This window comes from Bradyrhizobium sp. Ash2021 (assembly GCF_031202265.1).
Classification (GTDB): domain Bacteria; phylum Pseudomonadota; class Alphaproteobacteria; order Rhizobiales; family Xanthobacteraceae; genus Bradyrhizobium.
In genome coordinates this window covers 6480358-6538028 of the sequence record NZ_CP100604.1, presented here as the reverse complement: position 1 = coordinate 6538028, position 57671 = coordinate 6480358, and the positions used below count along the sequence as shown (strand labels likewise).

At 61.3% G+C, this 57671-nt stretch carries 49 protein-coding genes and 4 pseudogenes (2 of these 53 only partly in view); 30 read left to right on the top strand and 23 right to left on the bottom strand.

The genetic code is table 11. The annotated features are described in order from the left end of the window. Both NL528_RS31635 and NL528_RS31630 read left to right on the top strand, forming a co-directional pair. Nucleotides 1-1259 carry the 3' portion of a hypothetical protein gene (locus NL528_RS31635; protein ID WP_309178300.1) on the top strand. The gene continues 484 nt to the left of window position 1, outside the view, so 1259 of the gene's 1743 nt are visible here — the last part of the coding sequence; the start codon falls outside the window, past its left edge; the stop codon is at nucleotides 1257-1259. Nucleotides 1260-1331: 72 nt separating this feature from the next. After that, nucleotides 1332-3152 carry a hypothetical protein gene (locus tag NL528_RS31630; protein WP_309178299.1) on the top strand — a complete coding sequence of 607 codons (1821 nt, stop codon included), beginning with the start codon at nucleotides 1332-1334 and terminating at the stop codon, nucleotides 3150-3152. 163 nt (nucleotides 3153-3315) lie between these two features. On the opposite strand, the gene NL528_RS31625 is transcribed toward NL528_RS31630, so the two are convergent. Beyond that, nucleotides 3316-4431 (bottom strand): glycosyltransferase family 4 protein, encoded by a 1116-nt coding sequence (locus NL528_RS31625; RefSeq protein WP_309178298.1) that lies wholly within the window; start codon nucleotides 4429-4431, stop codon nucleotides 3316-3318. Nucleotides 4432-4468: 37 nt separating this feature from the next. Between NL528_RS31625 and NL528_RS31620 the strand changes: the two are divergent. Beyond that, a pseudogene (locus tag NL528_RS31620) lies at nucleotides 4469-4820 on the top strand (transposase); the annotation flags it as partial. Between the two features lie 135 nt (nucleotides 4821-4955). On the opposite strand, the gene NL528_RS31615 reads toward NL528_RS31620, so the two are convergent. The 6 genes from NL528_RS31615 to NL528_RS31590 all read right to left on the bottom strand — a co-directional run bounded on the left by NL528_RS31615 (nucleotide 4956) and on the right by NL528_RS31590 (nucleotide 10733). Further along, entirely contained in the window at nucleotides 4956-5456 is a 501-nt protein-coding gene (locus tag NL528_RS31615; protein WP_309178297.1) for an SGNH/GDSL hydrolase family protein, read from the bottom strand. A gap of 345 nt (nucleotides 5457-5801) precedes the next feature. After that, the gene (locus NL528_RS31610) at nucleotides 5802-6143 is read right to left on the bottom strand and encodes a hypothetical protein (protein WP_309178296.1); all 342 of its coding nucleotides are present in this window, start codon (nucleotides 6141-6143) and stop codon (nucleotides 5802-5804) included. Nucleotides 6144-6525: 382 nt separating this feature from the next. Then, a complete protein-coding gene (locus NL528_RS31605; RefSeq protein ID WP_309178295.1) occupies nucleotides 6526-7473 on the bottom strand; it encodes an NAD-dependent epimerase/dehydratase family protein in 948 nt (315 codons plus the stop codon). A 419-nt stretch (nucleotides 7474-7892) separates the two neighbouring features. Continuing rightward, on the bottom strand, nucleotides 7893-8507 hold the full coding sequence (locus tag NL528_RS31600; RefSeq protein WP_309178294.1) for a hypothetical protein: 615 nt from the start codon (nucleotides 8505-8507) through the stop codon (nucleotides 7893-7895). A gap of 107 nt (nucleotides 8508-8614) precedes the next feature. Next, complete coding sequence (locus NL528_RS31595; RefSeq protein ID WP_309178293.1) at nucleotides 8615-9991, bottom strand: ERF family protein; 1377 nt, start codon at nucleotides 9989-9991, stop codon at nucleotides 8615-8617. After that, nucleotides 9909-10733 (bottom strand): YqaJ viral recombinase family protein, encoded by an 825-nt coding sequence (locus NL528_RS31590; RefSeq protein WP_309178292.1) that lies wholly within the window; start codon nucleotides 10731-10733, stop codon nucleotides 9909-9911. The genes NL528_RS31595 and NL528_RS31590 overlap by 83 nt, the downstream gene beginning before the upstream one ends. Nucleotides 10734-10813: 80 nt before the next feature. On the opposite strand from NL528_RS31590, the gene NL528_RS31585 reads away from it, so the two are divergent. From NL528_RS31585 to NL528_RS31575, 3 genes are read left to right on the top strand one after another with little or no spacing between them, the layout of a single operon-like run. Beyond that, the gene (locus NL528_RS31585; RefSeq protein ID WP_309178291.1) at nucleotides 10814-11086 is read left to right on the top strand and encodes a transcriptional regulator; all 273 of its coding nucleotides are present in this window, start codon (nucleotides 10814-10816) and stop codon (nucleotides 11084-11086) included. Further along, nucleotides 11083-11472, top strand: a complete 390-nt coding sequence (locus NL528_RS31580; RefSeq protein ID WP_309178290.1) for a hypothetical protein — start codon at nucleotides 11083-11085, stop codon at nucleotides 11470-11472. The genes NL528_RS31585 and NL528_RS31580 overlap by 4 nt, the downstream gene beginning before the upstream one ends. 2 nt (nucleotides 11473-11474) lie before the next feature. Next, entirely contained in the window at nucleotides 11475-12053 is a 579-nt protein-coding gene (locus tag NL528_RS31575; protein ID WP_309178289.1) for a hypothetical protein, read from the top strand. Nucleotides 12054-12118: 65 nt separating this feature from the next. Here the strand turns inward: NL528_RS31575 and NL528_RS31570 are convergent, their stop codons facing one another. Beyond that, complete coding sequence (locus tag NL528_RS31570) at nucleotides 12119-13342, bottom strand: AMP-binding protein (protein ID WP_309178288.1); 1224 nt, start codon at nucleotides 13340-13342, stop codon at nucleotides 12119-12121. Between the two features lie 92 nt (nucleotides 13343-13434). On the opposite strand from NL528_RS31570, the gene NL528_RS31565 reads away from it, so the two are divergent. Further along, nucleotides 13435-14586 (top strand): AGE family epimerase/isomerase, encoded by a 1152-nt coding sequence (locus NL528_RS31565; RefSeq protein ID WP_309178287.1) that lies wholly within the window; start codon nucleotides 13435-13437, stop codon nucleotides 14584-14586. 12 nt (nucleotides 14587-14598) lie between these two features. On the opposite strand, the gene NL528_RS31560 is transcribed toward NL528_RS31565, so the two are convergent. The 6 genes from NL528_RS31560 to NL528_RS31535 form a co-directional block, all read right to left on the bottom strand. Next, a complete protein-coding gene (locus NL528_RS31560; protein WP_309178286.1) occupies nucleotides 14599-15438 on the bottom strand; it encodes an ABC transporter ATP-binding protein in 840 nt (279 codons plus the stop codon). A gap of 187 nt (nucleotides 15439-15625) precedes the next feature. Then, nucleotides 15626-16909, bottom strand: a complete 1284-nt coding sequence (locus NL528_RS31555; protein ID WP_309178285.1) for an ABC transporter substrate-binding protein — start codon at nucleotides 16907-16909, stop codon at nucleotides 15626-15628. Nucleotides 16910-16964: 55 nt separating this feature from the next. Continuing rightward, nucleotides 16965-18038 (bottom strand): branched-chain amino acid ABC transporter permease, encoded by a 1074-nt coding sequence (locus tag NL528_RS31550; protein ID WP_309178283.1) that lies wholly within the window; start codon nucleotides 18036-18038, stop codon nucleotides 16965-16967. A 3-nt stretch (nucleotides 18039-18041) separates the two neighbouring features. After that, nucleotides 18042-18935, bottom strand: coding sequence for a branched-chain amino acid ABC transporter permease (locus NL528_RS31545; RefSeq protein ID WP_309178281.1), 894 nt, complete (start codon nucleotides 18933-18935; stop codon nucleotides 18042-18044). Nucleotides 18936-19098: 163 nt separating this feature from the next. Continuing rightward, nucleotides 19099-21030 (bottom strand): long-chain fatty acid--CoA ligase, encoded by a 1932-nt coding sequence (locus NL528_RS31540; protein WP_309178280.1) that lies wholly within the window; start codon nucleotides 21028-21030, stop codon nucleotides 19099-19101. Further along, nucleotides 21027-21848 (bottom strand): ABC transporter ATP-binding protein, encoded by an 822-nt coding sequence (locus NL528_RS31535; RefSeq protein ID WP_309178279.1) that lies wholly within the window; start codon nucleotides 21846-21848, stop codon nucleotides 21027-21029. The genes NL528_RS31540 and NL528_RS31535 overlap by 4 nt, the downstream gene beginning before the upstream one ends. Before the next feature lie 390 nt (nucleotides 21849-22238). Between NL528_RS31535 and NL528_RS31530 the strand changes: the two are divergent. From NL528_RS31530 to NL528_RS31520, 3 genes and pseudogenes are all read left to right on the top strand, one after another. After that, nucleotides 22239-22914: pseudogene (locus NL528_RS31530) on the top strand (Crp/Fnr family transcriptional regulator). A 248-nt stretch (nucleotides 22915-23162) separates the two neighbouring features. Next, nucleotides 23163-24248: a GDP-mannose 4,6-dehydratase gene (gmd, locus tag NL528_RS31525; protein ID WP_309178278.1), complete on the top strand. Its 1086-nt coding sequence runs from the start codon at nucleotides 23163-23165 to the stop codon at nucleotides 24246-24248. Then, nucleotides 24229-25185, top strand: a complete 957-nt coding sequence (locus NL528_RS31520) for a GDP-L-fucose synthase (protein ID WP_309178277.1) — start codon at nucleotides 24229-24231, stop codon at nucleotides 25183-25185. Before gmd ends, NL528_RS31520 begins: the two co-directional genes overlap by 20 nt. Here the strand turns inward: NL528_RS31520 and NL528_RS31515 are convergent, their stop codons facing one another. Then, nucleotides 25186-26028, bottom strand: a complete 843-nt coding sequence (locus tag NL528_RS31515) for a uroporphyrinogen-III synthase (protein ID WP_309178276.1) — start codon at nucleotides 26026-26028, stop codon at nucleotides 25186-25188. A gap of 139 nt (nucleotides 26029-26167) precedes the next feature. On the opposite strand from NL528_RS31515, the gene purU reads away from it, so the two are divergent. After that, a complete protein-coding gene (purU, locus tag NL528_RS31510; protein ID WP_309178274.1) occupies nucleotides 26168-27031 on the top strand; it encodes a formyltetrahydrofolate deformylase in 864 nt (287 codons plus the stop codon). Nucleotides 27032-27089: 58 nt separating this feature from the next. Here the strand turns inward: purU and NL528_RS31505 are convergent, their stop codons facing one another. Next, nucleotides 27090-27368, bottom strand: a complete 279-nt coding sequence (locus NL528_RS31505) for a hypothetical protein (protein ID WP_309178273.1) — start codon at nucleotides 27366-27368, stop codon at nucleotides 27090-27092. Nucleotides 27369-27784: 416 nt separating this feature from the next. On the opposite strand from NL528_RS31505, the gene NL528_RS31500 reads away from it, so the two are divergent. From NL528_RS31500 to NL528_RS31475, 6 genes are all read left to right on the top strand, one after another. After that, on the top strand, nucleotides 27785-28957 hold the full coding sequence (locus NL528_RS31500) for an ABC transporter substrate-binding protein (RefSeq protein ID WP_309178272.1): 1173 nt from the start codon (nucleotides 27785-27787) through the stop codon (nucleotides 28955-28957). Nucleotides 28958-29089: 132 nt separating this feature from the next. Then, complete coding sequence (locus NL528_RS31495; RefSeq protein WP_309178271.1) at nucleotides 29090-29959, top strand: branched-chain amino acid ABC transporter permease; 870 nt, start codon at nucleotides 29090-29092, stop codon at nucleotides 29957-29959. Between the two features lie 7 nt (nucleotides 29960-29966). Then, a complete protein-coding gene (locus NL528_RS31490; protein WP_309178270.1) occupies nucleotides 29967-30998 on the top strand; it encodes a branched-chain amino acid ABC transporter permease in 1032 nt (343 codons plus the stop codon). Further along, nucleotides 30995-31747 carry an ABC transporter ATP-binding protein gene (locus NL528_RS31485; protein WP_309178269.1) on the top strand — a complete coding sequence of 251 codons (753 nt, stop codon included), beginning with the start codon at nucleotides 30995-30997 and terminating at the stop codon, nucleotides 31745-31747. Before NL528_RS31490 ends, NL528_RS31485 begins: the two co-directional genes overlap by 4 nt. After that, complete coding sequence (locus NL528_RS31480; RefSeq protein WP_309178267.1) at nucleotides 31740-32456, top strand: ABC transporter ATP-binding protein; 717 nt, start codon at nucleotides 31740-31742, stop codon at nucleotides 32454-32456. Before NL528_RS31485 ends, NL528_RS31480 begins: the two co-directional genes overlap by 8 nt. An 84-nt stretch (nucleotides 32457-32540) precedes the next feature. After that, complete coding sequence (locus NL528_RS31475; protein ID WP_309178266.1) at nucleotides 32541-33659, top strand: cobalamin-independent methionine synthase II family protein; 1119 nt, start codon at nucleotides 32541-32543, stop codon at nucleotides 33657-33659. A gap of 181 nt (nucleotides 33660-33840) precedes the next feature. Here NL528_RS31475 and NL528_RS31470 read toward each other — a convergent pair whose 3' ends face one another. Together NL528_RS31470 and NL528_RS31465 are read right to left on the bottom strand one after the other, a co-directional pair. Beyond that, complete coding sequence (locus tag NL528_RS31470; protein ID WP_309178265.1) at nucleotides 33841-35160, bottom strand: serine hydrolase domain-containing protein; 1320 nt, start codon at nucleotides 35158-35160, stop codon at nucleotides 33841-33843. After that, nucleotides 35141-35269: pseudogene (locus NL528_RS31465) on the bottom strand (serine hydrolase); the annotation flags it as partial. The pseudogene NL528_RS31465 and the gene NL528_RS31470, both read right to left, overlap by 20 nt. A 306-nt stretch (nucleotides 35270-35575) precedes the next feature. Between NL528_RS31465 and NL528_RS31460 the strand changes: the two are divergent. Next, nucleotides 35576-36110, top strand: a pseudogene (locus NL528_RS31460) (SOS response-associated peptidase family protein); the annotation flags it as partial. Here NL528_RS31460 and NL528_RS31455 read toward each other — a convergent pair. Then, entirely contained in the window at nucleotides 36007-37017 is a 1011-nt protein-coding gene (locus NL528_RS31455; protein ID WP_309178264.1) for a hypothetical protein, read from the bottom strand. The pseudogene NL528_RS31460 and the gene NL528_RS31455 sit on opposite strands and share 104 nt — an antisense overlap. Nucleotides 37018-37505: 488 nt before the next feature. Between NL528_RS31455 and NL528_RS31450 the strand changes: the two genes are divergently transcribed. Further along, nucleotides 37506-37652 (top strand): hypothetical protein, encoded by a 147-nt coding sequence (locus NL528_RS31450; RefSeq protein ID WP_309178263.1) that lies wholly within the window; start codon nucleotides 37506-37508, stop codon nucleotides 37650-37652. A 412-nt stretch (nucleotides 37653-38064) separates the two neighbouring features. Further along, complete coding sequence (locus NL528_RS31440; RefSeq protein WP_309178262.1) at nucleotides 38065-39189, top strand: amidinotransferase; 1125 nt, start codon at nucleotides 38065-38067, stop codon at nucleotides 39187-39189. 39 nt (nucleotides 39190-39228) lie between these two features. Here the strand turns inward: NL528_RS31440 and sugE are convergent, their stop codons facing one another. Next, on the bottom strand, nucleotides 39229-39543 hold the full coding sequence (gene sugE / locus NL528_RS31435; protein ID WP_309178261.1) for a quaternary ammonium compound efflux SMR transporter SugE: 315 nt from the start codon (nucleotides 39541-39543) through the stop codon (nucleotides 39229-39231). A gap of 470 nt (nucleotides 39544-40013) precedes the next feature. After that, a complete protein-coding gene (locus NL528_RS31430; RefSeq protein WP_309178259.1) occupies nucleotides 40014-41693 on the bottom strand; it encodes a caspase family protein in 1680 nt (559 codons plus the stop codon). Between the two features lie 276 nt (nucleotides 41694-41969). Here NL528_RS31430 and NL528_RS31425 point away from each other — a divergent pair, with 276 nt between their 5' ends. The 7 genes from NL528_RS31425 to NL528_RS31395 all read left to right on the top strand — a co-directional run bounded on the left by NL528_RS31425 (nucleotide 41970) and on the right by NL528_RS31395 (nucleotide 51328). Then, entirely contained in the window at nucleotides 41970-43325 is a 1356-nt protein-coding gene (locus tag NL528_RS31425; RefSeq protein WP_309185092.1) for a hypothetical protein, read from the top strand. Between the two features lie 61 nt (nucleotides 43326-43386). Beyond that, nucleotides 43387-44583: a methionine adenosyltransferase gene (gene metK / locus NL528_RS31420; RefSeq protein WP_309178258.1), complete on the top strand. Its 1197-nt coding sequence runs from the start codon at nucleotides 43387-43389 to the stop codon at nucleotides 44581-44583. 78 nt (nucleotides 44584-44661) lie between these two features. Continuing rightward, entirely contained in the window at nucleotides 44662-46092 is a 1431-nt protein-coding gene (gene ahcY, locus NL528_RS31415; RefSeq protein WP_309178256.1) for an adenosylhomocysteinase, read from the top strand. Nucleotides 46093-46316: 224 nt separating this feature from the next. Next, nucleotides 46317-47777 carry an NAD(P)/FAD-dependent oxidoreductase gene (locus NL528_RS31410; RefSeq protein WP_309178254.1) on the top strand — a complete coding sequence of 487 codons (1461 nt, stop codon included), beginning with the start codon at nucleotides 46317-46319 and terminating at the stop codon, nucleotides 47775-47777. 371 nt (nucleotides 47778-48148) lie between these two features. Then, nucleotides 48149-49216, top strand: coding sequence for an alpha/beta hydrolase (locus tag NL528_RS31405; protein WP_309178253.1), 1068 nt, complete (start codon nucleotides 48149-48151; stop codon nucleotides 49214-49216). Nucleotides 49217-49421: 205 nt separating this feature from the next. Next, complete coding sequence (locus tag NL528_RS31400) at nucleotides 49422-49577, top strand: hypothetical protein (protein ID WP_171985732.1); 156 nt, start codon at nucleotides 49422-49424, stop codon at nucleotides 49575-49577. Nucleotides 49578-50017: 440 nt separating this feature from the next. Next, nucleotides 50018-51328: a sorbosone dehydrogenase family protein gene (locus NL528_RS31395; RefSeq protein WP_309178252.1), complete on the top strand. Its 1311-nt coding sequence runs from the start codon at nucleotides 50018-50020 to the stop codon at nucleotides 51326-51328. 56 nt (nucleotides 51329-51384) lie between these two features. Here the strand turns inward: NL528_RS31395 and NL528_RS31390 are convergent, their stop codons facing one another. Continuing rightward, nucleotides 51385-52149 (bottom strand): MBL fold metallo-hydrolase, encoded by a 765-nt coding sequence (locus NL528_RS31390; RefSeq protein WP_309178251.1) that lies wholly within the window; start codon nucleotides 52147-52149, stop codon nucleotides 51385-51387. A 444-nt stretch (nucleotides 52150-52593) separates the two neighbouring features. On the opposite strand from NL528_RS31390, the gene NL528_RS31385 reads away from it, so the two are divergent. Together NL528_RS31385 and NL528_RS31380 are read left to right on the top strand one after the other, a co-directional pair. Beyond that, on the top strand, nucleotides 52594-53559 hold the full coding sequence (locus NL528_RS31385) for an ABC transporter substrate-binding protein (RefSeq protein WP_309178250.1): 966 nt from the start codon (nucleotides 52594-52596) through the stop codon (nucleotides 53557-53559). 263 nt (nucleotides 53560-53822) lie between these two features. Then, entirely contained in the window at nucleotides 53823-54362 is a 540-nt protein-coding gene (locus tag NL528_RS31380; RefSeq protein ID WP_309178249.1) for a hypothetical protein, read from the top strand. A gap of 174 nt (nucleotides 54363-54536) precedes the next feature. Here the strand turns inward: NL528_RS31380 and NL528_RS31375 are convergent, their stop codons facing one another. Then, a complete protein-coding gene (locus tag NL528_RS31375) occupies nucleotides 54537-55736 on the bottom strand; it encodes an adenylate/guanylate cyclase domain-containing protein (RefSeq protein ID WP_309178248.1) in 1200 nt (399 codons plus the stop codon). Between the two features lie 380 nt (nucleotides 55737-56116). On the opposite strand from NL528_RS31375, the gene NL528_RS31370 reads away from it, so the two are divergent. Beyond that, on the top strand, nucleotides 56117-57671 hold the 5' portion of the coding sequence (locus NL528_RS31370) for an Ig-like domain repeat protein (RefSeq protein WP_309178247.1). Its footprint extends 2930 nt past the window's final position; only the first 1555 of its 4485 coding nucleotides appear in the window; the start codon lies at nucleotides 56117-56119; its stop codon lies off the right edge, out of view.

The following is a 57671-nucleotide window of genomic DNA, read 5'->3' as shown; positions in this document are numbered from 1 at the left end:
TGAACGTGGTGATCGACATCGAGCGCGGCCGCATCTGGCTGCGTGCGATTATGCTGAGTATTCTGCTGACGGCCTTGTATCTGACGAGGCCGGAAATGACGCCTTTCATAGCGCTCATCCTCGGGACAATTCTGGTGCGGATGGGCCGGTCGGCACTTCCCGCGATAGCCACGATCGGGGTGATATTTCTTTCCACATATGGCGCGCTGGCCCACCATTGGGGCCGCAAGTTCATCTTTGTGAGCATGTATTTTCCCGCCATGACCGAGGTGCTCATCAAGATCGGCATGCTGCCGGAACTCTTCCCCAATGCTGTCCGCTCCAGCCAGACAGTGTACTACGATCAACAACCCGCATCATTGCATGCGATGATTCAATCGGCATTTCGGATCGAGATCGTTCGGGACTGGGTGGTCTGGCACCATCTGCCTCAGGTGGCGGCCGCTCTTTTCGCAGTGGCGACGCTGGTGGCGTTCGGCATAGCACGATTGAGATGGCTATCGTTCTTCACGACGGCTTATTGGCTTGGGCTACTGTATTATCTTGTTGCCGGTCAGCTCCAATGCAGCATTTGCGTACAAGCTTACCTGAACTACGTCGATTACCAGGCGGCGATTTCAGGTGGCCTGGCTCTGCAAGTCATCCTGGATCGCCGGGTATTATCAAGGGCGCGTTTGCTGGCCGCCGCCTTCGCAAGCATTGCTCTGCTGGTGGCGGCGCAAAGTTTTCTGATCAGCGGCCGTCTGAAATTGCCGTCGGCATTCCATCAGAATATGAGCCTCCCGAAGCAGGTCGACCTCCTAGCCACGAGGATTCGCGGCAACATACAGGCAGATGTCCCTATCGGCATCGTGGGAGTCGACAACAGGCTGTTGCTTGCGCTGACTGCAAGCGACGTGAAGTTTTCAGCCTGGTCTCTCGTTATGCCGTACAACTATCGCCGGATGGCCGCAGGGTTGATGCCGGATGAAATAGAACGCACACGGCAGGAGATCGAGGCATTAACGGACTGGACCGATTTGACCGCGGATCGGTGGTTGAGCGAGGACTATCAGCGGATCGTCGTGGTGGATTTGCCGCGGACTCCGCGCCCTGAGTGGGTGATTTGGCATCCGGACGCGCCCAAGGTGATCAACGCCCTTTCGCGCTGCTTCGAAAAGGAGCGGACGATTTCAGTTGGCGAGATCGATCCGCCGATGACATTGTCGGTCTACGGTCGCCGGATTTCAGGCGCCTCTTGTCTCGACTCAAATCAGTAGGCGGCAATGATCGATCGGCACAGGTTCGGGAAGCGCATAACTGGATTAGATCAGAATTTTCGGGCGAACCTTATGCTGGTTCTGCTCGGGGTCGGTGGTTTTGTCCTGACGATGAGCATCTTGCGATTGTTTGGCGTGGCCGGCAAGACGCTGGATCTAGCTCTCTACCTGTTTGCTGTTGCTCTGCTGCCTTGGCTCTGCGCAGTGGCCGGTTTGAAGCTTCGGTATTCTTTTCCCGATGTACCAGAAATCGTGGTTCGCCCGGAAAACAGTTCCATGCTGTTTCTGCTGACGGTTTTGTTCGCACTTCCGTTCTTGTTCTTCGACTTCTCGCTGGCGGTAGAGCCTCTGCACTATCTGACTGTTATGGGTCCCGCTGTGCATCTGCTCAATGGCGGCATTTTGCTGGTCGACACGTTTTCCCAGTACGGGCCTGGCCCCGTGCTTACTACGCTTTCCGGCTTTGCTCTGGGTCCCTTGTCATTGGGAACGGCAAATATCGTCGTACAGTTCGGTAACCTGATCTATTTCGCGCTTGTGCTCGTGTTCCTACATCGTGCGTGCGATCATAAGTACCTGGCGATTCTGATGGGGCTTATTGCGATTTATTTTCTCCTTGAGGGTTGGGATCACGGCCGGGGCAATCTCAATATCGCGCCTTCGCCTCTCGCGCGGTACCTGCCAACGCTGATGATGGTGGTGGCGATCGTTCTGTTGAAGCCGCCAGTTCGGCACTCGATTCTCACCGCGTCGGCGACGGTTCTGTCAGCGATGTGGAGTGTAGAAACTCTGGTCGGCACAATCGCTGTCCAGATGGTGTTCCTCAGCGCTCTCGCAATTCGTGAGCGGAGCTGGAGAAGAATGTCGAGGGACGTTCCGGTCGCCATGTTGCCAGCGATCATCACGCTTGGTGCTTTTAGTCTCGTCATCTACGCACAGTCCGCGCACTGGCCACGGTTCGATATCTACCTGAGGTTTCTGTCGGTCTACAATCCCCTGAGCGACTATTGGGCGAAACCCAGGCAAGGTTTCTACTGGTGGATTCCGATGCTGGTCGTGGTCTTCCTCTCGCTCGCCCATTGTTGGATTAGCATTCTCGATCGCCGAACGTCTCCAGGCGCGGACAGACAGATCTATCGTCTTCTCCCAATGACAGCGTTGTGTCTCTGGTCGGCGCTCTACTATGTGGGTCGTTCAATCGACTATACGCTTCTTATCGCATTCTTACCGTTTGCGGCGGTCGTTATTGTCCAAGGACAACTGCTTCTGCGAACCCGGCTTCGTGCCTGCGCGATCTGCGCGGGAATTCTGATCGGAGCATTTGGAGTTTACCAAACACGTGGTATCTGGAGGCCTGCTGGACCTTACTCATTCCTGCTCCACGAATGTAGAGACCATAACCGGTGCACCCTGGCGGCGCTTCGAGACCGCCTTGAGGATCGGCTCTTGGCTCGCCCCGCCCTTGAGGCGGTCGGAAATCAGTGGGCCGACTATCGCCTCGACAACGGCGGAGTGCTACGCGAGGCAACGAGCTTGATCGAGCAATACTTTGCACCCGGAGTTCCCGCCACAGTGTTGTTGGGACGCGTCCAATATGTCAGCTACCTCAGCGATCTGGCGCTGATCTATACGGGACATTGGCATCGTTGGCCGATCTCCTTCACATTTACTGATAATCTGGTGCCGCCGCTCATCCAAAAGATCGTCGCGACGCCGGTTCAGTTGTATGACGGTGAAGTCGTTGTTGTTCGGAGGGCGGAGGATACGTTGGAGGGAGTTGAGAGGGAGATTCTTGCGAAGATCCGTGCCGACTATCACCTATGCGAAATTCCAAACGATCTCCATCAAGTAACTGCATATAGAATTTCGTTTCGAGCGAATTGCGCAATGTGATAGATACTGAATGGTAAGCGTAATCTGGCTGTACTACGCTCCGGCAAAAGGGTGGGCACCGCAATTCCCGCGGTTAAGCTGGGGCACAATGTTTCTTACCTGCAGAGGACTCACGAATACGAATCGGTTTGTGCTCTGGTTGCAGATAGCAGCTTGAATCGCGCTAACTACGACCTTGTCGACGCGATCTCCCTCCAGAGAATCTTCGTTGCTTTAGTTGGCTGACCACGTCCTGATATCTTTCAACAGCTGCTGCCTCGGTATATTTCGTTGCGACAACCGATGCCCGACGGCCCTTAGCAGCAGTGTTAGAGCGGTCTGCTGACGCCTGCAGAATTGCGTGGGCGAGTTGGAGTGGATCTTCGGGCGGTACGACCCAACCTATGTCTTCTTCGCCAAGCACAATCGCAGCTTCTGAATTAGATTCCGCTCCGACTATAATGGGACGTCCCACCGCCAGCAGATTGTAGAGGCGGCTCGGGATTGATACCCCGGCAATGTTTCGGCGATACGGGATCACCCATACGTCTGCTGCAGACAAGAACTCGACCAATTCGCCTTGGGGCACCGGGTCCAGCATGGTGACATTGTCGAGCTTTTCAACCGTGACTAAGTCCTTTAAGTCCTTCCAGCCGACTCCCCATCCGGATAGAATGAAATGGATATCTTTCTCGGCCTTCAACAATTTTGCTGCTTCAAAGACAGTTGCTGGCGCGTGTGTGAATCCAAGATTTCCTGATAGTCCAACGATGAATTTTGACTTTAGCTGCGCGCGGAAACGGTTGCGTGGGTCGATCTCACGGTAGCCAATCGGAAGCAGTACCCAATTGGGGATGAACTGGATTCTTTCCGGCGCGACCCCCTGATATCTCGTGAGCAGGGGAGGCACGTCTCGTCCGATCACGATTATGGTATCCAAGCGCGGAAACACAAGGCTGTTCGCGAAGCGCAATAGACGCGCTGCTACAGAAGTGGGTTTGATCAAACCCGCCGCTTCAAGCGCCTCAGGATACAGGTCGTAGATAAGCAATAAAGTCGCTGCTCGCCGCAGTTTGGCCGCCAGGACTACCGCATACGGGAGAGTGAACGGTGCCGTGACACATAGCACCACATCGTTGTCCGTGACGTCTGGCGCATCCGTCCGCCGCTGATCTACGCGACCGCGGCGGTGCTGGCATTCGCGATTCTCGGAATCTCGCAGCACAGCGAATTCATTTATTTCAGGTTCTACTAGCAGTTTGCTGAAGGACCCACTCACGGTGAAGACTTGGTGATCCACTTTATCACTTTATCATCTCGAATCGCTGGAGACGAGCATGCGAGGCGCATTTGCGGATCAGGGCGGGTTGTTTTCGTACATCTCGCCGGAGGCGCGGGTGCCTCCCCAGCATCCTCTGCGGAAGATCCGGGCGCTGGTCCGGGATGTCTTGAGTGAGCTGAACCGTAGCCTTGGGAAGCTTTACGCCGGCGAAGGACGTCCCTCGATTCCTCCCGAGCAATTGCTGAGCGCCTTGCTGCTGCAGGTGTTGTACGGCATTCGGCGCGGAACGCCAGTTGATGGAGCAACTGGACTACAATCTCTTGTACCGCTGGTTCGTGGGGCTTTCGCCGGACGACCCGGTCTGGGACCCGACCAGTTTCACCAAGAACCGCGATCGGTCGCTCGAGCGGGCGATTGAGCAGAAAATAGGAGGCGGTGACAGCGTCGCTCGCGCTATCCGATAATCCGGAATGATGTAATTGCAGATAATTGTTCCAGCCGGCCCTCGATGTCGAGCATTCCAAATGTCCGCCATAGTCGATCTAATCGGCCTGGCATCCGAGTGCCTTGGTGGCGGCTCGTAATATGGCCGGCGTCCAAACCTTGTACCCGGCCGCCGTGAGATGAATGCCATCGAAGGTCGATCCAGCTGGCAACAGAGATTCAACAAATGGAACTCCTTCGCTTTGCGCCGCCGCCTTTATCTGAGCATTTACTTGGTCTGCGCCATCCAGTGGCGTTACCGCAACTACAAGTAGCTTAGAAGACAGCTTTTTTAATTCGGAGAGGAGATCAGCGTAATCTCGTTGAGCCGTCGTAGACCCAACATCGTTCGCACCGAGCGCAACAATAATTAGCGATGGCGTCGAACCATCCATCAATCGCGGTGCGAGATATTCGAAGTCTGCGACGCCAACGCCACCTATTCCAGCGTTGACGATCGGCTTTCCGCATATCGTTTCTGGCAAGCGAGCCATCTCGGTGATGCTGTCGCCAAGAAACACAGCCGGCCGATCGAGACCGGCCAATGCGGCCTTGATCATGAACTGCCTGACGTCTCTATGGTCGTGATGTTCGCGAGGACGCGTTACCTCACCAAACCGTCCTCGCATACGCCGTAGTTCTGAAAAGGATGCGCCGAACGCTACAAACGCGACAGCAGCAAGGATCCATGGAAGCGCACGTTTCATTGGGGGGAACATACATGCCGCGGTAGAGGGGGCAAGCCTGCCAGGCGCCCTGGATTCGTTAAACCGCCCCCGCCGCTACCTGCCCAGCCGGAGACGGCAAAGGCTCACCAGCGGGCTTCTCTGGGTCATGGCGGGCCGTGCGCGGGTAACCGCCCTCCGGTCCGAGCAGGAAGAGGCGGCCAACTGACGAGGCCCCACTTATTTCGGCAGCGGCTCGTAAACTTGGCTGTCGCAACGGTCCCCAATGGTCGATATTCGAGAGGAGACGTATTCGTCCTTCTTGTAGAAAAGCGCGTATGTCTGCCGGGGAGCGCTCGCGCTTCTGAGGCATATAACCCACGGAATAGATGAGGCGATGGGTGCCTCGATTGGTCCCGCGATCTCTAATTGCCCCGTCAGGTGATATTGGCCAGCGACGGTTTTGATGATCGGTACGGCCTTGGACGCGTCGGGCGCGGGAACCGGCTCTTTAGCCGCTTCGTTGATTGACGAGCATGCCCCGAGCACCGCACACAACACCATTATCGCCGATCGTCGCATCCAAGGTTCCCAAGAGCCGGCACAGTGGAATTGAGCATACACGTCCGAAAACTGTTGCTACCCCAAAATCGCCGTGCGCAGGCCCAGCCGCGCGGCGCGGGCTTCGTTTAGTTGGGTGAGCCGGTACCCACCCAGCCCGAGACGGCAAACGCGCACCAGCGGGCTTCCTTGAGCCAAGGCGAGTCAGTCCAAACAAAGCAGACCGATGGAACCCTTCGCCCGACCAGTTCTGGCTCGGTTGCCTTAAAATGACACTCGAGACAATTCATTTCGGTTCAGTTTGTGTCGGTCGAGAAGACGGCGGAACAGTCGGCACTCATGATGCATCGGGCTCGGGATTTGCTGAGCGGCCGCACAGGATAACGACTCGACGTTCGACCCATTACTCGTCCATTTTTTTCTTTTCCAGGGAACTCCGCAAACCTTCATCCAGGCTGAGTCGTGGGCGCCAGCCGGTGTTCAGAGCTTTGGACGTGTCGATTTGCATGGATCCAACAACACTATCGTTGGCTTCAGAGCGACCGCTGATTCTGAACAATGCTTTCAGTGCAAATAGTGGAAAAGGCACAATACGCGACTTCTTGCCTAGGGCCTTCGCGATCCGTCGAACAAATTCGGGCGTTGATACTTCCTCATCATCAGCTACTAAAAAAACATCAAATCTGCCCCCCGGGTGTGTAAGTCGGTGTACGACAAATGAAGCTAGATTTCCGACACCCAAAAAGGCACGCCGGTTATGGATTGAGCCGAAGGGCAGCGGAATGCCGCGTTCTATTGCCGTAACCAAGAGTCTGAAATTGCCGAGCGCCCCCACGCCATAGATCAGCGGGGGTCGAATCACGGTGATACTCATGTCCGTATGTTTGGCAATTGCTTCAAGGCCTGCCTCTGCAGCGGCCTTCGACATTCCGTATATTCCGCGCGGCATAGGACGGTCATCCTCACGAAACGGAGGGCGACCGTCAGTGCTGCTGCCATTAACCAGGACGGTGCTTAAATAAATGAACTGGCGAACTCCCGCTTTGGCGGCACATCGCGCAAGGTGCACAGTTCCATCGGTATTGAGGGTACGATAGATCTCCGTCGCCGCTTCCTCGTGGGGGTGATGAACCCGCGCGGCCAAATGCACTACTGCATCGACTTCGAAGAGAGCCTCGTCCCAATCAGTCTGGGGGCCGATCGCATCTACAATAACCGTATTTGGATGAGGCGAGGGCTTTCGCACGGCTCGTCTGACGATCATGCCGTTAGCCGTCAAAACGGGTGCGAGATTTCGGCCGACAAAGCCGTTCGCACCCGTTATCAAAACAACAAGCTGGCCGTCTTTCATTCCTATCGCCTACGAATCAAGCCCTTAAAACCGTATAAGCCGGGCTCAGGTATTTTTGCCAGTGCGCTGCCTTCGTTGAATCGCGCCGCTGGGCGCGCATTGACGTCATTTGAAATAGCAGGAGAACCATAGAGCGAGCACGCCGGCGGACCGTTAACACCGTCACTGCGGCTTTTCTAGCGGCGGGACCATATGTGGTCGCTCAATTTGCGGCTCCAGTTTTATGTCGCGAGGATGGGCCAGCTGGTTGCCCTGAGCCGATTCCGAATGCATTTGGCGATCGACGCCGGATTTTGTCGCTGCCGATGTTCGCGAAGATCACCGGCGGGCAGCAGGATAAGGTGATCATGCTCGTTCGCGAATTCTAGGGCGCCTCCAGCCGACCTTCTGGTTCGCCCATGCAAGGGTGAAAGTGCCGCTTAACGCGGATCCGACCGATCATCACCGAGCGGCGCCCGAATCGTTCGCTGCCAACGATCTTGTGGCCGCCAATGACGGGCGCCGGGCGCCCGCCACCGCAATGCCTCCAGCGTGAAGATCGTTTGCCTGACCTGTCGCCAGAGAGACGCCTCGTAGCGGCCGAGCCGGTCGAACGCGCCATTGTCGAGGTCGGCGAGGCGCAGGAAGCACCGTGCAATGTCGAGTCCGTCAGGACGCGGTAAGGTCGGTGGCGCTTCCGAGCCGCGGCCTCGTTCGCCATCGGTCGGAGCGCGAGCGTTGCCGTCGTTGCTCGCTTCCCTTGAGTGTGAGGGGACGGCAGCTTGGTGAGGCTGGAAGATCGTGATGACTTCGCAATCTCGCGCGGATCGAGGTTGCTGCGCCTCGCCTGGTTCGGGCAGGATTTCGTGCTGGATCTGCAGAAGACCGGTTTCGATTGAGGTGGCCCGCCGTAGTCGCCACAGCAGGCTTGCCAACCGAAGCACCAGCTCGCGCTCGACCGCGGTTTCCGCGTCGTAGCCGGCGGTGACCGCCTGCTCGAAGGCCTGGTAGTCGTCGGGATCTTCCAGAAGCTTGATGACGGTCTCGGCGGTCAATCCATGGCGGACGGCATTTTGCGAGGCGCGCTCTTTGCCGCGGTCGGTTTTCGGGCCGGTGCTCTTTTGCGCGTTGCAGCGGTTGGACTCGATCTGGCGAAGCGAGGTCATGTGGTGAGGCCCGGCAACTGGGTTCGTTTCGTCATTTGCGTCCGCCGTGGAACGGTGGCTGCAACGTCTCCGGTCGTCGCCACAGTGGGACCGGACGTCGCGTTATCGTCACTGGGCAGATTTACCGAGCTCTGCAGCCGATGCGTCTCCGTCCAAAGCTTGCGGGCAATCCCGGTCGGCTCGATCCCGGTTTTCGCCCACCAGTCCACTTCCTTGCCGGCGCGGTGCAGTTCGCGATGATGCGCCCGGCAAAGCGGGACCGTGAACTCATCACTGACCTTTTGTCCGAGGCCGCGGGATTGCGCGCACCGCAGATGATGGGGATCGCAGGGCTGCCGTCCGCAGATCAGGCAGGGCTGTTTGGCGACAAAGCGGAGATGGGTCTTGTCGCGCAAACGCCGCGGCACCGGAATGGTGAGCAGGCTCTTGTCGATGCGGCCCGTCCCCGTCTGCGCCTGCTTGCTTTCCGGCGCGCCTTGCCGGCGTTGCGGCCCGAGCGGGGGCATTCCGGGTGGGCCGGACGTGGGGGGCGAGGACGCGGCATCACGTCCGGTTTCATCAGCGGCGCCAAGGGCCGTCAATTTGGTATGGAAGGCCTCTTCGACCAGCCGGGCATCCGCGGCGGTCAGGGTGTTCTTGGTCGGCAGACAGCGATAGGCCCAGCGGTCCAGATCCTCGCCCAAGGTTACGCCAGCTATCTCGGTCAGGAGCTGCTCGCGAGCGACGGCGGAGGCTTCGGCATCAAGCACCGGCTTTAACGGGGGAGGGGTTTGCTTGCGCTTGATGGCGCCTCGACCGGGTAGAGCCGCATGTCCATTGGCTTTGTTTGGACCAACACCGTTACCGGCCGGTGCCGTTCCATTGAGGCTTGGTGCCGGCAGATCCGGTGCATCCAGATCGTCCTCGCCGGCAATCCCGACCAGGGTGAACAGGGCATAACGCCTTGCGTAGGTCAGCGCCGCGCCCATCCGGTGCGGGGCATTGGTCTCAGCTACCGGACACACTGGCCAGTCCGACGAGATCCATTCCCCGGAGGAATGGGCGAGGGTCGTGGTCAGCCGGATCAACCCGGCGGCGGCGTCAATGGCCGTCGTCTGGACGGTCGCAATCTCGTGCTGACCCAGGCACTTGCGGACCAAATCCAATCCACTGGCTAAGGAGGCGTAGCGGAAACTGCGGCTCTCTTCGCGAGGAAACGGTGACTGGATGGTCGCCGTGAGCGACTTCTCGGGATTGGTGAGTTCGCCTTGCGCTTTGGCGAGCGCGGCAGCGATAGCGCCAATGCTGTCACTACAGCTGGGCATGACCGGCCTCCTGATCCAGGACATCAAAGCTGATTGAACCGGATTTGGAACGTCGGGCGCGAAGGCCATGGCCGGTCGCTTGTTTCGCATCCTCCGGCATCAGTTTCTTCAGTTCGGATCTGGCGGCCTCGTGCTCGACCACGGCCGGTCGGGTCCGGCAATAAATTCCGGCAAATTCCGCCCAGGAATTGGAGCCGCTCATGTCGACCACCCGGACGGCCTCGATCCTCGGCCGTGGCGCCTCGACCCCGAACAGGCGAGGGGTCTCGCCGTTTTCGACGCAGCGCCAGAATTTCCGCTCCGCGGTCAGCAGCAGATGCTGATAGAGCGGATCGGCATAAATCGTGAGCTCGACCCAATTGCCGCCGCCGGTGATGATCGACAGCACCGCTGATCTCGACTGGATCACCCACATGTTGTGCTGCAGTTGGGCCATGTGCTTTTCGGCCGCCGCTTCCTCGGAGAACGACCACGGCAGCATGAACTTGGCCTCGAACACCGCGCCGTCCTCGACCACCCCATCCAGCGTGGCCGCCATCCAGCGCAGGATCGGGTGCTTCACCTGTTTCTGGACGTCGTTGACGGTCAGCCCGGTGTTGAGCTCGTACCAGCGCCGGTTGAGGTCTTCGGTGACCGAGCCCAGCTGCACCACCAGATTGCCCGACAGGTCCTCCGGCTCGACCTCGCCGCGCTTCTCCTTCCAGAGACGGACCAGGGCGGTTTCGTCGTCGCCCATAATGATCCGGGCGTCCGAGCCGCCGATGAAATAGCGGCGGATTTCGGCTGTGGTTATCCTCACGTTCGTTTTCATAGGAAGGCTCCAGAATGATAAGCTCAAAATTCTAGAAATCCCCATATGGGGTAAATTAACCCATATGGGTTTTAATGTCAATGAAGAAGAGCTCGCTTTCCAGCGCGCAGATCAGGGCCGCTCGGGCGCTTTTAAGGTGGAGCGCGGCAGATCTCGCTCGAGCATCCGCTCTCGGCGCAAATACGATCCGCCGTGCCGAAGTAGCAGAAGATGCGACGTCCCTAACGGTCGCCAATGAGCTGGCGATCCGCCGTGCCCTCGAGGCCGCTGGCGTCGAGTTCATCGACGAAAATGGTGGAGGGGCGGGCGTGCGGTTGCGAAAGCCTAGTGAAACCGAACCGAAAAAGAAGTGATCACGATTGGCCGCCCCGACCATGCGTGCAACGGGAAATGGCCGAACATCAGATCCCTTTCCCCATACGACCAAGAGCTTGACGCCGAAGATCTGGCGCGCAGCTGGTTTGACAACAAAAAGGCCCAAACGAGAGTTGCCAAACTGCTTCGTAAATTTCAGATGGACGAAGGGGCCATCGATGCCGAAGCCTTCAGGAAAAGCGCCGAGGACCTCGAGCGGCTGGACCGGATGCTGACGGCGCTAGAGTTCCGCCGCGACAAGGCGCTGCGCTGCATTGCGGAATATCGGCAGCTGCTTTCGAAGCAGCTCCGACAGGCCGGCGACCGAATTCTCGACAACGACGACGTGCCGCGTCTCGTCGCAGTTGCCAAGCGATCGGACTGACGATGGCGAGCCAACGGCAAATCGCGGCGAACCGGCGCAACGCGCGCAACAGCACCGGCCCTCGCTCCACTTCTGGAAGAAAGCGGGCGAGCCAAAATTCGCTCCGTCACGGGCTGACGAAGCCCATCTCAAGCGCAGAGTTCGACCGCGAGGTGGAAACGCTCGCCCGTCAAATCGCGGGCGACACCGAGGATAAAATCAAAATCGAGCTGGCCCGCGACGCCGCAGAGGCGGAGCTCGAACTTGCCCGCGTGAGGCGCGTCAAAGCTGCCTTGATCGAACGCATGGCCGCATTTGGACGATTCGATGTCCCTAAACTCTTCCAATCCCCCAAGGATGAAGTCGCTTGGATCATGCAGCGGTACTTTGGGGCCACGCTCTGGAAGGGAACCCCGAAATTTGCCGTCGATCCCTTGCCTGCGATGCCCTCGCAGGAGCCACAGCGCACGGCCGAGGGAGTGCGCCGAATCCTTCCGGACCTCATCAAGCTGCACCGCTACGAATCCCGAGCTGTCGCTCGGCGGGATCGCGCCATCCGCGAAATTATCAAAAGGAGCGCTAAAGATTTAGTACAATCTTAAGTAGATTATCCGGTGTTTTGGCAAAACGAAGCCAATATTGCTGAGTAAATACAATTAACTGAATTTCAGCGTTCGTCCGCAATGACCTTGCCGTCGTTCGGCAGCGACTGAGGCGCGACCAAGGCCACGTTTCCCCCGAGCTTTGTGAGGTTGCGCAGCGTCACGTTGACCGCTTCCATCAATGACGTGTCCGGATTTGCAGCCTCCGCTTTCAGCGTCATCACATCGGTCTCGCCTGAGCGTGTGACGACAAGACGCAGCCGTCCGAGTTCGGGATGGCGTTTGCCGATCTCGGCAATCTGCTCGGGCCGCACGAACATGCCCTTGACCTTGGTGGTCTGGTCGGCGCGGCCCATCCAGCCCTTGATGCGCATATTGGTGCGTCCGCAGGGACTGGAACCGGGCAGGGCGGCGGTGAGGTCGCCGAGCGCCAGGCGAATCCAGGGATGATCCGGATCAAGCGAGGTGACGACGATCTCGCCGACGTCGCCCGGCGCCACGGGATCGCCGGTGCCGGGCTTCACGATTTCCAGGATCAGGTCTTCGTTCACGGTCATGCCCTCGCGCGCCGGCGTCTCGAACGCGACCATGCCGAGATCGGCGGTGCCGAACGCCTGATAGGCGTCGATGCCGCGCGACCTGACCTCATCCTGCAGCGATTTCGGAAAGGCCGCGCCCGAGACCAGCGCGCGCTTGATCGAGGAGACATCGCGTCCGGCACTTGCCGCGGTGTCGAGCAGAATTTTGAGGAAATCCGGCGTGCCGCTGTAGCCGACCGGCCGGTAGGCCTCGATCAGCTCAAACTGCGCCTCGGTATTGCCGGGACCGGCCGGAATGACCGCGCAGCCCAGCGCGCGCGCCGAAGCATCAAAAATAAAGCCGCCGGGCGTGAGGTGATAGCTGAAGGTGTTCAGCACCACGTCGCCGGGCCGGAAGCCCGCCGCGAACAGCGCCCGCGCGCCGCGCCAGGGGTCGGCATGGGCAGGCTCAGGCTCGAAGATCGGGCCGGGCGAGGTGAATAGCCGCCCAAACGATCCGAGCGGCCCTGCCACGAACCCGCCGAAGGGCGGCGCGGCCTTGTGCAGGGCGGGGAGTTCCGACTTGCGCAATACCGGCAGGTCCGCCAGCGCGGCCCGGCTGACGATGGACGCGGGGTCGACGCCCTTGAGGCGCTCGGCGTAGGCCGGCGCTTCCATGGCCTTGCGCAGCACCTCCGGCAGCCGGGAAAACAGCTCTGCCTCGCGCTGGACGGGTGGGCGCGTTTCAAGGGCGTCATAATGGTCGTTCATGGCTGGTCCTGTGTGTTCAGGCCGATTGCACCCCGCCTTGCACGTGGTATCAGACGGCGGCCACCGGTGTTGGAGAGGCCCCAGGGGACGTAATGGCTGAAGCACAAACCGCCGCGACGGAAGATTCTGTCGACATCGTCGCGAGACTGAAGCTGCGCATGATCGAGCACGCCCTGCCATTGTGGTCCGGGGAAGGCTGGGATTCGACGTCGGGCGGCTTCGTCGACCGGCTCGACCGCGATGGGCGCGCCGATCGTCTCGCGCCCCGGCGCGTGTTCGTGCAGGCCCGGCAGATCTATTGCTTCGCCAAGGCAGCGCAGATGGGCTGGTATCCGGAAGGCCGCGAAATCGCGCTCAAGGGGCTGGATCATTTGCTGACCAAAGCCAAGGCGCCCGACGGCCGGCCGGGCTTCGTGCATACGTTGACGCCCGATGGTGCGGTCCTGGACCCGCTGCGCGATTCCTACGACCACGCCTTCGTGCTGTTTGCACTCGCAACCGTCTATGCGCTCGACCGTGACGCGCAGGTCCGCGCCGAGATCGACGCGCTGCTCTCGTTCCTGGACGCTCATCTGCGCTCGCCGCATGGCGGCGTGCTGGAAGGATTGCCGGCGTCGCTGCCGCGGCGGCAAAACCCGCAAATGCATCTGTTCGAAGCGATGATCGCGGTGTTCGACGCCACCCATGAGACGGTCTTCCAGAACCGCGCCGGCGACTTCTTCGCGTTGTTTCTCGCCAATCTCTACGACAAGCAGAAACACGTGCTCGGCGAATATTTCGAGGACGACTGGTCGAAGATCGAGCCGGTCAGCGTCGAGCCCGGACACCAGGCGGAATGGTGTTGGCTCTTGAAGGGGTTTGAGCGGATCACTGGTTGCCCAACGGGACGTTTTCGCGGCGAGTTGCTGGCCTCGGCGCTGCGCTATCGCGACGAGGCCACCGGCTGCCTGGTCGATGAGGGCGACACCGAGGGCAACATCAGACGGCACACGCGGCGTCTGTGGCCGCAGACCGAAATGGCCAAGGCGTGGATCGCGCAGGCCGAGGCGGGCGAGGCCGGTGCCGCCGACCAGGCGCGTGCCGCGCTGGCGCGCCTGGAACGGCACTACCTTTCGCATCCGGTCGCGGGCGGCTGGTACGATCAATTCGATCGCGCCGGCAACTCGCTGGTGGCCACGATTCCTGCGTCGTCGTTTTATCATGTGCTGTGCGCGGTTGCGGAAGCAGAGCAGGTGCTCGGCTGAGCACAAGCTGCGTTACAGCCACCGCTTCCTTCGCTTGAAGCTTTTCAGGTTTTTAAAACTCTTGCGCTGGTCGCCGGCGCCGCCGAGGTAGAATTCCTTCACGTCCTCGTTGTCGCGCAACTCGTCCGCGCTACCGTCGAGCACCACCTTGCCCTGCTCCATGATGTAGCCGTGACTGGCGACCGAAAGCGCTGCGCGCGCATTTTGTTCGACCAGCAGAATGGTCACGCCGAGATCGCGGTTGATCTCGTTGATGATCGCGAACACTTCCTTCACCAGCAGCGGCGACAGGCCCATCGACGGCTCGTCCATCAGGATCATCTTCGGGCGCGCCATCAGCGCACGCCCGATCGCCAGCATCTGCTGCTCGCCGCCGGACAGATAGCCGGCGAGGCCGGTGCGCTCCTTCAGCCGCGGGAAATATCTGAACACCATGTCGATGTCGGCGCCGACCTCGTTATCGCTGCGGGTGAAGGCCCCGAGCCGCAAATTCTCCAGCGACGTCATGTCGGCGATGATGCGGCGGCCTTCCATCACCTGAAAAATGCCGCGGCGGACGATCTTGTCGGGATCGATGCCGTTGATGCGCTCGCCGTTGAAGACGATCTCGCCGCGCGTAACTTCGCCGTCCTCGGTTTTCAGCAGGCCCGAGATCGCCTTCAGCGTCGTCGATTTGCCGGCGCCGTTGGCGCCCAGCAGCGCCACGATCGCGCCTTGCGGCACTTCAAGGCTCAAGCCGCGCAGCACCAGGATGACGTCGTCGTACACCACCTCGATGTTGTTCACGCTGAGCAGCGGGGCTGCGGCGACGGCGATCGGTGCGGGGCGTGCTGCTTCGACAGTTTGAGTCATGTCGTTATCACTCTCCACTGTCGTCACCCGCGAAAAGCGGGTGACCCAGTATTCCAGATGCGGCTGTGATGGACCGAGAAGCCGCGGCGTACTGGATCACCCGCTGGAGCCTGTCACCGGGCTCGCCAAAGGCGAGACCCGGTGGCGGGGGATGACATTTGAGCGTTGGTGACGTTGGTGTGTTACCTCACCACCCAAACCATTCCGGCTTGCGCGGCAGTTCGACGGTCTTGACCTTCTCGAGCTTGATCGTGCCCTTGGCCATCAGGTCGTTGATGTCGCCATCGGTCGGCCCGGAGACTTTCGAGCGATAGAGATCGACCTTCATCGTCGGGCGATGGTCCTTCTCGGTCCAGGTCGAGGGATTGCAGACGCCTTCCATGCCGGCCGGCACCCAATCCTTCTTCTGGTAAAAGCCCTTGGCGACGTTCTCGCCGGTGGCGCCGCCGTTCTTGGCGGCCCAGTCGAGCGCTTCCTTCAGATACAGCGCGCTGCAAACGGCTGCGATGTAATGCACGGGCCGATAGACCTTGCCGGTCGGGTCCGACATTTTGGAGATTTCCATCACGGTCTTCATGCCCGGCGCGTTGCCGCCCCAGGCCACCGCGGTCCGCAGCGGGAAGATCACGCCATCGGCGGCGTCGGCGGCGGTCTTGGCGGCGTTCTCGTCCATGCCCCAGACATTGCCCATGAACTGCACGTCGACGCCGGCGGTCTTGCACGCCTTCAGCACCGAGATGTTGGAGGCGGCGGTATTGCCGAGATAGGCGTAATTGGCGCCGGCGCTCTTCAGGCTCAGGCACTGCGCGCTGTAATCACCCGGCGCCAGCGCGAACACCAGCGGCGGCAGCACTTCGAATCCGAGTTCGGTGGCGAGCGCTTCGCCCGCGGCCTTCGGCGCATTCGGATAGGGATGGTTGGCGCCCATGTGGACGAATTTCGGCTTGCCCGGCTTGCCCTTGGCCTTCCAGTCCTCGGCCGCCCAGGTCAGCATCGCCCGCATCGAGTCCGAATAGCTCGGACCATAGAAGAAATTATACGGCGCGGGCTTCGCCTTGCCGCTGGTGCCTTCCGGATCGGTCAATGCGGCCGCGTAGGAGCCTGAAATGTCCGGGATCTTGTCCTGCGCGAGGAAGCCGGTCAGCGCCTCGGTGTCGGCGGTGCCCCAACCCATGATCGCCGCGACCTTGCTGTCGGGGGCCGACCATTTCTTGTAGAGCGCGATCGCGCGCGGCACCTGGTAGCCGTAATCGTTGCTGTCGACGTTGAGCTGCTTGCCGCCGACGCCGCCGTTCTTGTTGACCCAGGCGAAGGTGTCCGCGACGCCCTGTCCGTAAGGCGTGCCGACGTCGGACGTGCCGCCCGACTGATCCTGAAGGTGACCAATGGCAATCTGCGCCTGTGCGGCTGCCGACGCGCCGCCGATCAACAACGCCAGCGAAACCGTGCTCAAAAAGGACTTTATCGTCATGGTGTTTCCTCCCGTTATTTTGTTGATACCGATTGTAGCCAGTCCCGTTCCAACCTCAATGCGAAAACGGGTAGAGTTTCCAGTAGGTCTTGATCTGCCGCCAGCGATGCGCGAGCCCGTCGGGCTCGAACATCAGGAACGCGATGATGATCAGCCCGACCGTGATCTCGCGCAAAAAGGTGATGTTGTTGTTGAGCGACAGCGCCTTGTCGATCGCGCTGCCCTTGAGGCCAGCGCTGATCCATTCCATCGCTTCCGGCAATAGCACCACGAACGCGGTCCCCATCAGCGTACCCATCACCGAGCCGGTGCCGCCGATGATGATCATCGCAAGAAACAGGATCGAGCGTTCGATGCCAAAGCCTTCGTTGGAGACGACGAGCTGGTAGTGCGCGTAGAGCGCGCCGGCGATGCCGGCGAAGAATGCCGCCAGCCCAAACGAGAGCGTGCGGTATTTGGTGAGGTTGATGCCCATGATCTCGGCGGAGAGATAATGATCGCGGATCGCGACCAGCGCGCGGCCGTCGCGCGTGCGCATCAGATTGGTCACGAGCAAATAGCTGGCCACGAGATAGGCCAGCACCACGTAGAAATATTGCTTATCGCCGCGAAAGGTGTAGCCGAAGATCGAGAACGGGTTGGCGCTGGCGGGCACCGAGCCGCCGGAAAACCAGTCGGCGCGCGAAAAGAAATCGAGCAGGATGTATTGCGCCGCCAGCGTCGCGATGACGAGATAAAGCCCCTTCAGCCGCGCGGCCGGCACCCCGAAGATCAGTCCGACTAGCGCTGTGACGACACCGGCGAGCGGAACGGCGAAGAACACCGGGATCGGCAGATTGTTGGAGATGTAGGCCGAGGTGAAGGCGCCGAACAGGAAGAACGCAGCGTGGCCGATCGATATCTGTCCGGTGAAACCGACCAGGATGTTGAGGCCGAGGGCTGCGATCGCGAAGATGCCGATCTGGATCGATATGCTGAGCCAGTAGTTCGAAAACACCAGCGGCGCGAAGCAGACCAGGACGACGCCCAAAATCGCAAAGTTGCGGCTGGTCGTGGTCGGAAAGATCATGGTGTCCGCCGCATAAGTGGTGCGGAAGTCGCCGGACGGGATCAGGGAGGGACCTGCCATGAATTACACCCGCTCGATGTCTTTGGTGCCGAACAGGCCGTAGGGCTTGATCATCAGGATGATGATCAGCACGTAGAACGGCGCGATCTCGTAGAGATTGCCCCAGTGCAGATATTCGCTGTCGACATATTGCGCGATGTTTTCCAGCAGCCCGATGATGATGCCGCCGAGCACGGCGCCGCCGATCGAGTCGAGTCCGCCCAGGATCGCGGCGGGAAATACCTTGATGCCGTAGCCGGAAAGACCCGAAGATACGCCGTTGACCACCGCGACCACGACGCCGGCGACCGCAGACACCGTTGCCGAGATCGCCCACGCCATCGCGAACACGCTTTTGACGGAGATGCCGAGCGATTGCGCCACCTGCTGGTTGAAGGCGGTGGCGCGCATCGCCAGCCCATATTTCGAGGCGCGAAAGAACCAGGCCATGCCAATCATCATCGCGACCGAGACGACGAGGCTCATGACATAGACGGTCTGGATCTGCAGGCCGAACAGGCTGACGGACTGGCTCTCGAACACCCGCGGAAACGGCTGCGGGTTGACGCCAAAGATCCATTTCAGCGCGGCCTGGAACACCGTCGACAGCCCGATCGTGACCATGATGACAGAGATGATCGGCTCGCCGATCATCGGCCGAAGGATCAGGATCTGGATCGCAATGCCGAACACGAACATGAACACCAGCGTCATCGGCATGCCGAGCCAGAACGGCACCTGGTATTTGGCAAGCAGCGCCCAGCACACCCAGGCGCCGATCAGCAGCAACTCGCCTTGCGCGAAGTTCACGACCTGGGTCGCCTTGTAGATCAGCACAAACGACATCGCGACCACGCCATAGAGCGTGCCGACCACGAGGCCGTTGACGAGGAGCTGGATCAGGAACTGGAGGTTCATGGAAACTCACTCGTCATTGCCGGGCATAGCCGTCCGAAGGACGGCGTCGCTTCCGCTCGCCTATGCCCGGCAATCCATCGTTCAAGAAGGACTTTTTTCGAAAGCGGATGGATGCGCGGGTCAAGCCCGCGCATGACGGCTGAATATGCCGATACACCCAGCCTCATTCCGCGGCCTCCGCTGTCGCCGTATCCCGCGCGAGATCGACCACTCTCAGCGTGGTGCGGATGCGTTGCGTGGTGCCGTCCTGGAAGCGGATCACGGTGTCGACGGGGATGTCGCGCTTGCCGCCATAGATCGCGTCGATGATCCCGGCGTATTTCTCGTTGATGACGCTGCGGCGGACTTTTCGGGTGCGGGTCAGTTCGCCGTCGTCGGCGTCGAGTTCCTTGTAAAGCAGCAGGAATCTCGAGATGCGCTGCGCCGGCGGCAGCGTCGCGTTGACGGTTTCAACTTCTTTCCGCACCAGTGCGTAGACCTCCGGCCGCGAAGCGAGGTCGGTGTAGGTCGTGAACGAGATGCGGTTCTTTTCCGCCCATTTCGAGATGATCGAGTAGCGGATGCAGATCATTGCCGCCAGCGCGTCGCGGCCGGCGCCGAGCACCACGGTTTCGGCGATGTAGGGCGAGAATTTCAGCTTGTTCTCGAGATATTGCGGCGAGAAGCGTTCGCCGCGCGAGGTCTCGGCGAGATCCTTGATGCGGTCGATCACCACGAGCTGCTTGTTGTCGTTGAAATAGCCGGCATCGCCGGAATGCATCCAGCCATCCTTCATGTCGGCCAACGAGGCTTCCGGATTCTTGTAATAGCCCAGGAACATGTTCGGGTGGCGCACCACGATTTCGCCGACGCCGTTGATGTCGGGGTTGTCGACGCGGATCTCGATATCGCCGGCCATCGGCACGCCCGTCGTATCCGGATCGACCTTGCCGAACGGATGCAGCGTGTAGGCGCCCAGCAATTCGGTCTGGCCGTACAGCGTGCGCAGCGGCACGCCCATGGCCTGGAAGAATTTGAACGTATCCGGCCCGAGCGCCGCGCCTCCGGTCGCCGCCGAGCGCAGACGGGTAAAGCCGAGCCGGTCGCGCAGGGCGCGGAACAGCAGCTGGTCGGCCAGCGTCGAATGCTTGCCCTGCGCCAGCGCCGCAAGGCCCGTCTTCATGCCGAGGTCGTAGAGTTTTTGCTTGAGCGGCGAGGAGTCCATCACGCCGGCGCGGACGTCGGCGGCGATCGATTCCCAGACCCGAGGTGCGAACAGCACGAAGGTCGGCGCGATCTCGCGGAAATCGTTCATCATGGTGTCGGGCTCTTCCACGAAGTTGACCTTCATCCGGCAGAGCAGCCCTTTGCCGAGCACGTAGACCTGTTCCATGATCCAGGGCAGCGGCAGCACCGAGACGTATTCGTCGTCCGGACCCTTCGGATCGAACGCGAGATAGGTCGCGCAATGTTTCAGCACGCGGCCTGCCGCGAGCATCGCGAGCTTCGGGTTGGCCGTGGTGCCTGACGTCGTGCAGAGGATCGCGACGTCCTCGCCTTTGGTCGCGTCAACGAGCTTGTCGTAGAGGCCCGGCTCCCGTGCGGCGCGGTCGCGGCCCATGCTTGCAAGCTTTTCGGCTTCCATCAGCCGCGGGTCGTCGTATTTCCGCATGCCGCGCGGATCGGAATAGACGATGTGCTTGAGGTTCGGGACGCGGTCGGCCAGTGCCAAAAGCTTGTCGACCTGTTCCTCGTCTTCGGCGAACACCAGCTTGGCGTCGCCGTAACTCAAGAGGTAGGCAGCTTCCTCGTCCAGCACGTCGCGATAGAGGCCGAGGCTAAGTGCCCCGATCGCATGGGTGGCGATTTCGGCCGAAACCCAGTCCGGCCGGTTGTCGCCGATGATGCCAATCACATCGCCGCGGCCGAGGCCGAGTTCGACCATGCCGAGCGCGAAATCGTGCACGCGCGCCTGGTAGTCGTTCCAGGTGAAGACGCGCCAGAGCCCAAGGTCCTTTTCGCGCAGCGCGATCTCGGCGCCATGCTCCCAGGCGTTGAGACGCAAAAGCTTCGGATAGGTGTTGGCTTGCGCGACGCGACCGGCGTAATCCATCATGCCGCGCACTCCGGGGCGGCGGACTTGTCGTCGGGGTCGACCAAGACCTCGTCTTCCTCGCCGAGATAGGCGCGCTTGACATGGGGGTCGGCCAGCACCGCGGCGGGGTCGCCTTCCGCGATCTTGCGGCCGAAATCCAGGACCATGACGCGGTGGGAGATGTCCATCACCACACCCATGTCGTGCTCGATCATCATGACCGTCATGCCGAACTCTTCGTTGAGATCGACGATGTAGCGCGCCATGTCCTCCTTCTCTTCGAAGTTCATGCCGGCCATCGGTTCGTCGAGCAGGATCAGTTCCGGCTCCAGCGCCATCGCGCGGGCCAGCTCGACGCGCTTGCGCAGGCCATAAGGAAGCGTGCCCGCGGTCGCCTTGCGCACCGACTGCAGGTCGAGGAAGTCGATGATCTCCTCGACCTTGCGGCGATGCTCGAGCTCCTCGCGCCGCGCGCCGGTCAGCCAGTACAGCGATCCCGTGATGAAATTGTTCTTCAGCAGGTGATGCCGCCCGACCATGATATTGTCGAGCACGCTCATATGATGGAACAGCGCCAGATTCTGGAAGGTGCGGCCGATGCCGAGCGAGGGCCGTGCGTTGGGATTGAGTGCTGTGATATCCTTGCCGCGATAGAACAGCTGACCTTCGGTTGGCTTGTAGCGGCCCGAGATGCAATTGACGATCGAGGTCTTGCCGGCGCCGTTCGGGCCGATGATCGAGAACAGCTCGCCATCGTTGACGCCAAAACTCACTTCGGTCAGCGCACGGACGCCACCAAAGCGCAGTGACACCCCGCGCACTTCCAACGTGTAAGCCACTCATTCCCTCCAGATACGGCGCTTGACGCGCTCTTTATCTTTTCGTTGCAATCACAACGGCGACCTTACATTGGCCGGTATCGGTAAGCCATCCAACTAATGATGCCTGGTCGTGAGGCATTGGTCATCGGGCCCTTTCCCGTGCATCGAAATCATGCGCGGTAACGCCACACCCGCCGACCCCAGCCCTTTCTTCGCGCCGTCCACCTATCCCGTTGGGTGACAAGCGGAGTGACGCGAGGTGGTCCTCCATAGGGGAAAGCGATACGTTGAAATGTCTTGCGCCGGACAATTGGTAAGTAAATTTTGGAGGCGCCCCGCGCTTCCGGTTCCCGGATCAATTAATGTTGCGGTGCAATATGCTGGGCTGGGGACGCTGTCGACAACATCATGATTGCTCCGGATTATCTGAAGCGCATCGCGTCCTGGTCGCGCGAACTGAACGAACGCGAGATCGAGGTCGCGCGCGCCGGCATTGTCGAGAAATCCTACCGCGCCGATGAATTCATCTTCATGCGCGGCGACCAGTTCGACTACTGGACCGGCGTCGTCACCGGTCTGGCTCGAATGGGCATCGTATCCCGGGGCGGCAAGGCCGCCAGTTTTTGCCGGTCTGACCGCAGGGGCATGGTTCGGCGAGGGCACTGTGCTCAAGAACGAGCCGCGGCGCTATGACGTGGTGGCGCTGCGCGATACCCGGCTCGCAATGATGGACCGCAAGACCTTCGTCTGGCTGTTCGAGAACAGCGTGGGATTCAACCGTTTCCTGGTCGGCCAGCTCAATGAGCGGCTTGGCCAGTTCATCGCGCTGCTCGAATACGGCCGCACGCTGGATGCGACCGCGCGGCTGGCGCGCTCGATCGCCTCATTGTTCAACCCCATCCTGTATCCGGACCTCACGCGGCATCTGGAGATTACGCAGGAAGAGATCGGGGCGCTGTCCGGCATCTCCCGGCAAAATGCCAACCAGTGCCTGAAGCGGCTGGAGAAGCAGGGCTTGCTCAGACTCGAATATGGCGGCGTGACCATCATCGACCTCGAGCGATTGCGGCACTATGGCGAGTAACAGGCGCTTGGGCCCCAAGCTCGGCATCTCAACAATAAATCGCCGACCAACCAGTTTGGGGCTGGTGCCCCAGCCGGTCGGTTAAAGGTCTGATTCCAAATGGTTTTGGCATTAGACTTCGGCGGGGTCGGATGCTATGGCCTCTGCCGCTGGCGGCTCCCCCTTGCGCGCTGGATTTGACTGGGCGAATTGGGGGCGGGGTAAAGGGCCCGTCGGGCTCGCGTGCCGCCCGTGTTGTTGGAGAAGACATGTTGGCTCAGGATTCGAAACAGCGTGTGGCGCTGATAACCGGCGTCACCGGCCAGGACGGCGCCTATCTCGCCGAATATCTGCTCGGCCTCGGTTACACCGTACACGGAATCAAGCGCCGGTCGTCGTCTTTCAACACCGCGCGCATTGACCATCTCTACGAAGATCCCCATACGCGCAATGTACCGTTCATGCTTCACTATGGTGACATGACGGACTCGACCAACCTGATCCGATTGGTGCAGCAGATCAGGCCGACCGAGATATACAATCTCGCCGCTCAGAGCCATGTCGGCGTTAGTTTCGAGAGTCCTGAATATACCGCCAATGCCGATGCGATCGGCGTATTGCGGTTGCTTGAGGCGATCCGCATTCTCGGCATGGAAAAGGAGACGCGGTTCTATCAGGCGTCGACCTCGGAACTATATGGCCTGGTCCAGGAGGTTCCGCAGAAGGAGACGACGCCGTTCTATCCGCGCTCGCCCTATGGCGTCGCCAAGCTTTACGGTTATTGGATCACCGTGAACTACCGCGAGGCCTACGGCATGTATGCCTCGAACGGCATTCTGTTCAATCATGAGAGCCCAATTCGCGGCGAGACTTTCGTGACACGCAAGATCACGCGCGGGATTGCCCGTATCGAGACCGGTCTGGATGAGGCGCTCTATCTCGGCAATCTTGAAGCAAAGCGCGACTGGGGCCATGCTCGAGACTACATCGAGGGCATGCACAAGGTATTGCAGGCGGATAAGCCTGATGATTTTGTGCTGGCGACTGGCGAAACCCGCTCGGTGCGTGAATTTGTCGAACTTGCATTTGCCGAGGTTGGCCGCAGCATTGAATGGCGCGGAAAAGGCGTCGAGGAGACCGGCGTTGACCGGAAGTCAGGCAAGACAGTTGTTCGCATCGATCCGGTTTACTTTCGTCCCACCGAAGTCGATCTCCTGATCGGCGACGCCAGCAAGGCGCGTGAAAAACTCGGTTGGACGCCGAAGACGAGCTTCGCACAACTCGTCAGGGAAATGGTGGCGAGCGATCTTGCGATCGCGAAACGGGAGATCGTCAATGGCAAGAACCCCGTTTGAGCTCAGCGGTAAAACAGTCTACGTTGCCGGTCATGGTGGCATGGTCGGCGCCGCACTGGTGCGCAGGCTGGCGCAGGAAGACGTCAAGCTGTTGACGGTCAGGCGCAGCGAGGTTGATTTGCGTGATCTGGCCGCTGTCAACAAATGGTTTTCCGCCAAACGACCGCAGGCGGTTTTTTTAGCTGCGGCCAAGGTCGGCGGCATCGTCGCCAACAACACGCTGCGCGCCGAATTCCTCTACGACAATCTGGCGATTGCGGCGAATGTGATCCATGCCGCCCACGTCAACAAAACCGAGAAACTGATGTTCTTCGGCTCATCCTGCATCTATCCCAGGATGGCGCCGCAGCCGTTACGCGAAGATTCCATGCTGACCGGGCCGCTGGAGCCGACCAACGAGCCCTATGCGATTGCGAAAATCGCAGGGATCAAGATGGTCGAGGCCTATCGCCACCAATATGGTTCGGACTTCATCAGCGTGATGCCGACCAATCTGTATGGCCGCGGCGACAATTATCATCCTGAATACAGCCACGTCGTCGCCGCCCTGATCCGCCGCTTCCACGAAGCGAAGATGTCCGGGGTCAAAAACGTGGTGGTCTGGGGCACCGGCACGCCGCGCCGCGAGTTCCTCTACGTTGACGATCTCGCCGACGCCTGCGTCCATCTGATGAAGACGTATTCCAGCGACGAACTGGTCAATATTGGCACCGGCGAAGACATCACGATCGCCGAATTCTCCCGCGTGGTGGCCGCGACCATTGGCTATAGCGGCGAAATCAGCTTCGACGCCTCAAAGCCCGACGGCACGCCGCGAAAACTGCTGGACGTCAGCCGCCTCGCGAAACTGGGCTGGCGCGCCAGCACCTCGCTCGAGGACGGGATCAAGCTGGCGTATCGGGCGTATCTGAGTGAGTCCAAACAGGCGGCGGAGTAGCTATCTCGCCGCCAGCCTCGGCGGAGCCTTCGTCAGCGCCGTCGCCATCGCCGAGATCAGCGGTTTCATGAAGTAGGCGTCATTGGCCGGATAAATATCCGTGCGCAGCCCGTGGGACTTGAGTTCGTCCGACACCGCAGGTCCGACCGAGGCAATTGGCGTACGCGCCAGCCCGTCGCGCAACCGCGCTTCATATCCGCGCGCTCGCGCGACTTCCACGAGACGGCGGATCTGGCCCAGATTGGTCAGCGCAATCGCATCGATGCGGCCCTCCGCCATCTCGTCGATGGCGGTGACGATGTTGGCGTCGGCGGCCTGCGCATCGTAGACGTAAGGCAATACGGTATCGACCTCGGCGCCCTGCGCGGTGATCGCATTGATCAGCACGCTGTGGTCTTTGTCCGGATAGAGCTGCAGGCCGAGACGACGGCCTTTCAAGTCGAGGCGCGACAGCATCTCGGCGACGCCCTCGGAGGTCGGCTTCTCGGTCGTGATCTGCGGCTCCAGCCCGATCTCGCGCAGCGCCCGGCCGGGTTTCGGGCCGCGGGCGAATTTCCGCGCCTTGCTAAGCGCGGCAGTAAACTCCGGCTCGACGCCGATGCGTCGCACGACCTTCATCAGGCGGCGGAGGCCTTCGCCGGTCATCAGCACCAGATCGTCGAAAGGCTTGTCGATCGACCGCCTGATCCAGGCCTCGATCGGCGCTGGGTCGGGCGCATCGTGAATGGTGAACATCGGGCATTGCAGCACGTCGGCGCCCTGTTCGGCGAGCAGGCGGGAAAACTGTGCTTCCTCGCGCGTTTCCAGGATCAGGATGCGGTAGCCGTTCAGTCTGTCAGCCATGATCTCACTCCAACGCCGATCGTGCGTGCTTTGTTCATCCTGACTCCTGTTTCGGGATTGGCGCAAGCAGGTTGGCGGTGATAGAGCAGGGCCGCAAACCCGCTCCACCTGCTGCCTTGGATGTAATCAAGTCCGCGCCATGCCCGATCGTCAATTCGTTCTGACCCTGTCCTGTGCCGATCGCCCCGGCATCGTCTCCGCGGTGTCGACGTTTCTCGCCCATAACGGGCAGAACATTCTGGACGCCCAGCAGTTTGACGACGTCGAGACCAAGAAATTCTTCATGCGGGTGGTGTTCACCGCCGCCGATCTCGCGGTCGAATTGACGGCATTGCAGACCGGCTTTACCGCGATTGCCGACCGTTTCGGCATGGACTGGCAGATGCGCGATCGCGCCAACCGCCGCCGGGTGATGCTGCTGGTCTCCAAATCCGATCATTGCCTGGTCGACATCCTCTACCGCTGGCGCACCGGTGAGCTCGAGATGATTCCGACCGCGATCGTCTCCAACCATCCGCGCGAGACCTACGGCAATCTCGATTTCGGCGAGATTCCGTTCCACTACATGCCGGTGACCAGGGAGACCAAACGCGAGCAGGAGCAGGCGGTCCTGAAGCTGGTTGACGACAGCAATACCGATCTCGTGGTGCTGGCGCGCTACATGCAGATCCTGTCGGACGAGATGACGGCAAGTTTGTCGGGGCGCTGCATCAACATCCATCACTCGTTCCTGCCGGGCTTCAAGGGCGCGCGCCCCTACCACCAGGCGCATGAGCGCGGCGTCAAGCTGATCGGCGCCACCGCGCATTACGTCACCCGCGATCTCGACGAGGGCCCGATCATCGACCAGCACGTCGAGCGCATCAGCCACCGCGATACGCCGGAAGATCTCTCGCGCAAGGGACGCGACATCGAACGCCGGGTGCTGGCGCGCGCGATGCGTCACCACCTCGAGGATCGCGTGATCCTCAACGGCCGCAAGACCGTCGTATTCATGGATTGAGGGCGCGAGGCGCACTCACTTGTTGCTTTGACGCGTTTTCTTCGCTCGAAAACGCCTCTCAATGAACCGCATCCTGCGACGACGGCGCCGGCTTTGTTTCCTCGCCGCGCTCTGCGGCGGGCATCAGGCGCTTTCGTTCCCGCTCTTTCATGAACTCGTCGTATTTCGCCGTGCCGGGTCGGGGCGGGGCATCCGCCGGCATACCGCCGGCCCATGCCGGAATGGCGTCGCTGATGCCGGCCGCGAGCTTCTCGTTGATGGTGCCGCATCCGCTCAAGGCAAAGCCCGCGAGCGAGAGCGCGGCGAGTGTGGCGATATGGCGGGCACGGATCAGCATGGCAACAGCTTACAATCTAGACCTTTAAGGATGATGGATTTAGGGCCGTCTGGCGGCCCCGGCTTTGCCAACCCAACCGCTTCTTTGTTGACAGGACCATTTTATTTGTACAATCGTACAAATAAGTAGCCGATCCGGTGACGCGTCATTCGAACGTGCCCACCCGAACGCTCCCGAGCTGTGGTCCGTCGCGACGATGATGGTATCATGGCACCTAAATTCGGCTCTTTGTCGCTATCAGCAGGACAGCGTTGCGGACTGGCCTCGGGCCGGCAGCCCATCCTTCGCCCGATTGACAACAAGCCGCCGGAAGACGCCATGTCGCCTCGCTACACGGCCGAAAAATCTGGGCTATGGTGAGGCAAGGCCGGGGACTCGGCTCAAGGTACACGACCGATCAGGGGGAGAAAAATTTCATGTCTATCCGCAGTCAAATATTGCTGGCCGCAAGCGCCGTGGCAGCCTTAGCCGCCGCGGCGCCTGCCCAGGCCGAGGACGCCGTCAAGATCGGCCTGATCCTGCCGATGACCGGCGGCCAGGCGTCGACCGGCAAGCAGATCGACAACGCCATCAAGCTCTATATGCAGCAGCATGGCGACACCGTCGCCGGCAAGAAGATCGAAATCATCCTGAAGGATGACGGCGCTCTTCCGGACAAGACCAAGACCGCCGCGCAGGAGTTGATCGTCAACGACAAGGTCAATTTCATCGCGGGCTTCGGCGTGACGCCGGCAGCCCTTGCCGCAGCACCGCTGGCGACGCAGGGCAAAATCCCGGAAGTCGTGATGGCGGCCGGCACCTCGATCATCACCGAGCGCTCGCCCTATATCGTGCGCACCTCCTTCACGCTGGCGCAGTCGTCCACCATCATCGGCGACTGGGCCGCCAAGAACGGCATCAAGAAGGTCGCAACGCTGACCTCCGACTACGCGCCGGGTAACGACGCGCTGACCTTCTTCAAGCAGAATTTCACCGCCGGCGGCGGCGAGATCGTGGAAGAGGTCAAGGTGCCCCTGGCCAATCCCGATTTCGCGCCCTTCCTGCAGCGGATGAAGGATGCCAAGCCCGACGCGGTGTTCGTGTTCGTGCCGGCGGGCCAGGGCGGCAATTTCATGAAGCAATATGCCGAGCGCGGGCTCGACAAGGCTGGCATCAAGGTGATCGGCCCCGGCGACGTCATGGACGACGATCTGCTCAACGGCATGGGCGACGCGGCGCTCGGCACCGTCACCGCGCATCTGTATTCCGCGGCGCATCCGTCGGCGATGAACAAGGAGTTCGTCGCCGCCTACAAGAAGGCCTTCAACTCGCGTCCGGGTTTCATGGCGGTGAGCGGTTATGACGGCATCCACCTGATCTATGAGGCGCTGAAGAAGACCGGCGGCAAGACCGATGGCGATGAACTGATCGCGGCGATGAAGGGCATGAAGTGGGAAAGCCCGCGCGGCCCGATCTCGATCGATCCGGAAACCCGCGACATCGTGCAGAACATCTACATCCGCAAGGTCGAGAAGGTCGATGGCGAACTCTACAACGTCGAGTTCCAGACCTTCGAGGCGGTGAAGGATTCCGGCAAGACCAAGAAGTGACGACGAAGTCGTCATCCCGGGGCGCGCGCGAGCGCGAACCCGGGATCTCGAAATTGTCGCGCGAGATTCCGGGTTCAGCGCTGCGCGCTGCCCCGGAATGACGGTTTCCAAAGGCTCTGGGACATTCCCTGAATGACCACGCTGTTCACAATCCTGTTCGACGGTGTCGCCTACGGCATGCTGCTGTTCGTGCTGGCCTGCGGCCTCGCCGTGACGCTCGGGCTGATGAACTTCGTCAATCTCGCGCATGGCGCCTTCGCCATGACCGGCGGCTATGTCTGCGCTGTGCTGGTCAATAATTCCGGCTGGCCGTTCTTCGCCGGCCTGCCGCTGGCCTTCGTCTCCAGCGCGCTGATCGGCGTGGTGCTGGAACGCGCGCTGTACCGGCATCTCTACACGCGAAGCCATCTCGACCAGGTGCTGTTCTCGGTCGGGCTCGTCTTCATGTCGGTCGCGGCGGTCGATTACATCATGGGATCGTCGCGGATCTTCATCAAATTGCCGGCGGCGCTGGAGGGCCAGTTCGACTTCTTCGGCGTCGGCATCGGCCGCTACCGGCTGATGATGATCGTGATCTGCGGCCTGCTCACGGTAGCATTGCAGCTGATCCTGGCCCGCACGCGGTTTGGCAGCCGCCTGCGCGCCGCGGTGGACGATCCGCGCGCCGCCGGCGGGCTCGGCATCAATGTGCCGCAGGTCTTCGCCTTCACCTTTGCCTTCGGCTGCGGCCTTGCCGGCCTCGGCGGCGCGCTGAGCGCGGAAGTCCTCGGGCTCGATCCGTATTTCCCGCTGAAATTCATGATCTACTTCCTGATCGTGGTGACGGTCGGCGGCTCCTCCAGCATCACCGGGCCGTTTCTGGCCTCGCTGCTGCTCGGCATCGGCGACGTCGCCGGCAAATATTACGTGCCGAAGATGGGCCCCTTCGTGATCTACACCATCATGATCGTGATCCTGATCTGGCGCCCAAACGGCCTGTTCGGCCGCACCGCTACGCGTTGAGCTTGCGATGACCGCGCTTCCCGACCTCTCATCCCATGCGATGGCCAGCGCCCGTTGGCGTCCGGCCGAGATTGTGTTCTGGATTCTCGCAGCTGTCTGCGCGTTCCTGTTTCCCTCCCGCTATCTGATCATGACCGACATCGTGCGGCTGGCGCTGTTTGCGCTCTCGCTCGACCTGATCCTCGGCTATGCCGGCATCGTCTCGCTCGGCCACGCCGCGTTTTTCGGCGTCGGCGCCTATTCGGCTGGGCTGATGGCGCTGCATGGCGTCATCAACGAGCCGGTCATCGCGCTGGTCGCGGCAGGCCTGGTCGCCACCGTGCTTGGCTTTCTCACCAGTTTCCTGGTGATCCGCGGCGTCGACCTGACCCGGCTGATGGTGACGCTCGGGATCGCGCTGCTACTGGAGGCGCTGGCGGAACGCTATTCCGACATCACCGGCGGCACCGACGGGCTGCAGGGCATAGAGATGCAGCCGATCCTTGGGTATTTCGCCTTCGACATGTTCGGCAAGACCGGCTTCTTCTATTCGCTGATCGTGTTGTTCGTGCTGTTCCTGCTGGCGCGCCGCGTCGTCCACTCGCCGTTCGGCCTCTCGCTGCGTGCGATCAGGAACAATCCGCTGCGCGCCGCGGCAATTGGCGTGCCCGTCAACCGCCGCCTGATCGCGGTCTATACGCTGGCGGCCTTTTATGCCGGCATATCGGGCGCGCTGTTCACCCAGACCACGGCGCTGGCCTCGCTCGACGTGTTTTCGTTCGAACGCTCCGCCGATCTGATGCTGGTGCTGGTGATCGGCGGCACCGGCTATCTCTATGGCGGCCTGATCGGCGCCGTCGTGTTTACGATGCTGCAGGAGTTCTTCTCGACCATCACGCCGCAATACTGGCAATTCTGGATCGGCCTCGTGCTTGTCGTGATCGTGCTGGTCGGCCGCGCGCGGATTCATCGCTGGGCCTTGTGGTTGCCGAACCTCGTCATCCGGCAATTCGCCGGCCGCAAGGCCGTCGTTGCCGTTCCCGAAAGTGATGCGTCATGACTGTCGCACTGGAAACCAAAGGCCTGGAAAAATCGTTCGGCGGCCTCCGGGTCACGCGCGACCTTTCGCTCAGCGTCGAGCAGGGCGCCCGCCATGCGCTGATCGGGCCGAACGGCGCCGGCAAGACCACCGTCATCAATCTCCTGACCGGCATGCTCAAGCCCAATGCCGGACGCATCCTGCTGGAAGGCAACGACATCACCGATTTGCCGGTTCACAAGCGGGTGCTGCGCGGGCTGTCGCGCACCTTCCAGATCAACCAGCTCTATGCCGATCTGACGCCGCTCGAGACCATCGGGCTCGCGGTCTCCGAACGGCTCGGCCGCGGCGGCGACTGGTGGCGGCGGATGGGCACGCGCAGCGACGTCAATGGCGAGATCGCGGAGACGCTTGGCCGCTTTCACCTGCTCGACGTGATGAACGACCTCACCGCCACTTTGCCCTACGGCAAGCAGCGCCTGCTCGAAATCGCGGTCGCGATTGCGACCAAGCCGCGCGTGTTGCTGCTCGACGAGCCCGCTGCCGGCGTCCCCGAAAGCGAGCGTCACGATATTCTGGCCGCGGTCGCGGCCCTGCCGCGGGATGTCACGGTGCTGCTGATCGAGCACGACATGGATCTGGTGTTCTCGTTCGCCGACCGCATCTCGGTGCTGGTCAACGGCGCCATGCTGGTGGAGGGCCCGCCGGGCGAAGTGGCGCGCGATCCGCAGGTCAAGGCGGTCTATCTCGGCGAGGCCGCCGATGTCTGACCTACTCACCATCGAAGGCCTGCGCGCCGGTTATGGCGAGGCGGTGGTGCTGCCGGGCATGACGCTTTCGCTCGCCGAAGGCCAGGTGCTGGCGCTGCTCGGCCGTAACGGCACCGGTAAGACCACGCTGATCAATTCGATCGTCGGCGTCACCCGCCGGTTCGGCGGCACTGTCGGGCTCGGCGGGCTTGATCTGACGCCAATGCGGCCGGACCAGCGGGCGCGGGCCGGGATCGGCTGGGTACCGCAGGAGCGCAATATCTTCCGCTCGCTGACGGTGGAGGAAAACATGACGGCCGTGGCGCAGCCCGGGCCGTGGACGGTTGAAAAAATCTACGAGATGTTCCCGCGCCTGAAGGAGCGCCGCAATAATTTCGGCAACCAGCTCTCCGGCGGCGAGCAGCAGATGCTGGCGATCGGCCGGGCGCTGACGCTGAATCCAAAAGTGCTGCTGCTGGATGAGCCGACCGAGGGTTTGGCGCCGATCATCGTCGAGGAGCTGCTGAGGGCGCTCGGCACAATCACCCGCGCCGGCGGCATCTGTTCGATCATTGTCGAGCAGAATGCGCAAAAGATTCTGGGGCTGGCCGATCGTGTTGTGATATTGGAGCGCGGCGCGATCGTCCACGACGCGGCAAGCACTGCCCTGAAGGCCGATCCCGCTGTGCTCGAGCGCTTCCTTGGCGTCTCGGGCGCCGCCGCACATTGAATGTCTTTTTGTTTGACGCGTTTTCTTCACGCGAACCGGTACCCACTTCGCTTGAAAACGCTATAATCTCAGGAGTTGACGACCATGCAGCGAACCAAAGCCCCTTTCCGCGCCGACGAGGTCGGCAGCCTGTTGCGGCCGCCGCGCATCAAGGAAGCGCGCGCCAAACTGGAGAAGGGCGAGATCACCGCCGAGGACCTGCGCAAGGCGGAGAATCTGGAGATCGAGAAGGTCGTACACAAGCAGGCCTCGATCGGCCTGAAGCTTGCGACCGACGGCGAGTTCCGCCGCTCGTGGTGGCATTTCGATTTTCTCAGCCATCTCACCGGCTGCGAGCTTTTCCATCCCGACACGGGGATTCAGTTCGCGGGCGTTGAGACCCGGCACGACGCCATTCGCGTGATCGGCAAGATCGACTTTCCCCACAATCATCCGATGCTGGATCACTTCCGCTTTCTGAAGAAGCAGTGCGACACGGCGCATGTCACGGCGAAGATGACGATCCCGTCGCCGGCAGTGCTGCATTTCCGCGGCGGCCGCAAGGCGATCTCGAAGGAGGTGTATCCCGATCTCGATGCGTTCTACCAGGATCTCGGCAAGACCTACCGCAAGGCGGTGAAGGCGTTCTACGACGCCGGCTGCCGCTATCTGCAGTTCGACGACACCGTGTGGGCCTATCTGTGCTCGCAGGAAGAACTGCAAAAGGCCCGCGAGCGCGGCGACAATCCCGATGGCCTGCAGGAAATCTACGCCCGCATCATCAACTACGCGATCGCCGAGCGGCCGGCCGACATGGTGATCACGACCCATGTTTGCCGCGGAAATTTCCGTTCTACCTGGATTTCTTCCGGCGGCTACGAGCCGGTGGCGGAGACCATGCTGAGCGGCACCAATTACGACGGCTATTTCCTCGAATATGATTCCGACCGTGCCGGCGGCTTCGAGCCGTTGCGCTATCTGCCGAAGGGCAACAAGATCGTCGTGGTCGGCGTCATCACCTCGAAGTTCGGCGAACTCGAGAAGAAGGACGACATCAAGCGGCGGCTGGAGGAGGCAGCGAAATTCGCGCCGCTCAATCAGCTCGCGTTGTCGCCGCAATGCGGCTTTGCCTCGACCGAGGAGGGCAACATCCTCTCCGAGGAAGAGCAGTGGGCCAAACTGAAGCTCGCGGTCGACGTCGCCAACGAGGTGTGGGGGAAGTAGGCGCTTCTCCGTCGTTGCCGTCCGAAGGACGGCGTCGCTTCCGCTCGCCCATGCCCGGCAATCCATCTTCTTTGAAGATTGATGGATGCCCGGATCAAGTCCGGGCGTGACGAGTGTGTTCGTGGCGGCATCGTACTTCCAAGGGGTTCGAACGAAGGGCGAAACGGGGATCCAGCGATTGTCAATCCTTGCGCAGGCCCTTGCCCAGCGCCTCAAACATGATCGTCTTCAGCGCCAGTTGGATACGACCGCCCTGCGTCGGGGCCTGCACCATGCAGATAACGAGCATGTCGTCCTGGGGATCGACAAAATAGAAGCTGCCGCCCGCGCCGTCCCAGCGGTATTCACCCAACGGCCATGTCGTGTTCGGCGGCGGTGAGGTGCGCACGGCAAAGCCAAGACCGAAGCCGCTGGTCGGACCCGGAAAATAGAAGGGGTCATGAATGATCCCGGTCTCCGGCCCGATCTGATCCGACGTCATCAGTGCGACCGTCTCGGACTTGAGGTACCGCTTGCCGTCCAGCTTGCCTCCGTTCAGCAGCATTTGCAGGAAGCGGGCGTAGTCCCCGATCGTCGAGACCAGGCCCGCGCCGCCGGATTCCCAGCGCCGCGGCAATGTCGGATCCTTGATTCCGGCCACCCGAAAGCGATCGACAGGAAATGACCTGGCGATGCGCGGCCACTTCGCTTTATCCGCGACATAATACGCGGTATCGGACATGCCGAGCGGATCGAACAGTCTCTGCTTTTCGAATTGAAACAGCGACTGCCCCGAGGCCACCTCGACGACACGGCCGAGTACGTCGGTTGAATGGCTGTAATTCCAACGCGTTGCGGGCTGATCGGCGAGCGGCAGTGTCGCGATCCGGTCGGCGAATTCGGCGTTGTCGAAATCGCCGGCGTACAGTTGGGGATTGGCATAGAGTTTCGTCACCGCGCTTTCGCCGAAGAAGCCGTAAGTGATACCCGACGTGTGCCGCAGCAGATCCCTGATCGTGATCGGGCGCTTCAACGGCTCGAGCTTGAGCGGATATTGTCCTGCTTCATCGGAAAGATCGACGCCGACTTTTGCATCCGCAAAGGAATGAATGTATTTCGATACGGGATCATCGAGGGCCAGCTTGCCGTCGTCGACCAGCATCATCGCGGCGACCGAGGTGACGGCCTTCGACATCGAATAGATCTGGAAAATCGCGTCCGGCGTCATCGGCTGCCCGGTCTCGGGATCCCGCACGCCGAAACATTCGAAATAGACCGGCTTGCCGTGCTGCTGGATCAGCAAAATCGCGCCGGGAATCTTGCCTGTCGCGACTTCGTTGCGAACGTAATCGCCAATACGATCAAGGGCCGCGCGTGAGAAAGTTGGCGCGAGCGGCGCTTGGGACGGCGGCTCCTGGGATCCGGCTCGCACCTCGTGCGGCCAGCCGCCGATAAACAAAATCGCAAGCGCCGCCGCAACAAGGCGACGCCCCGCCAAAACGTCAGTTCTCCAACGATTCATGGACGATCTGCTCGAGGGTCCGCTGGACACGCTGGCGTTCCGAAGGCGTCTGCTCAAGCAGCACGAACATGTCCTGCTTGGGGTCGATCACCATATCGCAGCCGCCGGCGCGTCCCTGACAAAAAAGCTTCGCTGAACTTCAGGGTAGTGCGCCGGGTAATGACGTCAAATAGTTTATTCACTGGATTCCCGCCGCAATTGCCAGTCGGCCTGGGCCCTTGGCAACTTCCGCTTTGACACAGCCAGGGTCAAAACCGGTCCTGACGAGCCTGAAACGGGACTTCCGAAATAGCCCAGAACGCAGACATTGCCGGCGTCAGTCGGCATGTCTCAAACGTGCCAGGAGCGGAAGTCATTCGCCTTCATTCGATGACCTTGTCAACCCGAGCCAAGACGCTGTCCGGAAAGGTTAGCGCGTGCTGTCGGATACCCAGTCACCAACATCAGGAACACGTCGTCGCCGCACTGGTGGGCTTGGCTCAAGCCAGAGAACCGCTGTCTGGTCCCGGCGAACAGCTTGGCGGAATACGCGCCCGACGAACCCCGACACCAAAAAGAAGGACGTCGTGTGGTTCGCCCTGAATGAGGATCGTCCGCCGTTCGCATTCGCTGGCATGACCGAATTCAGGGGAGACAGAGGTACCAAGTCGAAACCCATTCCTGCCCCGCATCTGGTCTATGGTTTCCTGACAACTGCACCGAATGCCATCGTCGAACCGACCCACCCCAAAGCCATGCCGGCGATCCTGACGGGCGAGGAGGAGCGTGACGTCTGGATGCGCGCGCCATGGGATGAGGCGCGGGTACTACAGAGGCCGCTGCCCGGTGTTTGCTCTAAGCCTTGCTCTACTTTGCGGCCTCCCGATCGGCCCGTCCTGGTAACGAGGTCAAGAACTGCAGCGCGGCGTTGCGCGTGTCGGGAGAGTTCAGGATCCCGAGATGGGCGGTGAAGAGGACCGTGTCGAATAGACCCTGGCCGACAAGGTCGATCGTCCCGGCGCCGGCGAGGCCGGCGCTGGCGGTGAAATCATGCGGTTTGCCGTCGCGATCCTCGGCGGGAACGCCGGGGAGGGCGCCGTCCTGCAGGCTGTTGTAGACGAAGTCCGGTGTTCCTGGCTTGTTGCGGATTACCAGGTAACGAGTGGGACCCGGCGTCTCGCCCGCGGCGTTCAGTACTGTGAGCAACTGGGTGTGGTCGGAACCGTACTCGTCGCATACCGCGCTGTTCGGCGTGAAGCCGCCGCCGCTCGCCAGCTGGTAGAAGTTGACCGGGCTGGGCGAGCAGTCAATGATGCCATGATTGGGTCCGTCGATGGCGACGAGCGCCCGCACCGTGCGATAGGCGTTGTCCTGCAGCATCCATTCCCGGGCCACGGTGACGCCGAGACTGTGGGCGACGATGTCGACGCGCTTGGCGCCAGTGAAGTCGAGGACCGCCTGCACGAATTCGCGCAGGATCGGCACAGCCGCGGCAGTAGTGTGCGAGACGCCTGAGCGATGGGTATTGTCCTGCACCAGATCGCACTGATCGCCTTGATAACCCAGCCCCCAGAGCTCGCTCGGGCGGTAGCCGTGATCGAGGAAGAATTGCGCGAAGGCGTGGATGCGGCCAAAGGGGTTGCAGGCGGTCGCGAACGGGGTGTCGTTGTTGCCGTGGAGGAAGATCACTGGGACGCGCTCGATGCGGCCGATATGGGAGCCAAAGCCAATCACCGGCTGGCCGAGATAGAAGTTGCGGATCACCGGGAAGCCGTCGGGAAACTTCGTGCCGATCTCGGCGGCGCTCGCCAATGCTCCGGCGCCAAATTGTAACAGAACCGCGATGATGGCCCCAATGCGAAGGTGTTTGGTGGTCATAGCCCCTCCAGCCTAGGTAACTATTCGCCGAACGTAGCGAACTCGAAGAATTTTGCGTCACGAGCAGCGGAATGCCAGCTCCGATAAACATCCGCTGACTACTCATGTTTACCTGAAACAAAAACAGATTCTATCAATGGTTGTAGTGAAGCAGGATCGTGTCGAATTGTCTAGCTTATTTTGCCATGGCGAAAGCTCGATCCCGGCGGCGTGTCTTCTCCTACTTTGGATGTGCGTGGTGGATCGGGCCGCGAGTTGCTGCCCGCTCTGTTAGGATGGGATCGCCAAGCCGCGCGCCCGCGATGATCCATGCAAACTCAGAAGTCCGGGCTCGCAAGCGCCAAGTCAGCTTTGCCCCCAGGAACCGACATGGTCGACCGGGCTCGAATCGGTCTTGCAGCGCGTTGACGGCTGCGCCCACGGTGTTCATCATGTTTGGCGGCGCGGTCGCCTGCTACGTAGTGAGCTAACCCCGTGGAGTGGTAGCCATGATGAAGAACCTCGTGGACGGACTTGTTCTGGCGGCTTTGATGATCATGGGCTTGCTTGCCTTCGCCCAGAAACATGAAGGGTGCTTGCACGGGCACTCGATCAATACCCTTAAGCCCTGCGGCTCAGTCAGCTCTTCAATGTAGCGCTGGCCGCGCCCTACCAAGTTCGATCTTAGGATCAACCTCCGCATCGCAAAAGCGTTAGGGATCGAGCTGCCTCCGACAGTCCTCGCCCGCGCCGACGAGGTGATCGAATGAGTTCCGTTGTTAGCACCTTTGAGACATGACAACCGTCAGTATGTCTGGTTTATCGACGTAGACCGGAAGTAAGCGGCGCAGGGTCAAAGTGAAGCGTTGACCCAAAGCGGGCTTGGACACTTTGACGCTAATGCCTGCTTCGACGTCTCAGTTGAGTCGGCAGGCCGCTCCAGTCTTTCGAATCTAACGCATACGAGCCGTCCCCGGTCCTGGATTACGCCAACTCATCGCCCGCCGACCGCCTCCCGTTGGAACCTCCCGGATGCGCGACCGTTGTAGCCCTCAGAGGCCTCATGCGATGGACATGGTCACGCGTACGATCGGCCCGGACGCCGCCCCGGCGGGCCGGGTTTCTCCAGTGAACTCGCACAATGAGTGGGATCCGCTGGAGGAAGTAATCGTCGGAAGGCTCGAGGGCGCGGTCATCCCGTCCGACCATCCGGTTGTCACCTGCAACGTTCCGGGCATGGCTGCGCGGGCCCAGTCGCTGCTCTCAGGCTTCCGTTATCCAAAGATCATGATCGAACCGGCGCAGCGCGAGCTTGATGGCTTTGTTGCGCTGTTACAGTCGCTGGGCATCGTGGTGACGCGGCCGGAACCGGTTGATCACAAGAAACGCTTCAGCACGCCGGAATGGTCTTCGCACGGGTTCTGCAATAGCTGCCCGCGCGACAGCATGCTCGTGATCGGCGACGAGATCATCGAAACGCCGATGGTTTGGCCGTGTCGCTACTTTGAGACGCACTCCTATCGTCCGATCCTGAAGGATTATTTCCGACGCGGCGCGCGCTGGACTGCCGCGCCCAGGCCGCAACTGACGAACGAGCTGTTCGATGCAGAGTTTCGCGTCCCCGAAAAAGGCGAGCCGATCTCGTATATCCTGACTGAATTCGAACCGGTCTTCGACGCCGCCGATTTCTTTCGCTGCGGGCGCGACCTGTTCGTGATCCGCAGCAACGTAACCAATGCGTCCGGTATTGAATGGCTGCGTCGCCATCTTGGGGACGGTTATCGCATTCATGAGATCGAGAGCCGTTGTCCCAATCCGATGCACATCGATACCACTATATTGCCGCTTGGGCCCGGCAAGATTCTGATCAATCCCGAATACATAGACGTCGACCGTCTCCCGGCCATCTTGAAAAAATGGGACATCCTTGTGGCCCCGGAGCCGGACCCGATCACTGATCGTATGCTCAAGATCACGTCGCTATGCGGGAAATGGCTCAACATGAACGTGCTGACAGTGGACGAGAAGCGCGTCATCGTTGATCCCCATCATACAGTAACAATGCGTGCGATGGAGAAATGGGGATTCGAACCGATTCCATGCGAGTTCCTGCATTACGCCGCATTTGGCGGCGCCTTCCACTGCGCCACGCTCGACATCCGGCGGCGCGGCACGTTGGAGAGCTATTTTTAAGCGCCGACCCTCCGCGAGATCCACATCGCGCCGCACGGACTATGAGGTGATTTTTAGTCCGATGATGCCCGAGAGAATGAGGCCGATACAGGCAAGCCGAAACAACGTCGTGGGCTCATTGAAAAGATAGATACCGAGCGCCGCGGTGCCGACGGTGCCAATGCCCGTCCACACCGCATAGGCCGTACCGACCGGCAGCGACCTAAGGGCTAGGCCCAGGAATCCAATACTGGCCACCATGGCTGCGACTGTGCCGATCACGGGTAACAGGCGCGAGAATCCTTCCGTGTATTTGAGGCCGATCGCCCAGGCGACCTCGCACAGGCCAGCAACGAGCAGGAAGAGCCAAGCCATGGGAGATCCTCCTCAAAATGTTTGCTCAAAATGTTTGCTCATCTCAGTTCATCTCTGCCGTTCTTGCACATCGCGGTCAGGGGGTCTGTAGCCTACTTCGCAGTGCACTGGGAGACCCACGGAATGGCACTTTCGGACCTGGCGCGATGTCCAACCTGAGTCCGTAATGCGCACCAAGGCGGATATCCGCCAACGTCTTTGAACTTACCGCGTACCGCGCGCGATGCGTCGGCCACTTCAAGCTCGGCGCGATAAGCCAGCGCGTCACCCTTGATAGCGAAGGCTGCCTTGTGCTGAAGTCAGGCTACCGGCCGGCCTATCGCCTCGCGCCCGACAGGGAAGCAGGTTACGCATCGTCGAGCTGGAGGGCTTCGTCGTCGAATTTCGCGGCGGGATGACCGTCGATAAACTGATCTTTCATCAACCGAACGGCGCCTTCGCCGCGCAGCGCATGGGGGAGTAGGGCCGCCTCACTTCTCCGCCAGATAAACCTCGCCGAGCAGCGACGAGTTCGACCACGGCACCTGTTTGCTCTTCGTCGTCGCGACAACTTCGGCGCGCACCCGTGTCAGCATTTGCTGCACCTCGAGCCCGGGCGTGCCGATATGGCGCGATAGCGCCGCCGAGAACGGGCTGTTGGCGCCTTCGCCGTCGAGTGCGACCTGTCCCGGCGCGGTCGCGAACGCGATCAGCGTGCCGGCGCCGAGCGTCGAACCGGCGCCGAGCGACGTTGGTGCTGCCAATCCCGATCCGGCTTCGATGCCGCGGTTGGCGCCGGCGGACGCAATTTGCGGCGCCATCGGATTGTTGCGGCAGGCATCCAGGATCAAGATGTTGGTGCGGAGCTGATCGTCGAGGCCGGCCATGATGGTGTCCATGTCGACCATGGCGTCAGTCATGCGGCTACCCGCCTGAAACTGAAGGTCGACCGGCACCAGATAATTGCGGCCATCGATCTGCACGCCATGGCCGGCGTAATAGACCACGGCGACCTGCGAACGCGCCGCCTGCAGCAAAAAATCGCGGATGGTCTTCTGCATCGCGCTGCGGTCGAGGTCGATGCCTTCCGAGACGGCAAAGCCGATATCGCGCAAGCTCTTGGCGACCGAATGCGCGTCGTTGGGCGGATTGGGCAGCGCCCTGACATGCGTATAGGCGCCGTTGCCGATCACCAGCGCGACACGCCGGCCGGTCGGTGATGGGGAAGTCGGGCTTGATGCGCCGGTCGGTGCCGGCGTCGAGTCCGTGGTCCGCGGAGGGGTCGCCGCAGCTTCCTGCAGCAACGACAGGCGTACCTTCGCCATGGCCCGATTGGCCTTGCTTCCGGCGTCGGAGGCAATGCCTTCGAGCGTTGCGGCGTAATCCTGCCTGGCGTGGTCGTCGTCGCCCTTGGCCTCATAGGCGAGGCCGCGCTCGCTAAAGGCCGATATCAGCACGCTGGCGGGGGGTGTCATCACGTTGACGGGCGCGCGGGCCTTCGCCAGTCGGATCGCCTCGGTGCTATCAGCGATGGCGTGGTCGAGGTCGCCCTTGGCGCGCCAGATCACCGCGCGGTTGATCAAGGGCGAGGGCAATGCCGGATTGCGACGGATCGCTTCGTTGATGTCGGCCAGCGCGCCGTCGAGATCGCCGAGCGCCTGTTTCGACGCGCCGCGGTTTTGCCAGGAATAGGCTTCCTTCGGATTGATCGCGGCATCGTAATCGGCGATCGCTTTTGCGTAGTCGCCCTTGGAGCGATAGGCGTTGCCGCGGTTGTGATAGACGATGCCGCCCTGCGGTCCCATCCGCAGCGCGTCGTTGAAGTCCGCTATCGCGATGTCGTATTCGCCCTTGTCGTAATAAGCGGAGCCGCGCAGATTGTAGGAGGGGATATTGGGCTGTAGCCGGATCGCTTCGGTCGCGTCCGCGATCACCTGCGCGTAATTGCCCTTCTTGTTCCAGCCCACCGCGCGCCAGAAATAGATCGTCGCCAGCTTCTCGCCGGAAAACACCTTCAGCGCGATGATCTTGTTGCAGGCCGCGATCTGCGCATCGGCCGGGGTGCCTTCGCTGGTGCAGAGCGGCCCGAGCTGAGCGTTGGATTGGGCGAAAGCGGGCGCCGCCCACAGCGCGGCGGTGAGCAAGGTCAACATCAGGATCGGTCGGCGCATCAAACAGACCTCGGTAGGTAGGTTGAGCCGTCATTGCGAGGAGCGTAAGCGACAAAGCAATCCATACTTTCTTTTCGTCGCGCGATGGATTGCTTCGCGGAGTTTATCGTCGGGCGGCGCTTCGCGCCGACCCGGTGGCTCGCAATGACGGAAAGGGGCATCCCCGGTTTTGTTGCGTGTGGACGAGCACGGGTTCATTTCCCCCGTTGGGCAGATGATGGTAGGACAGCCCTGGCAACCGCCGCTGCCCACCCGCGCTTCCCAAACCCCGGCCCGATGAAAAACGACCAGATACTGAGCCAGATCTCCGAATTCTGCCGCCAGGCCGACATGGCGGAGACGACGTTTGGCCGCCGCGCCGTCAACGACGGCAAGCTGGTGCATCGCTTGCGCGAGGGCAAGCGCATCACCATCGACACGCTGGACCGGATCCAGGCCTATATCGCGGCGTCCACGCCAGGCGGGCTGCCGCCGCCGCGCGGTCTCCAGGTGCCGCCGGAGAAGCGCGATCCACGGGGCAATTTCCGCTTTTTCGAGAACCGCCAGAAATACCTGCTGTTCGTCCATACCTGCAGCGAAAAGCGGGTGATCGCCGAACGGGTGGCGCTGGAACTCTCCAGCCTTCACCCCCGGCCGCCAGCGCTGCGGGTGTTCGATGCCGGCGTCGGCGACGGCACGGTGCTGGCGCGGGTGATGCGCTCCATGCATGGCCGCTTTCCCCATATGCCGTTCTATATCGCCGGCAAGGAGCTCAGCCTCGAGGACGTCCGGCTCACGCTCGACAAGGTGCCGGACCGGCTGTTCGAGCATCCGGCGACCGTCTTTGTGCTGACCAATATGTATTATGCCGAGGCGCCCTGGCTGACCCCGGCTTCGCCTGCGGCCGCGGCGGGCATGATCTGGCACGAAGTCGGGCTCCGGGGAGCGTCTTCCGGCGATTTCGAGACCCAGATCGCGGAACTCGGCCCATTTCTTGAGCAGAACTGGCGCGCCAATGTCAGCCCGCGCTCGGGCATGCCGATCTATGAACGCCCGGTGGCGCTGGTTCTGTACCGGGAGGATCACCGGTTCCTGCTTGATTCGATCATCCCCCGGGCGGGCCGTTCCGAGGCCAATTTCGATCTTGTGATCGCTTCCCAGCCCTACCGGGCCAAATCCTCTGTGAATTTCCGTGCCAAGCGCATTATTGCACCGCTCGCGCGGGCGTTGCGGGCCGGGGGCCGTTTGATTGGAATTCACTCCCACGGGCAGGATCCGGGCCTCGAAATCATCCAGGCGGTCTGGCCCGGAGAAAATCCTTTCTCTGTGAGCCGTCATGAGCTATTGCGCGCGGTGAAATACGAGCTCGGATCGGCCGGGCGCGACCTTAACTTTAATGCCTATGCCGATAACCGTTCCATCTTCCGTTATGATATGGAAGCGCTGCCCAACGAGGTCACCGGCTCGATCGGAACCTCGACAGCCTTTGCAGCGTGGAATGCGGCAGTGTATGTCGCCCAGATCGAAGACGACCGGTTGACGGAAATGACAGAAAGCAGCGGGACCCTCGATGCCACCAGAGAGGTTCTGCGCAAGCATAACGGGCTTTGGTTTTACGACGAATCCTACGTCATTTCGCGTCGTCGCGACTGACATTCCGGGATAGTTCACAAAGAGAGCCGCCGACGTCGGGCGGAAACAAGGGGTTTTGTCGATGCGCGCGTCTTATCTGTTCACCTCAGAGTCGGTCTCCGAAGGCCATCCGGACAAGGTCTGCGACCGCATTTCCGACGAGATCGTCGACCTGTTTTTCCGCGAAGGTCCGAAGGCGGGGATTGATCCCTGGGCGATCCGTGCGGCTTGCGAAACGCTTGCCACCACCAACAAGGTGGTGATCGCCGGCGAAACCCGCGGTCCCAAATCCGTCACCAACGACCAGATCGAAAGCGTGGTGCGCGCGGCGATCAAGGACATCGGCTACGAGCAGGAAGGTTTTCACTGGAACACCTGCGATATCGAGATCCTGCTGCATCCCCAATCCGCCGATATCGCGCAAGGCGTGGACGCGCTGCAGCCCGGCACCAACAGGGAAGAAGGCGCAGGCGATCAGGGCATCATGTTCGGTTACGCCACCAACGAGACGCCGGATATGATGCCGGCGCCGATCTTCTATGCCCACAAGATTTTGCGGCTGATCTCGGAAGCACGTCACTCCGGCATGGAGAAGGTGCTGGGCCCGGACTCCAAGAGCCAGGTCACGGTGCAATATGAAAACGGCAAGCCGGTCGGCGTGCGCGAGATCGTGGTCTCGCATCAGCATCTGATCGAAGACATGACCTCGGAGCAGGTCCGCGAACGCGTCGAACCCTATGTGCGCGAGGCGCTGCCCAAGGACTGGATCAACGGCAAGACCATCTGGCACGTCAACCCCACCGGCAAATTCTTCATCGGCGGTCCCGACGGCGACGCAGGCCTTACCGGCCGCAAGATCATCGTCGACACCTATGGCGGCGCGGCTCCCCACGGCGGCGGCGCGTTCTCCGGCAAGGATCCGACCAAGGTCGACCGTTCGGCCGCCTATGCCGCGCGCTATGTCGCCAAGAACGTCGTTGCCGCCGGTCTCGCCGACCGCTGCACGCTGCAGCTCGCCTACGCCATCGGCGTGGCGCGGCCGCTGTCGATCTATATCGACACCCACGGCACCGGAAAGGTGCCGGAGGAAAAGCTCGAGAAAATTGTGGCCGAGGCGATGGACCTCACCCCACGCGGCATCCGCAAGCATCTCGACCTCAACCGGCCGATCTATGCGCGAACCTCGTCCTACGGACATTTCGGCCGCACGCCGGATAATGAGGGCGGCTTCTCGTGGGAAAAGACCGATCTCGCCGAGACGCTGAAGCGCGCCGTCTGACTTTCTCCGTAATTGTCTTGCGTATTCCGGAAAGCACCAGCGCTTTTCGGAATATGCTTTTTCTAAGGGATCAACCACATGACCGCCGTCGCCAAGAAGCCCGCCTTCACCGACTACATCGTCAAGGACATGTCGCTCGCCGACTTCGGCCGCAAGGAAATCTCGCTGGCCGAGACCGAGATGCCCGGCCTGATGGCGACGCGCGAGGAATATGGCCCGAAGCAGCCCCTGAAGGGCGCGCGCATCGCTGGCTCGCTGCACATGACGATCCAGACCGCGGTCCTGATCGAGACGCTCGCAGCACTCGGCGCCGACATCCGCTGGGTCTCCTGCAACATCTATTCGACGCAGGACCACGCGGCAGCGGCGATCGCCGCCGCCGGCATTCCGGTGTTCGCGGTCAAGGGCGAAACGCTCACTGAATATTGGGACTACACCGCAAAGCTGTTCGACTGGCACGGCGGCGGCACGCCCAACATGATCCTCGACGACGGTGGCGACGCCACCATGCTGGTGCATCACGGCCTGCGCGCCGAGCAGGGCGACGTGAAATTCCTCGACAAGCCGGGCTCCGAAGAAGAGGAAGTCTTCTTCGCGCTGATCAAGAAGCTGCTGAAGGAAAAGCCGAAGGGCTGGTTCGCCGAGATCGCGAAAAACATCAAGGGTGTCTCCGAAGAGACCACCACCGGCGTGCATCGGCTCTATCAGATGGAAAAGGAAGGCAAGCTGTTGTTCCCGGCGATCAACGTCAACGACAGCGTGACCAAATCGAAATTCGACAATCTCTATGGCTGCCGTGAATCGCTGGTCGACGGCATTCGCCGCGGCACCGACGTGATGATGTCGGGCAAGGTGGCGATGGTCGCGGGTTTTGGCGATGTCGGCAAGGGCTCGGCGGCGTCGCTGCGCCAGGCCGGTTGCCGCGTCATGGTCTCCGAAGTCGATCCGATCTGCGCGCTGCAGGCGGCGATGGAAGGCTATGAAGTCGTGACCATGGAAGATGCGGCACCTCGTGCCGACATCTTCGTCACCGCCACCGGCAACAAGGACATCATCACCATCGAGCACATGCGCGCGATGAAGGATCGTGCCATCGTCTGCAACATCGGCCACTTCGACAACGAGATCCAGATCGCGGGTCTGCGCAACCTGAAATGGACCAACGTCAAGCCGCAGGTCGACGAGATCGAATTCCCCGACAAGCACCGCATTATCCTGTTGTCGGAGGGCCGCCTCGTGAACCTCGGCAACGCCATGGGCCATCCGTCCTTCGTGATGTCGGCGTCGTTCACCAACCAGACGCTGGCGCAGATCGAACTCTGGGCCAACAACAAGAACGGCCAATACGCGAAGAAGGTCTACGTGCTGCCGAAGTCGCTGGACGAGAAGGTGGCGCGGCTGCATCTCGCCAAGATCGGCGTCAAGCTGACCGAGCTGCGCAAGGACCAGGCCGACTATATCGGCGTCAAGCCGGAAGGCCCGTTCAAGTCGGATCACTACCGCTATTGATTGTTGAAATCGTCATTCCGGGGCGCGCGCGAGCGCGAACCCGGAATCTCGTACGACGACCTCTGGATTCCGGGTTCGCGAGTTTCACTCGCGCCCCGGAATGACGGTGGTAGATATCATAGGCCCCGGAGTAATCCGGGGCCTTTCATTTGTTGCTTTTCGCCGGCTTGCTGCCTAACTGGTCGTGACAGGGCACCCGAGAGGCCCGTCCCGGGAAGACCGCGATGGCAAACGAACACTTCGACGTCCTGATCGTCGGCGCCGGCCTTTCCGGCATCGGCGCGGGCTATCATTTGCAGGAAAAGTGCCCCGGCAAGAGCTACGCCATCCTCGAGGGCCGCGATTGCATCGGCGGCACCTGGGATCTGTTCCGCTATCCCGGCATCCGTTCCGACTCGGACATGTTCACGCTCGGCTATTCGTTCAAGCCGTGGACCGAGGCGAAGGCGATCGCGGACGGGCCGCGGATCCTGAACTACGTCCGCGAGACCGCATCCGACAACGGCATCGACAAGAAGATCCGCTTCAACCATCGCGTCAAACGCGCGTCGTGGTCGTCGCAGGATGCACGCTGGACGGTGGAGGCTGAACGTCAGGTCGGCGAGGGCGGTACCGAGATCGTGCGCTTCACCTGCAATTTCCTGTTCATGTGCTCGGGCTACTACAAATACGAGGAAGGCTATACGCCGGAGTTTGCCGGCACCGCGGATTTTGCCGGCCGCATCGTGCATCCGCAGAAATGGCCAGAGGAACTCGACTATGCCGGCAAGCGCGTGGTCGTGATCGGCTCGGGCGCCACCGCGGTGACGCTGGTGCCGGAGATGGCCAAGCGTGCGGCCCATGTCACCATGCTGCAGCGTTCGCCGACCTATGTGGTGGCGCGGCCGGCGGAGGATGTGCTCGCCAACAAACTGCGGCGCAATCTGTCCGCCAAACTCGCCTATCATCTGATCCGCTGGCGCAACGTGCTGTTCGGCATGTATTTCTTCCAGCTCTCCAGGCGCAAACCCGAGCGCGTCAAGCAGTTGATCCTGGGCGGCGTCAAAATGGCGCTCGGGCCGGACTACGACATCGCCACGCATTTTACGCCGCGTTACAATCCCTGGGATCAGCGGCTGTGCCTGGTGCCCGATGGCGACCTGTTCAGGTCGATCAAGGACAAGCGCGCCTCCGTCGTCACCAACGAGATCGACACCTTCACGAAAAACGGCATCAGGCTGAAGGACGGCAGCGAACTCGAGGCCGACATCATCGTGACCGCTACTGGCCTTGTGCTGCAGGTTGTTGGCGGGCTCGAGGTGAGCGTCGACGGCCGCCAGGTCGATTTTGCGAAAACGCTGAACTACAAGGGCATGATGTATTCGGACGTACCGAACATGGCCTCGGCGTTCGGCTACACCAACGCGTCATGGACGCTGAAATGCGACCTCACCTGCGAGTATGTCTGCCGCCTGATCAACTACATGGACCGGCACGGCTACCGGCAATGCGTGCCGCATAATCTCGATCCCACGATCTCGGAACTGCCGTCGCTGGATTTCTCGTCCGGCTATGTGCAGCGTTCGATCGCGAAGTTGCCGAAGCAAGGCTCGAAACGGCCGTGGCGGCTCTACCAGAATTACGCGCTCGACATCGTCACGCTGCGCTACGGCAAGGTCGATGACGGTGTGATGCAGTATTCATGACGGGCAGGGCGCGTCAGCGCCGCTGACCGCGTTCAGGGCTCTTCGTGCACGGCCTGGATGAGATTGTTGCGAAGCGTCACGGCGCCCTTTTGCATCTTTGAATCTTCCGGCGTCAGGCCGGAGGCCTGGGCGACGGGCTCGATCGGCAGCCTTGCAATCACACGATGATGTGAAGTCTCGCACCCATATATATCACATCCGATTAAATCGGAAGGGTTGACATCCGGAAGCCGGCCTGGCCAATAACAATCGCATGTGAATAAATCGCATGCGATTGGATTGAACCACTCTGTCCGCCCATCGTTATCGGGCAGGCAATCGCAGCGGGGGCAACATATTTCCAATCCGGTCATCAAACCAGGGAGCTTCAAATGCAGCCGATCACCACGTCCGAACAAATTGATCATCAGCGCCGCCGCTTTTTTGGCATCGCGGCCAGCTCCATCGCCGCGGCCCAGTTCATCATGACGGGTTCGGCGGCCGCGCAATCCAGCACCGGAAAACCGGCTGGCGCGGCCGCGATCAAGCCGGGCACGAACACATCGTTCACCGCACTGAAGCAGATCGATGCCGGCCTCCTGAATGTCGGTTACGCCGAGGCCGGCCCCGCCGATGGTCCCGCCGTCATTCTTCTGCACGGCTGGCCCTACGACATTTACAGTTTTGTCGACGTCGCGCCGCTGCTGGCGTCGGCGGGTTACCACGTGATCGTCCCCTATCTGCGCGGCTATGGCACCACGCGCTTTCTTTCCGGCGGTACCTTCCGCAATGGCCAGCCGTCGGCGATCGCGGTCGATGCCATCGCCTTGATGGACGCGCTCAAGATCGAGAAAGCCATCGTCGCGGGCTTCGATTGGGGAGCGCGCACGGCCGACATCATGGCGGCGCTCTGGCCGGAACGCTGCAAAGCGCTTGTCTCGGTGAGCGGCTATTTGATCGGCAGCCAGGAAGCCGGCAAGATGCCGCTGCCGCCAAAAGCCGAGCTGCAGTGGTGGTACCAGTTCTATTTCGCCACCGAACGCGGCCGCGCCGGCTACGAAAAATACCGGCACGATTTTGCGAAACTCATCTGGCAGATCGCCTCGCCGAAATGGGCCTTCGATGACGCCACCTTCGATCGCAGCGCGGCTGCCCTCGACAATCCCGATCACGTCGGCATCACGATCCATAATTATCGCTGGCGGCAGGGTCTTGCCGAAGGCGAGACCAAATATGCCGATCTGGAAAAGCGGCTTGCGGCTGCGCCTGTCATCGCGGTGCCAACCATTACCCTTGAAGGCGATGCCAATGGTGCGCCACATCCGGAGCCCGCTTCCTATGCCAAACAATTCACCGGCAAATATGCGCACCGGCTCATCAGCGGCGGTATCGGGCACAATCTGCCCCAGGAAGCCCCGCAGGCTTTTGCGCAGGCCGTGATCGACGTCGCCGGTTATTGACCGCACCATTGCGGGTGCTTGAACGGCCGGTGCGGCGGCCGTTCGGCGCCTGCGTCCGATGGTCCTATGCGTTGTTTCGCGTATTCGTGGCTCCTTTCGAATCGGCGAAGGTAGTCGGAAGGTTAACGGCGGATTAACCGGCGCCGCCTACGCTGCAGGGCTTGAGGTTGTGAGGCTTGAGGCTGCTGACAGCACGAGGAAGCCCATGGACGCCCAGCGAATTGCCGTCGACGCCGTGGTCGCGTTGACCGATTGCGACCGCGAGGCGGTCGTTGCCTTCATCCGCAGGCTCTATCTTGCCGGCGTCAAAGACCCCAAGCGCCTGACCTTCAAGGGCCTGCAGGCAATGGCGCGGAACTGAGCGGCCGCTCGCTCGCTGCTCGCTGCTCGCCGGATTTCCTGATTCAGTTTTCAAACAGCCACGGTTGTCGTCGCCCGGCTTGCCGCCTTCGCTAAAGCTTCGGCGGGAAGGTGGAATCAGCGCCGTTCGTCTGTGCGCCGGTCGATCGCTCACGGGCTCCAAGAGGAGTCGCCCGGCCATCACCATGGCGCGCCGACTCCGCCGCGTCCATCGCATCTCGCCCTACGTTCGTGACGATCGCGAAACGCTCCTCGCTCGGGCGGGAATGGGGCGAGTCCGACGGGTTAAGCGAAATATCTTTTGAAACAGGGCTGGACAGCTTTTTGTGATTTGCCCGTCGGGCCACGTTCGCCCATCTGCCGGTGGGCCCATACTCCACGATAAGGTTTTCAACGCGCGTTGGTGTCGGATAGGGTGCGCGCGATCAAGAGAGGAATGACATGAGCTTTTCCGGAATTTTTGCGCGAATAGTCGCGATCATCGGCGCTGCCGCGCTGCTGTGGCGCCGGCTGCAGGGCGCAGCGCCTGAGCCGGCCTGGGGCAGCGCGCCGGTGGTGCCGGCGGCGAAACCGCAGGGCGCGATCCCGACGCTCAAGATGCCGACGGCGAGGGGGTGGAGCGACGGGCAGAAGCCGGTGGCGGCGCCGGGGCTCAAGGTCAATGCGTTTGCGACTGGCCTGAAACATCCGCGCTGGATCAATGTGCTGCCCAATGGCGACGTCCTCATTGCCGAGTCCAATCAGGTCGCCGGACCGATCCGGAGCGTGTTCAGCTACGCGATGCAGGCGACGATGCGACGTGCCTCCGCGCTCGGCGAAAGCGCGAACCGCATCACCCTGTTGCGCGACCCTGACGGTGACGGCGTTGCCGAGCAGCGCGGGATTTTCATGGAGGGATTGAGCCAGCCGTTCGGCATGGCGCTCGTGGGCGACACCTTCTATGTCGGCAACACCGACGGCGTGGTGGCCTTCCCATATGCTGCGGGCGCCGACCGCATCACTGCGCCGGGGAAGAAACTCACCACCTTCAAGCCTTCCGGGCACTGGACGAGGAGCCTGCTGCCGAGCCCCGATGGCAAGAAGCTCTATGCCGGGGTCGGCTCGCTCAGCAACATCGCCGAGAGCGGCATGGCGGTCGAGGAAGGCCGGGCCGCGATCTACGAGCTCGATCTCGCCGATGGCAGCAGCCGCATCTTTGCCGGCGGGCTGCGCAACCCGGTGGGACTGGCATGGGAGCCTCAAACCGGCGTGCTCTGGACGGTGGTCAACGAGCGCGACGGCCTCGGCGACGAGACACCGCCGGACTATCTGACCTCGGTCCGATCAGGCGGTTTTTACGGCTGGCCCTATTGCTACTGGGGCCAGACGGTGGACGATCGCGTGCCGCAGGATCCGGCCGCGGTCGCCAAGGCCATCACGCCGGACTACGCGCTCGGCGGGCACACCGCCTCGCTCGGCCTGTGCTGGATGCCGGCCGGCACGCTTCCGGGCTTTCCCGACGGCATGGCGATCGGGCAGCACGGCTCCTGGAACCGCAGCACGCTGAGCGGCTACAAGGTCGTGTTCGTGCCGTTCGTGAACGGCCGCCCGGCAGGTCCGCCGCGGGATATTCTGTCGGGGTTTCTCGCACCGGACGAGCGGGAGTCCTATGGACGACCGGTCGGGGTAACACTCGGTCCCGACGGCTCCCTCCTGGTCGCGGACGATGTCGGCGATGTGATTTGGCGCGTCACGGGCGAAGCGCAGGGCTGAACGCGTAGCGGCCTAGGCCGGAGAATGCAGGCGTGTCGGCGGTTTCCGCCAACGCATTACGACTCCGCCTTGGCAGCAGTGGCAGAACTCCACAGCGAACCAGGATTGGCACGATCGGGATAAAGCTCCAGCATCTTGTCATAGAACTCCCGGACAGTCTTCGTCGCGTCATTCAACCGAATGAAGTCGCGGATGTACTGGCGCGTTTGTTCCACAGTTTGCGGATTGTCGTCGTTGCTGGGAATCTTGTGTCCCGCAACAACCGCTGACGGTTTCAGAGCGTCGATTTTGTCGAGCGCGGCAATCCATTGCAGCCGGGTTTGTCGGTTCGATTCGTTAAGAAATGGATGAATGCCGTTATAGACGGCATCGCCGGCGACGACCAATCCGATGGATGGAACGTGAAGACACGTCGTGTCGTCAGTGTCCGTATGCCCAACTCTTGCAACGACCAGTTTGCTTCCTTCCAAATCAATCTCATCGCCGTCCAGCGGATCCGCGATGGAAATCACGTCTGAAATTTGATTTGGGAACAGCTTGCGCCATCGGCCATTCAATTGCGCCGGTGTGATCTGAAGCTTCATCTTGGCGACGACCTCAGGCGTCGCCAGTGCTTTCACGTCCGGGAACCGGTCCTGCAAGACCTTTATCCCAAAAAAGTGATCGCCATGCGCATGCGTGACATAAATCGCCTTCAGCCTCTTTCCGCTCGCAACGATCGCGTCGGCCAAACCCCTGGACTGGTCCACCGTAAGGAAACTGTCGACGAGAACCGCGTCCCGTTCTCCGTAGATCAGCGTCGCCGAATTGGCGACCCACATCAGGGACTCCTTACCGGGCGGCAGATCACGGTTAAGGCCGGGACGAGTGGCAGTAAATACCTTGTACCTCAACGCAGGCGTCTTGCGATCCGAACTTGCCGTTGCTGCGCGCGAATCATGGGAAGCATGGCCAGAGACGCCAGTTTCATCACATCGCGACGCTTCATGCCAACCTCGTTTTAAATGATGAGTATCATTTAACATCGTGCACGTCTTGCTTGGCGTCAAGACAACGGATTGTGAGGTGGAAGCGTGAAATGCGGGCAGATGTGACCGCCGCCCGCTACGGACGTACTCTGAAGAACCGAGGCCTTTCAGCCCAAGGTGTGGTAGCAAAGGCATAACCCACCCATTTATCGTCGATGAATGGCGGATTACGCTACGCCCTACGCTAATTGCGCCCTGCGCGCTTAAGCTGGATGGACTTTGGGGGCGAGGTCGTTGATGAAAATACTGGCCGGTGCCGCACTCCTCGGCATCGCGCACAGGGCTGGCGCTCAAAAAGCGAAATCATTCACGATCGCTTACCTCGCCTTGCTTCCGGGCGAGGATCGCAACTTCGTGCCAAATTTTTTGCGCCGTCTCGATCAGCTTGGTTATGTCGACGGACAGAACCTGCACTTTGTCTATGGCTCCGCGGAAGGCCGGCCGGAACTCTTGTCAGATCTTGCATCCGACCTCGTTCGGATGAAGCCCGATGTGCTTGTCACCGGTTTTGGGACGGTCGCGGCCAAGGAGGGCAAGGCAGCCGGAGACGGCATCCCGGTTGTATTCATGGCGGTCGGCGATCCCGTCGGCGCGGGGGTCGTTGCAAGCCTCGCGCGGTCCGGCGGCAACGTCACCGGATTGTCGGACCTGGCGGCTGGCTTGCAGGGCGGCCGGCTTCAGCTGTTGCGCGAGATCGCCCCCGCCGCCTCGCTGTTTGCCGCGGTCTTGAATCCGGGCACGCCGTACGCGGCCCTCGCTTACAAGGAGCTCGAGTCCGCAGCGCATCTAGCGAAGGTCGAACTCCGGGCCTTTGAGGTGCGCTCGCCCGAGGAGATCACACCACAGCTCGAGGCCAGCATGGTCGCGGGAGCCGGCGGCCTTGTGATCTTCGAGGACCCCCTCACGCTAAGTCAGCGAAGCGAGATTACCGCGGTCGCCTCCCGCCTGCGTTTGCCTGCTGTCTACGGTTATCGCGAATTCGCGGAGGCGGGCGGTCTTATGTCCTACGGCACCGACCATGGCGCGCAATGGCGGCGCGGCGCGGAGATTGTCGACCTCATTCTCAAAGGCGCGAAGCCGGCCGACATCCCGGTCGAGCAGCCGACAAAGTTTGAGCTTGTCGTCAATCTCAAGACAGCCAAGGCCTCGAACTTCACGGTGCCGCCAACGATCATGATCCGCGCCGACGAGGTTATCGAATGAGCGCTGCTAGTTCCGAAATTGGAATCCAGCAGAGTTTCGCACTACTACGCGAATGGAGCCCTCACGAAAAACGGGCTATCCTGCCGTCTTTGGCGATATGACGGCCAGCGGCGCCGCACTGGCGTTTTTGATGTCTTGAGCGTATAGTTTCACGACACTTGACGGTGACGCGGATGTCCATTTTCTCAGTCAGACTAGGTCTCGCATTCGTATTGGTGGCGCTCTGTCTGGGCGGGCGAACCGCTCACGCTCAGGCCGCCCCGGTGACATATTGGCTCCCAGGCTGGCCGATCGGCTTCGGTGGCGATCCGAGCGTCGACCCGGGCGCGAACACTTACGGCAATTTTCCGAGCTTTGACGGCAGCGGCGCCCGAGGCGGCCGCTTTTCCTATATGCGCTACAATTTTCCGAACGGCTGGTTCGTCGGCGGCGAAGGCGGCGGCACCGGCTTGAGCATGAACGGCATCAGCCAGTACGGAACGTTCGGCCGCTCGCTTTATTACGAAGGCGTGCAGTTCGGCTACAACTTCCAAAACGTGGCCGGGTCGCCCCTCACGGTCTATGCCGGTTTCGACACCTTGAAATACAATTCCGGCATCGGTGGCCCTTTCGCCCCCTTCGACTCCACGTCCACCACGCTGCCCGGCTATAGCGCGCATGCAGGCGTCGAATTCCAGCCGGCGTCGAATGTCAGCCTGTCACTCGGGTTCGGCTACACCCAACAGTCGGGACACCTCGACAGCGACATCAATTCGCTGGCGCTGCCTGGCGCTACTCCGTTTGTCTTTGGCGGTCGCCGCTAACGCGCGCTGAAATTGAATGAGCGTCGGTGGTGATTTGCATATCGGCTCTGGGTCTCGCAAACGGCAATGACGGATCGAAGGAAACCGATCCGCTTTTCATCTGGAAAATGATCTGGCCCCGGCTTGGTCGGCAGCTCTGCAAAGGGGGGAGCCGTCGTTCCCCAATCCAATGTTTCAGCCGTGATACGCAAACAGCTCGATTGGGTCGTTGAAGCCGCGCACCGGATATTCGCCGACGCGTTCGAGATCGAAATCGCTTTCGACGAAGTCGGCGAACGCGCGGGACAGCAGCACCGTTCTGCCCAATTGTTTGGTGAGGGTTTCGAGACGCGAGGCCATGTTGACCGCCGGACCGATGACGGTGAAGTCGAGCCGGGTGCGCGACCCGATATTGCCGTACATGACGTCTCCGACATGGACGCCGATGCCGTAATTCAGCGGCGCACGACCGGTTTCGCCGTTCTTTTCGTTCAGGGCAACCATGGCCTGACGGGCTTCGGCCACGGCATGCAGCAGGTTTGCGCAGGCCTTTGGCTGGCTGAGCGGAAAAATGGCGAGCAGGCCGTCGCCGATGAATTTCAGGATTTCCCCGCCATGTCGCGCAATCGGCTCCGACATCGCGTCGAAATAGCCGTTCAAGAGATCAATGACATCATCGCGAGGCCAGTTGTCGGAGATCCGGGTGAAATCACGTAAGTCGCAGATCATGATGGCGGCGCGTACCGTCGTCCCGCTTCCGCGCCTGGTGGCGCCGGCCAGAATGAGCTCGCCGGCATGCGACCCGACATAGGTTTCGAGCAGCGTTCGCGCCAGCCGGTTCTTGACACGGATTTCGCTGACCAGCGCCAGAGCCGGCAACAGTTTCAACAGGCCGGCGATATGCGCGTCGTCGAAACCTCCGGGCCGGTCGGTTGCAAAGGTCACGATATGCCGCTTGCCGAGCGTATGGTACAGCGGCCACGCCACATAGTCGGTCAGGCCTCTCGCCCGCATCTCGTCATAGACGGCGTGCTTGCGGCCCAGCGAGGGATCGCGTTCGAGATTCTCGCGCACCTCTGTGGCACCGTCATGGATTTCGTTGGCGGGACTGTCGATGTATTCGGACCGCTCCCTGACATCGTGGTCAAATCTCGCAAGCTCGGCCTCGCGCATCCCATCGGCCCACATGATTCGGGCGCCAAGCCACTGCGGATGGTGGATCAGGATATGAAGCGACGCCCGCTTGATGGGAATGCCCGATCGCTGGAGCCGGACGCACAGTTCAGCGAAAATATTGTCGATGAAGCGCTCATCGCGCGTGCCGTTTGTCAGCCAGTGCACAACGTCTCTGTCAGAATGTGCGGTGACGGGATCGATGTTTCGCGGCGGGTCCATATCGTGCTCCTGGGCAGTGACCTCGATCGACGGTTTGGGATATGTCGTGTCTCCGCCCGGCGGCGTCAACGGAGTCCGCCGCAATCTGCTTGAGCGCATCGGGTTGTCAAAAGGCGGCTTTTGACCCGAAGCGATCCCTCTTTGTGATCTTGTTTCGATGCGGACCAGACTTTTGGTTGAGTCTCCGGAAAGACACACCTGATGGATTTTCTCGGCGGGCGCCTGAGACATAATGCTGCATGATTTACTCGCGGACAAAGTCGCCGTAGGTGTACAGCACAGGTGCGGTTGGGAATTTGGAAGTGGCAAGCGCGGGGAAGGGGCATTTCGTTATCCCGAATTGGGATTCGAGATGGATACGCGGCCTAAGTTCGAAATTTTTGTTCGTCTTTTTGCTGTTGGCGCTCTGGCTCGCGCCGCACGCGGCCTGGGCGCTCAATTGCACGTTTACCGCGACGATAAACGAGAATAGCGGCGCCAACATCTTGTATTTCGGCGGTTCGCCGAGCGGCCTTGCTGCCGACTCCTGTCTCAACTTCGGCCTTATCGCTACGACGAACGGCTCGAGCCCGTTGGGCAGTTGGACGAGTACGCCCAGTGGCACGGACGGCGGCACTCAACCCGGTGATAACCAGATCACATACACGCCGGCTGCGGGCGCCGCCGGGACCGACAGTTTCTCGATCTCGGCGACCGACCTTTCTCCAGGCGATTCTACCGTCGCCGTCACCATCACGATCGCCGCGATTGCGCCGAGCGTGTCTTCGGTCAGCCCGACCAGCGGCTCGACGGCCGGCGGCACGTCGCTGACGATCACCGGGACAGCCCTCACCGGCGCGACGGGCGTCACGGTCGGGGGCGCCGCAGCCACCAACGTTACCGTCGTCAACGATACAACCGTCACCGCGACCGCGCCGGCCAGAAGCGCCGGTACCGTGGATGTCAGGGTGACGACGGCCGGCGGCACCAGCGCCATCAGCGGAAATGACAGGTATACCTATGTCACGCCGGTCGTGGCCGGGGCGGTCAGCGCCACGGTCGCCTATGACAGCTCCAGCAACGGCATCACGCTAAATCTCAGCGGCGGCGCGCCCTCCTCGGTGGCGGTCGCGACGGCGGCGGCGCACGGGACGGCGACGGCATCCGGCACCACCATTTCCTATACGCCGGCGACCGGCTTTTTCGGCACGGACAGCTTCACCTACACCGCGACCAACGGCACCGGCACGTCCGCGCCGGCCACCGTCTCGATCACCGTCTCGGCGCCGACGATCGTAGTCTCTCCGGCGACCTTGGCGGCGGGTACGGTCGGGAGCGTCTATAGCCAGTCGCTAAACGCGAGCGGCGGTCAGGCGCCTTATGGTTTCGCGCTCGCGACCGGATCGCTGCCGGGCGGCCTGAGCCTCGCCAGCAGCGGCGCAATCACCGGCACGCCGACCGCCGCCGGCAACTTCACCTTCACGGTGACCGGCACCGACAGCAGCACGGCCACCCACGCCTCCTTCACCAGCGGGACCATCTCGCTCAGCATCAACGCGACCGTGCCAGGTGCGCCGACGATCGGCACCGCGACGGCCGGCAATGCCCAGGCACAGGTGAGCTTCACTGCGCCGGCGTCCGATGGCGGAGCGGCGATCACCGGTTATACGGTGACGTCGTCGCCCGGCGGCGCGACCGCCGCGGGCAGTTCTTCGCCGATAACGGTGACAGGGCTGAGCAACGGCACGGCCTATACGTTCAGGGTGACGGCAACCAATGGCATTGGGACCGGCAGCGCCTCCGCGGCGTCCAATTCGGTCACGCCCGTTGCGTCGCCGCCGACGGCAACCCAGGCGATCGCTTCGACGATGCTGACGCAGAATCACGCGGCGACAGCCTTCACGCCGGTCACCGGGTCCGGTGGCGCCAGCCCATTGACCTACAGCGTCTCGCCGG

Bases quoted from the DNA above. Each gene is read 5' to 3' on its own strand.
- NL528_RS31630 (WP_309178299.1), top strand. From the start codon at position 1,332: ATGCTGGTTCTGCTCGGGGTCGGTGGTTTTGTCCTGACGATGAGCATC.
- NL528_RS31615 (WP_309178297.1), bottom strand. From the start codon at position 5,456: ATGATCAAGGCCGCATTGGCCGGTCTCGATCGGCCGGCTGTGTTTCTT.
- NL528_RS31610 (WP_309178296.1), bottom strand. From the start codon at position 6,143: ATGCGACGATCGGCGATAATGGTGTTGTGTGCGGTGCTCGGGGCATGC.
- NL528_RS31605 (WP_309178295.1), bottom strand. From the start codon at position 7,473: ATGAAAGACGGCCAGCTTGTTGTTTTGATAACGGGTGCGAACGGCTTT.
- NL528_RS31595 (WP_309178293.1), bottom strand. From the start codon at position 9,991: ATGGCCTTCGCGCCCGACGTTCCAAATCCGGTTCAATCAGCTTTGATG.
- NL528_RS31590 (WP_309178292.1), bottom strand. From the start codon at position 10,733: ATGAAAACGAACGTGAGGATAACCACAGCCGAAATCCGCCGCTATTTC.
- NL528_RS31585 (WP_309178291.1), top strand. From the start codon at position 10,814: ATGAAGAAGAGCTCGCTTTCCAGCGCGCAGATCAGGGCCGCTCGGGCG.
- NL528_RS31575 (WP_309178289.1), top strand. From the start codon at position 11,475: ATGGCGAGCCAACGGCAAATCGCGGCGAACCGGCGCAACGCGCGCAAC.
- NL528_RS31570 (WP_309178288.1), bottom strand. From the start codon at position 13,342: ATGAACGACCATTATGACGCCCTTGAAACGCGCCCACCCGTCCAGCGC.
- NL528_RS31565 (WP_309178287.1), top strand. From the start codon at position 13,435: ATGGCTGAAGCACAAACCGCCGCGACGGAAGATTCTGTCGACATCGTC.
- NL528_RS31560 (WP_309178286.1), bottom strand. From the start codon at position 15,438: ATGACTCAAACTGTCGAAGCAGCACGCCCCGCACCGATCGCCGTCGCC.
- NL528_RS31555 (WP_309178285.1), bottom strand. From the start codon at position 16,909: ATGACGATAAAGTCCTTTTTGAGCACGGTTTCGCTGGCGTTGTTGATC.
- NL528_RS31550 (WP_309178283.1), bottom strand. From the start codon at position 18,038: ATGGCAGGTCCCTCCCTGATCCCGTCCGGCGACTTCCGCACCACTTAT.
- NL528_RS31545 (WP_309178281.1), bottom strand. From the start codon at position 18,935: ATGAACCTCCAGTTCCTGATCCAGCTCCTCGTCAACGGCCTCGTGGTC.
- NL528_RS31540 (WP_309178280.1), bottom strand. From the start codon at position 21,030: ATGATGGATTACGCCGGTCGCGTCGCGCAAGCCAACACCTATCCGAAG.
- gmd (WP_309178278.1), top strand. From the start codon at position 23,163: ATGTTGGCTCAGGATTCGAAACAGCGTGTGGCGCTGATAACCGGCGTC.
- NL528_RS31520 (WP_309178277.1), top strand. From the start codon at position 24,229: ATGGCAAGAACCCCGTTTGAGCTCAGCGGTAAAACAGTCTACGTTGCC.
- NL528_RS31515 (WP_309178276.1), bottom strand. From the start codon at position 26,028: ATGGCTGACAGACTGAACGGCTACCGCATCCTGATCCTGGAAACGCGC.
- purU (WP_309178274.1), top strand. From the start codon at position 26,168: ATGCCCGATCGTCAATTCGTTCTGACCCTGTCCTGTGCCGATCGCCCC.
- NL528_RS31505 (WP_309178273.1), bottom strand. From the start codon at position 27,368: ATGCTGATCCGTGCCCGCCATATCGCCACACTCGCCGCGCTCTCGCTC.
- NL528_RS31500 (WP_309178272.1), top strand. From the start codon at position 27,785: ATGTCTATCCGCAGTCAAATATTGCTGGCCGCAAGCGCCGTGGCAGCC.
- NL528_RS31495 (WP_309178271.1), top strand. From the start codon at position 29,090: ATGACCACGCTGTTCACAATCCTGTTCGACGGTGTCGCCTACGGCATG.
- NL528_RS31490 (WP_309178270.1), top strand. From the start codon at position 29,967: ATGACCGCGCTTCCCGACCTCTCATCCCATGCGATGGCCAGCGCCCGT.
- NL528_RS31485 (WP_309178269.1), top strand. From the start codon at position 30,995: ATGACTGTCGCACTGGAAACCAAAGGCCTGGAAAAATCGTTCGGCGGC.
- NL528_RS31480 (WP_309178267.1), top strand. From the start codon at position 31,740: ATGTCTGACCTACTCACCATCGAAGGCCTGCGCGCCGGTTATGGCGAG.
- NL528_RS31475 (WP_309178266.1), top strand. From the start codon at position 32,541: ATGCAGCGAACCAAAGCCCCTTTCCGCGCCGACGAGGTCGGCAGCCTG.
- NL528_RS31470 (WP_309178265.1), bottom strand. From the start codon at position 35,160: ATGAATCGTTGGAGAACTGACGTTTTGGCGGGGCGTCGCCTTGTTGCG.
- NL528_RS31455 (WP_309178264.1), bottom strand. From the start codon at position 37,017: ATGACCACCAAACACCTTCGCATTGGGGCCATCATCGCGGTTCTGTTA.
- NL528_RS31450 (WP_309178263.1), top strand. From the start codon at position 37,506: ATGATGAAGAACCTCGTGGACGGACTTGTTCTGGCGGCTTTGATGATC.
- NL528_RS31440 (WP_309178262.1), top strand. From the start codon at position 38,065: ATGGACATGGTCACGCGTACGATCGGCCCGGACGCCGCCCCGGCGGGC.
- sugE (WP_309178261.1), bottom strand. From the start codon at position 39,543: ATGGCTTGGCTCTTCCTGCTCGTTGCTGGCCTGTGCGAGGTCGCCTGG.
- NL528_RS31430 (WP_309178259.1), bottom strand. From the start codon at position 41,693: ATGCGCCGACCGATCCTGATGTTGACCTTGCTCACCGCCGCGCTGTGG.
- NL528_RS31425 (WP_309185092.1), top strand. From the start codon at position 41,970: ATGAAAAACGACCAGATACTGAGCCAGATCTCCGAATTCTGCCGCCAG.
- metK (WP_309178258.1), top strand. From the start codon at position 43,387: ATGCGCGCGTCTTATCTGTTCACCTCAGAGTCGGTCTCCGAAGGCCAT.
- ahcY (WP_309178256.1), top strand. From the start codon at position 44,662: ATGACCGCCGTCGCCAAGAAGCCCGCCTTCACCGACTACATCGTCAAG.
- NL528_RS31410 (WP_309178254.1), top strand. From the start codon at position 46,317: ATGGCAAACGAACACTTCGACGTCCTGATCGTCGGCGCCGGCCTTTCC.
- NL528_RS31405 (WP_309178253.1), top strand. From the start codon at position 48,149: ATGCAGCCGATCACCACGTCCGAACAAATTGATCATCAGCGCCGCCGC.
- NL528_RS31400 (WP_171985732.1), top strand. From the start codon at position 49,422: ATGGACGCCCAGCGAATTGCCGTCGACGCCGTGGTCGCGTTGACCGAT.
- NL528_RS31395 (WP_309178252.1), top strand. From the start codon at position 50,018: ATGAGCTTTTCCGGAATTTTTGCGCGAATAGTCGCGATCATCGGCGCT.
- NL528_RS31390 (WP_309178251.1), bottom strand. From the start codon at position 52,149: ATGTGGGTCGCCAATTCGGCGACGCTGATCTACGGAGAACGGGACGCG.
- NL528_RS31385 (WP_309178250.1), top strand. From the start codon at position 52,594: ATGAAAATACTGGCCGGTGCCGCACTCCTCGGCATCGCGCACAGGGCT.
- NL528_RS31375 (WP_309178248.1), bottom strand. From the start codon at position 55,736: ATGGACCCGCCGCGAAACATCGATCCCGTCACCGCACATTCTGACAGA.